Here is a 57,671-nt window from a genome sequence, read left to right as displayed (position 1 = left end):
GCATAAAAAAGCCCACTCAATCGGAGTGGGCTTTCTCAGAATATGGTGGCTAAGATGAGACTTGAACCTGTGACCCGAGCATTATGAATACTACGCTCTAATCAACAGAGCTACACTTTGAGTAATTAACATAATTGCTAAGTTGAGTACTCAGACATTTTCGATTCCGCGATTCTTACCGCTATGCTTTTTCAAAACTGTCACACTGCCAATTCAATTGCTTTATTTCAGTCATTTCTAATTCATTATTAATAAGTTACTACACTTATGATATGACAATTTTCAAAGGTAGTTTGCCTATATTTTTACATATAATTTCAAATTAAAAATCTGCTTACAATTTCATCATACTTTAGTTTTAAACCCTCTAATTTCCCAACCAATCCATGTTAGATTAATTTATAAAATCTTTTTGGGAAGTAAAATATCCCTATGAAATTACTAGGTTTTGTTTTATCGGAAATACAACTAGCATCAAGTTTTAACCTGTTTTAATACACAATAAATCATAATGCTAAAAGCATCTATTTAAGTAATGATTATAAGGAGAAATTCCCCATGGCTTATCACAATATTCTTGTTCCAGTGGACGGTTCAGAAACTGCATATGCAGCGGTAGCAAAAGCGGTTGAGTTTGCTAAAGCATTTGGCAGTAAAGTTACAGTGGTTCAAGTTTTATCACTCGACCCCTATATCGCAGCGGAATATATCTCTGCCAATCAAACAAATGATTTAATCGAACGTGCCCGTACGGCAATTATTGAATCGCTGGATGCCGCAAAAGCAAAATTTCATGAACAAGGAGTTGAAGTAGAAACCAAACTCCTGGAAGGACAAGTGGTTCATCGTGAAATTGTCAAAGCAGCAGAAGATAGTCATGCAGACCTGATTATCATTGGTTCTCATGGTCGTACCGGCTTCAAAAAACTATTCCTCGGCAGTGTCGCACAAAGCTTACTGGGTGAATCACATATTCCTGTACTGATTGTTCGTGAATAATCATTAGCGTGGCCTTTCCCATCTTTTTCTAAAGGTGGGAAATTACTAACTCCAAAGCATTTATTGCTATTATCAATCATTTATCCATTGATATTGTTTTAAATTAATTTTATCTCCAATCACCATCACGCCTTCTTCTAATAATTTTAAGCGTTGAATATTGTCACCACGATCATCCACTTTACTTAGGCTAATTTTTCCTTGCGAATTTATTACTCTATGCCAAGGAATTTCTGCATCAGCATCCAAATGCTTTAAAACATAACCCACTAAACGCGCATGTTTCGGCAACCCTGCCATCTTTGCGATTTGTCCGTACGAAGCCACTTTCCCATAAGGAATAAGAGCAACCACCTGCAAGATTTGACGGGCTAGTTCATCACTAGAAACACTTGAATGTTGTGGCATAAATTATTCTTAAATCACCCAATTTGAACTTTCGAGCATAAAAAAAGCCCTTTAAAAGACTTCTTTTATCAGGGTGTTACGATTAGAAATTATCTGGACTTTCCAAGCGCTTCACAACCTGTACCTTTTCCGGATTATGCATAACAGCAACACCATCTTCAGCTTTCTCATCAATTAAGGCATCCGGGTTATAAACCGTAATGGTTTCATTACCATTGGCATCCTCACCGACAATATACTGGAAACCTTTCCGGTTCATTTTATGACACATGCGTTGATACCAACCTTTAAAACCCGTCGTCTCTTCATTCGGGTTGTAATAGAACGCATTCATTACCGCGGGCAAACCCAGCCCACAGACTAAACCGGAAAGTAATACCGCAATAAAGGTATAACCAATTAAGATACTACTATATTCACTCAGTTCAGGAACGTTGGCAACCGCCAGGATCAAGGCAAGTGAGATCCCTCCGCGCACCCCGCCCCACGATAAAATAGCCAAACTACCGTTATAGCTTTTGTTGCGAAAATTGGGGAAAAAGGCAAATGACAAATAGTTTGCAGCAAAGCGCGAAGCATGCAGAATAAAGAACGCGACGATACCTCCCAGAATCAAACTGATGCTTAAATCTAGAATAAAAAGTTCCAGACCAATCAGTGTAAACAGGAATGAATTGATAATTCCTTCAACAGTATGCCAAAAATGGTTTACTTCACGAATTTCTCGTTCTTGTAAAATTTCTTTCCATTTATTTCCCACAACCAAGCCACCAATGACACAGGCAATCGGTGCAGACGCATGCGCAAATAAGGCAACTAGATATGAACCACATGCCAACAATGCTGTGGTTAAGATTAAAGATTCCATTTCGTGTTTACCACGAAGCAGTCTTAAAATCCCCAGACCAAACCCCCAACCAATGATGACCGCAACAACAATCTCATAGAGTAAGGTTTCTAAAGTACCAATAATGGTAAAGTGTTCACCCTGTAATACATTCAGCAAGGTCATGAACACGGCGATACACATGGCATCATTAAACAGTGACTCGCCTTCGAGTTTCACAATTAGATGATGGGGTGCACGTACCGAACTTAAAACAGCTTTCACCCCAATCGGGTCCGTTGCACCAAGCGCAGCACCTAACAGTAATAGCACTAGTAAATCGACATGATTGCCAATCAGGAATTGATATCCATATAAAGTCACCCCGAAAAAGACCGCACAAAGTACCAGAGCAATACTCGCCAAGATACTAATGGGCTTCCAGTGGCTTTTTAAATCGGATACTTTAAATTTCAAAGCGGAAGATGTCAGGATAAAACAGATTACCCCATTAATTAAAAAGTCATAAAAATCAATATGACGAACCGCTTCTTCAATATTGTGAATATTAATTGTTATAAACTGATTACCATTGAGTAAACTTGCGCCCCACTGTAAAATAAAGACAAAGATCGCCGAGACAATCGGTACACCAATGGCTTGCGGGAAACCCAAGATACGTTTATTAAAAATTGTCGTGGCAATAGAAAGTGCGAAAATAACAGTAAAGACTTGAAGAAAAAAGAAATTTCCCATTAAAGTTCCAATTTTAGCGATGCATTGGAATAAAGCGAATTCATCCAACTATTTCCAAGTAAAATATTTTATTAGCTAACATTTATTAACTGAATCAGTTTAACGATTTTTTGTAGAGCAAACAAAATAGTTAAGTTTTTTTACATATTTTTAGCAATGATTTAACATAGACAAGCATCTGAGCATTTAGTGTAGCAACACTTTCTTCAATCTCCACATTAAGTTGAATTTATTCATGCATCAAACAGTTAAAACAATATTTCGACTTTTTTTTGCAGTTGTAATTTTTCTCATTACATTGGCTTTATTTTTCAGTGCCTATTCAAAAAGCAAAGAAATTTTACAAGCAGATCAGCAATTCCAGCAAGCAAAACACATCTCACTCAAATCGACCGATCAAGAACAACTGGTTTTAGTGTCCAATAATAAGCGACCGGATCAAGCCATTTTTATTTTGATTGCCCAGAATGGTTATATTGCTAAATTAAACTGCGAGCATTATCTGCAAGATATTTGCACAGATGAATATAATCAGCTACATACCAGACAAATCCAGCAGCTCGATTTGTTAAAAGTAGGTCAGCAGCATTATATTGAAAATATCCGTTATCAAGATAGTCGCACTCAAAAGCAGCAACAATGGTCTTATTCTACCCAACAAATTCAGCAGTTTTATCAGGCGGATATTGCCAGGTTAAAATATATTGTTTTTAGTATTGTTCTGTTTGCACTTGCGGCACTTTACGTCTCTATTCGAATTATCCGCAACTTTAAAAAGTTTTTAACTCGCTAAAAAAACCCAATATAAAAGAGGATTTAAAATCCTCTTTTATATTTATGCTTGAATGAGCATTTAAATTAAATCGCCTGATTAAAAGTATCGCAATCATTGATCTGACCGGATTTCAAACCTGTTTGAAACCATTTCATGCGCTGTTGACTACTCCCATGGGTAAAGCTGTCTGGAACCACCTGTCCTGTAGAGCGTTTCTGCAAATAGTCATCACCAATTTTATGAGCAGCGTCCATCGCTTCTTCAATATCACCTTGTTCCAAGAATTGGGTACGTTGCTGATTATGATGCGCCCAAATTCCGGCAAAACAGTCCGCTTGTAATTCCTGACGTACAGAGAGTTGATTGCCTTGTACTGCACTGGATTGAGCACGTGCTTTTTGCACTTGATCTGAAATGCCTAACAGCGTTTGCAGATGATGTCCCACTTCGTGCGCAACCACATAGGCTTGAGCAAAATCGCCTGCCTGATCTTGGCGTGAGAGTTCAGTGGTGTTTTGCTCACCGGAAATACCCATTTGCTGACGCATATCTTTAAAGAAGGCAGTATCGATATAAACTTTCTGATCTGTTGGACAATAAAAAGGACCCATCGCAGATTGTGCAGTACCACAGCCTGAATTCACCACGCCACTGAACATCACCAGTTTAGGTGCGACATACTGCGCGTCTAATTGCTGCTGGAATACTTGAGTCCAGGTATCTTCTGTATCAGCCAAAACCGTGCCGACAAAATCCATGGCTTCTTGCTGTTCGGGAGTGGGATTATCCAGACCTCTGGTTTCAGCCGGTTGTGATTGGGATGTCACCTGTTTGGTTGCCTGATAGGCTTGTTGAGGATCAACGCCAAAAAACTTCCAGGCCACAAATGCAACCACAAGCCCTAAAATACTAATACCACCTGCTTTAGCTCCGGCTCCACCGCGGCGGTCTTCCACATTTGAACTTACACGACGTCCTTTCCAGCGCATAGTGATATTCCTTATAGTTGGCTTTTAGCTTATTTTAGCGAGCTTTTGTGATTATGCCTGTTTTGATTTCGGCCAAAACTTTTGAATGGTTGTAATCACTAATAAAACCAATAAGCCCGCAACAAAACCAATGCCAAGATTGATTAAAGTTGGAGTAAGTGCACCGATAATATTTCCAATGGTTGGAATGTGTTGTACTTGATCGACTGAATCTTCAGTTAAATGATGAAACCACGGAATGGTATGGGTAATAATACCGCCACCGACCAAGAACATAGCAATGGTTCCGACAATGGTCAGGGTTTTCATCAGTTTTGGTGCAAAAGCCAGTAAACCACGTCCAATGCTTTGCTTGAAACTCGATGCCTGTTCCGTTAAGTACAATCCCAGATCATCAATTTTGACAATCATGGCAACAAAACCATACACACCCACCGTCATTAAAATTGCAATGGTTGAAAGCACCATAACTTTAGTACCAAAAGCAGCAGTCGCCACTGTACCCAATGAAATCACCACAATTTCAGCAGACAAAATAAAGTCGGTACGAATCGCACCTTTGACTTTTTCTTTCTCGAACTTTGCCAAATCGGTTTCAATGGCATTGAATTCTGCTTCAGCAGCTTCTTTGGTGGTGGCTTTTTTATGCTGCAAACTGTGCAGCACTTTTTCCACGCCTTCATAACATAGAAACAAACCGCCAATCATCAACAAAGGATTGATCAGCCACGGTGCGACCACACTAATCAGCAAGGCTAGAGGAACAAGAATCAGTTTATTAACAAAAGAACCTTTGGCAACGCCCCAAACCACAGGAAGTTCACGTTCAGAACGCACACCACTGACTTGTTGAGCATTGAGTGCTAGATCATCTCCCAATACCCCTGCTGTTTTTTTGGCTGCCATTTTACTCATGACAGCAACGTCGTCTAAAACAGTCGCAATATCATCTAATAATATTAATAAGCTACTCGCCATTCTTGTTTTCCTTAAAGTTTCTATCTTGCATTTTAAAGATAAATATTTAAAAAAACTGTATCAACTTCATTAAATTGTTCTTATTTTTTCTATGTTGTGTTTTCATTGTGCCTGACATTCAAAAACATTATGCCGTACAATAAGGCCATTCATCAGCATATACGTGTAGTGCTAACTACTTTGGAATAGAGAGATAATGAGTAATCAAGACAATCGTCCTGTTATTTTGACTGGCGACCGCCCAACCGGACAACTTCATTTAGGTCATTTTGTTGGTTCTTTACGTTCACGTGTAGGACTACAAGATTCTCACCATCAACATCTCCTCCTTGCCGATGCTCAAGCCTTAACTGATAACGCCGATAACTTTGAAAAAGTACGTCGCAATATTATTGAAGTGGCAACTGACTATTTAGCCGTGGGTATTGATCCAACCAAAACAACCATATGTGTTCAATCATGCTTACCGGCTTTGAATGAACTGACCATGTTGTATTTAAACTTTGTGACTGTGTCACGCTTAGAGCGCAACCCAACCATTAAATCTGAAATTCAGATGCGTGGTTTCGAACGTGATATTCCGGCAGGTTTCCTTTGCTACCCTGTAGCACAAGCAGCTGACATCACCGCTTTTAAAGCAACGGTTGTCCCTGTGGGTGAAGACCAGATTCCAATGATTGAACAAACCAACGAAATTGTACGTCGTTTGAATCGTCAAATTGGTCATGACTTACTTCCAGAATGCAAAGCATTACTTTCAAATGTCGGTCGTTTACCTGGTTTTGATGGTAAAGCCAAAATGTCGAAATCTTTGGGCAATACCATTGTGCTCGATGCTTCTGATAAAGACATCAAGAAAGCAGTCAATGCGATGTATACCGACCCGAACCATCTTCGTGTTGAAGATACAGGTCAGGTTGAAGGTAACGTAGTATTTACTTATCTAGATGCTTTCGATACCAATAAAGAAGAACTTGAAGAATTAAAAGCACATTATCGTCGTGGTGGTTTAGGTGACGGTACAGTGAAAAAACGTCTTGAAGGGATTTTAAAAGAATTGATTACGCCTATTCGCGAACGTCGTATGGAACTTCAAAAAGATCCTGATTACATCATGGATATTTTAAAGACCGGTACCGATAAATGTCGTGATATTACCCAGCAAACCCTGGATGAAGTTAAAGCAGGATTAGGTGTTTTTCACTTCTAAAAGCCCCTAAAACAGGAAAAGCCCTTTTTTAATAGAAGGGCTTTTTTATGCCAAAATAATGAGCAACAAATCACACTCACCAATCGTTATTAACCTGAATTTACACAACTTTACTCAAATCATCATGAAATGACTGACCATTCACTTTATTATACTTTTAGTGCTTAGACCTCATTAGAGTTCTAACATTCTCCTTAACCGAAACTGTGCAAACAGATTCGTTGTTCTACGCAGTGGTCACCCCAATCATTGCGTATTTTTTTGTCTAAAATTTCTATAATTGCAATGAATATCATCATACTGATTAAGATGAGCATTTATTCTGTCTTTAAAATAAAAAACCCGCTTTTAAGCGGGTTTTTTATTTCAACACAACTTAGTTTTTATGACGCATATGCGGGAATAAAATCACGTCACGAATACTTGCTGCATCAGCAAATAACATCACCAAGCGGTCAATACCAATACCTTCACCCGCTGTTGGAGGAAGACCATATTCAAGTGCTTCAATAAAGTCAGCATCGTAATGCATCGCTTCATCATCACCTGCATCTTTCTCGGCAACTTGCGCCTGGAAACGTTCAGCCTGGTCAATGGGGTCATTTAATTCCGAGAAACCATTCGCCAATTCACGACCACCAATAAAGAACTCAAAACGGTCTGTAATGTGTGAATTAGTGTCATTACGACGCGCCAACGGTGAAGTTTCCGCAGGGTATTCTGTAATGAAAGTAGGTTGACGAAGTTTAGTCTCAACTGTTTCTTCAAATACGATGGTTTGAAGTTTGCCTAGACCAAAACCAGGTTTTACTTTCTCTTTCAATTCTTCTTCAATAAATTTAGCCAAGAATTCACGATCAGCCACATTTTCTGGTGTGAATTGTGGGTTATGTTCAAGAATCGCATCAACCATTGAGATTTTTTTGAATGGACCTTTGAAGCTGAATACTTCACCTTGATAAGGCACATCTGTCGTACCCAAAATGTCGATCGCCAATTTTTCAAGCATATTTTCAGTCAAAGCCATCAAGTCTTTATAATCTGCATAGGCTTGGTAGAATTCGATCATGGTGAATTCGGGGTTATGACGAGTCGAAACACCTTCATTACGGAAGTTACGGTTAATTTCAAATACGCGTTCAAAACCACCCACAACCAAACGTTTTAAGTAAAGCTCAGGCGCAATACGTAAGAACAAAGGCATATCCAGCGCATTATGATGTGTTTCAAATGGACGCGCAGACGCACCACCCGGAATCACATGCATCATTGGAGTTTCAACTTCCATGAAGCGTTCATTGGCTAAATACTCACGCATACCCGCAACCACTTTGGCACGAATTTCAAAAGTTTTACGTGTTTCGTCATTCACCATCAAATCAAGATAGCGTTTACGATACTTCATTTCTGTATCGTTTAAACCATGAAATTTATCTGGAAGTGGACGAAGTGATTTGGTTAAAAGCTCGAAATGTTCTATATGAACATACAAATCGCCTTTACCCGAACGACCAATATAACCTTCAACGGCAATGATATCGCCAAGGTCTAAACCTTTAATGGTCGCCAGTACTTCTGGATCTAATTCTTTACGTGCAACATACAGTTGAATACGGCCAGTCATGTCTTGAATCACGATGAATGAACCACGGTTCAACATCACACGACCTGCAACTTTTACATAAACCTTTTCACCAGCTTCAATTTCTTCTTTAGACTTATCAGCAAATTGTTCTTGTAAGTCTTGAGCGTAATGTTCACGCTTAAATGTGTTCGGCCAAGGGCTGGTTCCCTTTTCCTTAGCGTGTTTTTCAATATGCTTTAACTTGGCATGACGCTGTGCAATTAAATCGTTTTCGGAAATTTGTGGTTCAGAAGTCGATTGAGCGTTATGTTGCGTCATCTCTGCCTCGAATATGTGTAAAAAACGGAAGTTGCATAGGATAGCAGATTTAGCAAAAATTTCGTATGACTTATTGCCAAACAAAAGCATTGATTTGCTAAACACCACTTTCTCTGATTTACATTTTAAGCTTCGGCTAATTGTTTGACAATCTCAAAGCCTCTTTTTAAGCCATTATTCATCAATTCCACATGTTGTTTAGACGTTTCCAGTTCTACGCCCAGCTTAGTTGATCCCTTTACATCTTCAAGCACATACTTTTCTAAAACACCACTCCACTTTTTCACGCTTTCACTGTCCAAATCTTCAATTCCATCTTCCAGCATCCCCAAGTGTTTAAAGGTCACAACTTTAAATTCTTCGAGTTCGGTAATGGTCGAAACCATGCCATCGCCATTGGCATCGAGAAAAACAGTTCGTCCATTCACTTGCCAATCGGAATGCATAGATGAACCCGGAGCAAAATATTGTGTCCATTCGGTATAAGTGTCTGGATCCCACAAAATCCGCCAAACCTTTTGTGGAGAGGCATTAATTAAAATTTCATAATTTAAAATTTCCATAGGCTCACCCAGCTCAGATTCATCTTATAAATACCAAGCTATCCAAATTTATTTTTGCGTGATACGCAGGTTTTGTTATCCATTGTCAGATTAACTGTCTTATTCTTTTATCTCTCTATTTTTAATCAATAATTTATTTTGTAAGTGGGTTTGTTGGGCTTAATTGAAATCATGTCTTAGACCAAAAGCTAACTTCCTTATTCCTCATAGTCACCTACAATAATTTGAGCAAAATGGTTGAAAAGGAAACTATTCAACTTTTCCATCTTTGTGAAAAAAAACAGTGTGAACTATAAAACAATGAATACATGCACTTCGAAAATCTTATTTTTACATGGATTAGATTCCTCTCGTGAATCCACTAACTTCCATGCCATTGATGCCAATCAAAAATATTGCATCGATATAGATTATCGCAATCTAAATTTTCAAACGGTTGCCGATTTTTATCGCGATATTATTGCCAAAATTAAACCTGAAATCTTGGTCGGACATAGCTTAGGCGCGTATTGGGCATTAAAAATGTCGGCCTTATGTAAAATTCCAACTGTGATTGCCAATCCAAACTTAAGTCCAAATTTTCGTGAAGACTACCCTCCAATTAATGAAGAAGATCTGGAGCATGACATTGCACAAATTGCCTATTTAGAATTAGGCGATGAAATACTGGATATGTATGCGGTTCAAGAACAGCTCGAACCTTATATGATCGTTCAAGCCTTAGAAGGTGGACATCACCGTTTATCCAGTCCAGAAAACATAAATGGTTTAATTCAGCATATGCAAACGCATTTTCTAAAAAAATAAAAAAGCCTTGGTTAAACCAAGGCTTTTTTATGACATCAAATCGATTAAGCGACTTCTTGTTCTGGCTGAGATTTATCATCTAACACAGACCAGACATCTAAACCTAAATCACTGTGCAAATCAGGTAAATCGAGGAAAATGCTCGCCCCCAAAATTTCATGGTTGCATTTGTCCACCAACTGTTTCACCGCTTTTAAAGTACCACCAGTTGCCAAAACATCATCCACAATAATAATTTTTTGCGCTTCGATATTCGCTGACATTTCCAGACGGTCCATACCATATTCCAGGCTATACCCTACACCAACAACCGGTGGTGGTAATTTTCCAGCCTTACGAACAAGTAATAAGCCTTTGCCCAAACGCTGAGCCAACAAACTTGCAAGTACAAAACCACGTGCTTCTACAGCGACAAAACTGTCTACTTGTTCCAGTTTTTCAGCAGGAATACTGGCAATTAAAGCATCGGTTAACGGCCCAATATTACTCATGAATAAGGGTGTTAAATCGAAAAAGCAAATACCCGGTTTAGGGAAATCTTGGACAGTACGAATGTGAGACCACAAAGTTGCAGACAAATTGCTCATGGGGAGAAAAGTAATTTAAAGGAGAATATGTTAATTTTAACGCTTTATATCGTTCATGACCAGTAAATGAGCACAGCTAGAAGGTAGAAAAACAAGTTAATAAATTGTAAGCATTTGATTTATTTATATTCATTTTTTAAATAAATATTAGATATAGATTTATCTAATCTTAAATTAACAAATTCTGTTTATTTTTTCTCCCCGACCTTAGTCTAAACCCGGCTTTTCAACTGGATAAAGTTCTTTCTGGAGCTTCTCAACCCAACATAGATTGATGGACATTTTAAAATTCAGATTCAGTTTAAATTGTTAGACAAAAATCATATTTAGCTATTTTTATGACAAGTTTTGTCCTGCTAGGCAATTCTGGTTTCAAATTCACCGATTAAACTCGGATATTTGCTTTACATTAACGCTAGAACTGCGTAAAAATTTGACTGAATATGTACCTTAAAAGTCATATCATTAGAGTCATGCTGTGTATGGGATTTTACTGACTTCACATTTTAGCAAGTCAGTGTTTTGGAGAGTCAAATGAAAAAGTATCAATGCATCGTTTGTGGATGGATTTATGACGAGGCTGAAGGTTGGCCACAAGATGGTATTGTCGCAGGTACAAAATGGGAAGATATCCCAGATGACTGGACATGCCCGGACTGTGGTGTATCAAAAGTTGATTTTGAAATGGTTGAATTCTAACAATTGATACCAAAGACCATAGTGAATGGTCTTTTTTTAAGCCTTATAGAAAACAGTTTGGAGAAAACTATGCATCCTATCGTCATCATTGGTTCGGGTATGGCAGGCTATACCGCAGCGCGTGAGTTTCGTAAGCTAAATCCCGAGCATGAACTGGTCATGATTTGTGCAGATGATGCGGTAAACTATGCTAAACCCACGCTGTCTAACGCTTTAGCCGGAAAAAAAGCACCTGAGCAAATTGCTTTAGGCGATGCCAGCAAAATGAGTGATCAACTGAAGATGCGTATTGAAGCGCATACTTGGGTGAAAGAAATTCAAGCTGAACAGCATCAACTGATTTTAGAGAAAGATGGAAAACAAACCACTCAACCCTATTCAAAACTGGTTCTAGCTGTGGGTGCAAACCCGGTTCGCCTAGCGATTGCCGGTGATGGCAGTGATGATATTCACGTGGTCAATAATTTGGATGACTATAAAGCCTTCCGTAAAAATCTTGCTCAACATCATGATAAACGTGTGGTGATTCTGGGTGCAGGTCTGATCGGCTGTGAATTTGCCAATGACTTACAGAACACAGACCACCAAGTGACGGTGATTGATTTGGCTCCGCAACCTTTAGGACGTCTTATTCCTGATTATGTTGCGGCGTCTTTTCAAGAAAAACTTGAAGCTATTGGCATTCACTTTGTACTAGGTACAACCGTTGAAAAAGTGATTAAAGTTGAAAAGGGCGATTATCAAATCACCTTAGCCAATGGTCAGTCTGTTGTTGCGGATGTTGTACTTTCAGCAATTGGCTTACAACCAAATGTAGAGTTGGCAAAAGCAGCGGATATTGACTGCAGTCGCGGCATTTTGACCAATGGCCATTTAGAAACCAATCAAGCCGATATCTATGCGATTGGTGACTGTGCAGAAGTCAATGGTTTGCTCTTGCCGTATGTCATGCCGATCATGCAACAAGCGCGTGCTTTAGCAAAAACTTTAAATGGTGAACAAACGCATGTTCATTATCCAGCGATGCCTGTTGCTGTTAAAACTCCTGCTGCTCCCCTGACCGTACTTCCTGCACCCGTGGGTGTGGATGTCACCTGGGATACAGAAGAACTTGAAGATGGCATGATTGCCAAAGCTTTAGATAGTCAAAATACCTTGCGTGGTTTTGTTCTATTGGGCGCTACTGCGGCAAAACAACGTTTAGCTCTAACTAAACTGGTACCTGACTTGATTCCTGTAGCCGTTTAAGGGTTTAATAGTAAGGACATTTTTTAAGCAAAATGTCCTTTTTGGGGAAAATAACAATGAATCATAGCGCACTCAACTTTACAGGCTCTCCCTATACTTCTTTTATGCATGAAACCAAAGTCAATTTAGGCAATGGTGTTGAACTACATGTTGAGATGGGTGGAAATCCTGAACATCCTGCAATCATGCTGATTATGGGTTTAGGTGCGCAGATGTTGTTTTGGCCCGATTTTTTCTGTAAATCACTGATTGACCAAGGTTATCGTGTTATTCGTTATGACAATCGGGATATTGGTCTGTCTTCTAAAATCCGCCATTCAGGTCCACGTCTCAACACCTTAAAATTGATGGGTCGCTTTGCTCTCGGCCTAGAAAATCAAGGCGCACCTTATGATTTATATGATATGGCTGAAGATGCTGCATTATTGATTGATCATCTGGGATTAGAGAAAGTTTCTGTGATTGGTGCTTCAATGGGCGGCATGATTGCGCAAATTCTGGCAGCCCAGCATCCTGAAAAAGTCAGCAATCTGGGTTTAATGTTTACCAGTAACAATCAGCCTTTATTACCACCGCCTTTTCCAAAACAGCTTTTAAGCCTGATCGGTCGACCCGAATCGACTGATGAAGAAGGTATTGTCAATCATAGCGTGAAAGTTTTTAACATTATTGGTTCACCTGGATATATCAACCAAATTGAGATTATGCAGACCGCACGTAAACTATATCAACGAAGTTATTATCCAGCAGGTGTACTTCAACAATTTTTAGCAATATTATGTACCGGTTCTTTGCTACAATTGAGTAAGCAAATTCAGCAACCTACCCTTGTGGTACATGGCTCTCGTGATCGTTTACTGCCACCGAGTCATGGCAAAGCAGTTGCAAAGGCAATTACAGATGCTAAGTTTGAATTAATTCATGGAATGGGGCATGATATGCCTCCGCATTTTATTCCATATCTTAGCGGATTATTTGCTGATCACTTTAAATCAAAACATTAGGACACTATGGCTGCATTACCCTCTTTAAGACAGCTGTCATACCTCGTTACACTGTCTGAAACGCTACATTTTACTGAAGCTGCGCGCCGTTCATTTGTGACCCAATCGACTTTGTCAGGCGGGATCATGGAGTTAGAGCGTTTGTTAGGTGGAGTCCTCGTTGAACGCGACCGCCAAAATGTACGTTTAACTCCGCTTGGAGAACAGGTTGTTGCTCGAGCCCGTGTTTTATTGGCTGATGCTCAAGATCTGATGCGATTAAGTCGTGAGATGAGCGAGCCTTTAACTGGTGATTTACATTTAGGGATCATCCCCACTATTGCACCTTTCATTTTGTCAAAACTTTTAGATGAAGTGCATAAACAACTTCCTAAAATTCAATTGCATTTGTATGAAGCGCAAAGCGAAAAAATTGTCGAAAAATTAGAACACGGCAATCTGGACATGATTGTTTTGGCACTGCCTTTTGACACTCGTGGTTTAAAAGTTGCTGAAATTGCTAAAGAAAATCTTTATTTGGTGCATCACAAATCCGATCAAAATGCGCATAATGCCAAAGTTCTAGATGATTTAGATTTATCACGCTTAGTGTTGCTTGAAGAAGGTCACTGTTTACGTAATCATGTTTTAAGTGCATGCCCAATTGGCGAACGTAAAAATGATCATCGTTTAAAAGCAAGTTCATTACCGACATTGGTTGAAATGGTCTCTGCTGACTTAGGCTTTACCCTGCTTCCTGAAATTGCGATTCATACCAATATGATTAAAGCGAATTCAGATTTAGTGGTTAAATCTATTGAAGCTGCACCAAGTCGCACGCTCGCTTTGGTCACGCGTAAGAGCACGCCATTGCAAAGTGAATTTGATGTGCTATTGCAAATCTTGCAAAAAATCACGCAAAATCTTCATTAAAAATAAGCCATATATTAAAAGGAGCAATTGCTCCTTTTTTTATTGCCCAATTCTCTTCCTGTCCACTATTTTTGCTCGAATAAATTTCATTGCTTAATATTCAAGAAATAGGGATTTTTCTTAATGGAGAAAAATTAAGACACTTTGAATAAAAAACTTAATCACAAACAGCTCATCATAAAACCAAGTTTTTTAATTCTTTATTATTTTCTAAATACTTAAGTTTACTTTAATTCGATAAATTCCCTAGTTCTTGGGATAGTACTTTTAGGGATTGTATAGCAAAGTTACTCAATAAAATCGAAACCCGTGTGAGAATAGCCTAGTGGCTGAACTGATGTTGCCTGTTCCTATTATGTTGATAGAGGATCAACCTGCCTTTAATCATCTATTAGAGAGCATTCTCGTTGGAATAGGTTATCCTGCTGAATTAATTATGAGTACTGATCATCTTGCTGAAGCTGAACAACTATTACAACAACATTTACCCAACCTGATCTTGATAGATTTATCTCTCGATCACATAGCAACGATTACATTTATCAAGCAACTCAAAAAAATCCATCCCGATGCAAATGTTATTGCAGTCTTAGCACAACAACAGACATCTTTACTGTTTGATGCTATTCAAGCAGGTGCACAAGGTTATATTTTTCATGAAGATACTGAAGCAGAAATTTTAAAGAACATTAAAAGTATTTTACGTGGTGGAGCACCTATCCATCATGTTTTGGCGCAATATATTTTGTCACATCAAGTAGAATCTAAGCAAATAATATCCACCGCTCAACTCAACACGCCAATACATTTAAGCGCAATTGAATATGAAATTTTAAATTTAGTATCAGGTGGTCTGAACCTGCAGCAAGTCGCAGAGCAGACTTCCACCTCTCTTTATAAAATTGAAGGCAATATTAAAAGCACTTATCGAAAAATCGCCTACTTAAAAAATTAGATCTTTTTATTTTCAATATTTCCATCGCATAAAATAAAGGAGTCCAAAGACTCCCTTATTTTTGCATTTACACTTGAGTGAATTTATTTGATGATATCTAATAATATTCTTTGAGCATTATGTGGCTCTTGTCCTTCTGCAACTGTCGCTCGCAACCAGGTTCCATCGCCTTGCAACAACCATGCTTGCTGATTGTCTTTTAAATACGTCAGTAAACCCTGCTGATAAATACGTTTTTTCAGTGCGGGGTCTTCGATAGGAAAACAAGCTTCAACACGGTTAAATAAATTACGATCCATCCAGTCGGCACTTGAACAGTAAATTCGAGCATTGCCATTATTGCCAAAGTAATACACGCGGGTATGTTCCAAGAAACGCCCTACAATTGAACGTACACGAATATTTTCTGAAAGCCCAGGTAAACCGGGACGTAAACAGCAAATTGAACGAATAATTAAATCAATTTTTACACCAGCTTGCGAAGCTTCATACAACTTGTTAATCAGCTGCATTTCAGTGAGTGCATTCACTTTGACAATGATTTGTGCAGGCTTCCCTGCTTTGGCATTGGCGATTTCTTCATCAATAAAATTGATCAGTTGTGCATGTAGGGTAAATGGTGCATGCAGAAGTTTTTTCAACTTCGCCATTTTGCCCATACCAGTCAATTCCTGGAAAATGCGATGCACATCTTCACACAGTTCTTTATCTGTGGTCAGTAAGCCATAGTCAGTATAAATACGGGCATTGCCTGCATGGTAGTTACCCGTACCTAAATGCACATAACGCACCAGTTTGTTATTTTCACGGCGCACCACCAAAATCATTTTGGCATGGGTTTTATAGCCGACAATACCGTATACCACCACTGCACCGGCTTCTTGAAGTACATTCGCCACTTCAATATTCGATTCTTCATCAAAACGTGCACGCAGCTCAATGACTGCTGTGACTTCTTTACCATTTCGTGCCGCTTCTGCAAGTACCTGAACAATTTCAGAATCTGCTCCACTACGATACAAAGTTTGCTTAATCGCGAGCACTTGCGGATCACGTGCTGCTTCACGCAACAAATTGATGACCGGTGCAAAAGATTCAAACGGATGATGTAAAAGAATGTCTTGTTTCTGCATGGCAGAGAAAATATTTTCAGACTTCTTCAATACTTTCGGAATAATCGGGGTATGGGTGTCATAACGTAAATGCGGACGTTTAAAATTCGACAATAAACGCGCAAGGTTTACCGGACCCGCTACTTTGTAAAGCTGATCTTTTTCGAGATCAAATTCATCCAGCAAATATTCATAGATATGTTCAGGACAATTTTGAGTCACTTCCAGGCGTACTGCACGGCCAAAACGACGCGAATTCAGCTCCCCTTTTAAAGCTTTGGCTAAATCTTCAACATCTTCATTTAAAGCCAAGTCGGCATTACGTGTGACACGGAATTGATAGCAACCTGTGGCGGTCATACCCGGGAATAAATCTGAAACATGTTCATGAATAATGGCGGACAACATCACATGATGTTCTTTGCCATCGGTGAGTTCATCTGGTAAACGGACCACACGCGGCAATGAACGCGGTGCGGGCACAACTGCCAAATCAATCTGACGACCAAAAGCATCTTTCCCTTCTAGCGTGACAATAAAGTTTAAGCTTTTGTTCACTAAACGCGGAAATGGATGGGCTGGATCCAAGCTAATCGGAGTCAGCACTGGCGCCACTTGCTCTTGGAAATACTTCTTAACCCAGGCAGATTGAGCAGGTGTGAGTTCTCCACGGCGTAAAAAACAGATATCTTCTTCACGCAGTTTCGGCAGAATTTCTTCATTTAAAATACGATACTGGCGTTCGATGGCAGCATGGGCAGTTTTAGAAATAATCTCTAATACTTGTTTTGGGGTTAAACCATCCGGACTGTGACTTTCATTGCCTAAATCGAGCTGTTCCATCAGTCCCGCAAATCGAATTTCAAAAAACTCGTCCAGATTACGGGAAAAAATAAGCAAGAAATTCATGCGTTCAAGTAAAGGGTGCAGTGGGTCAACCGCCTGTTCTAATACACGCAGATGAAAATCTAAAATAGAAAGTTCACGATTAATGTAGCGATCGTTATATGTATAGTCTGTTTGTGTAGGAGATGGGCCTGCTGCAGTATTCATACCTAACCTATGATTATTCGAAAGTGATCCGGATCTTCATAAGTATGCTTCAAAATCATGACAATTTCATAAAAAAAGCCCAAAATTTTGGGCTTTTTCATACAGTCTTTAATTAGGGAATATTGCTATAACGCATATATTTTTGAATCATGCGTTTACGATATTGCAGTTTTCGGTCATCACGGTGGTCTTGGTAATATTTTGGATTAGGTAAAATGGCAGCTAAAAAGGCGGCTTGTTCACGACTTAAACTTCTCGCACTTTTGCCAAAATAATGCTGGGTTGCTGCTTCCACACCGTAAATATTGTCACCAAATTCAACCGAATTTAAATACACTTCTAAAATACGTTGTTTCGTCCAGACGCGCTCCATCATCCACGTTGCAACAGCTTCTTGACCTTTACGCAGAAATGAACGCTTATTATATAAAAATAGATTTTTCGCCAATTGCTGTGAAATGGTCGAACCACCCGCCACTACTTTGCCTTTGTCTTTATTACGTTCTAAGGCAAATTGCATGCCTGCCCAATCAAAACCGTGATGTTGCAAAAACTTACCATCTTCTGCTGCAACTACGGCATGTTTGAGATAGTCACTGATTTGATCATAATCACGCCATTGATGCTTGATTGGTTTAGAGGGTTCGGACCAATAATCCAGACGCATCATCATGGTCGTGTCAACCGGATGGGTTCGCCACCACACCAGACTTGAAAAAATCCAAAGTTGTACTAAAAGCACCAAACTGACAAGTATTAACAAACTACGAACAATAAAAGCTTTCATGTCAGTGAGTTACTCCAAAATATCTGTTTTTTTCGTGCTAAGCTTGAAGCTGAATATAGCAAAGATTATAAAAGAATAGCATGGCTGAACTTTCACCTCCCCCCATTCAAAGTAAACCCGAGGTTCACCTTTGGTGGCTGACTGCACTTTTTATTGCCATCAATATCGGTTTATTTCTCTGGCAAGTGCTCAACGGTGTGAATATTACCAGCCCAAGTCTGGTAGATGCTATTCATTGGGGAGCTGATTATGCACCTTTAACCTTTTTAGAGGAACCCACTCGCCTATTTACCAGCATGTTTTTTCATTTTGGTTTAATCCATTTAATGCTGAATATGTGGGCCTTATATATTTTCGGCAGTGTAGCGGAACAGCTTTTTGGTCGATTCTATTATTTGGGTTTGTATATTCTTGCAGGCCTGATGGGAAGTTTGCTCAGCGGCTTTATCGATATTCAAAATACCTTCGAACTGCTACAAACCAATGATCCTAAACTTTTCCCTACCGTGAGTGCCGGTGCATCTGGGGCGGTGATGGGTATTGGTGGTGCTTTGACCGTTTTGTCTTTATTGCCCATCTTGCCCAAGCAACGCTTTATTTTAGATAAAAAAACCTTGGTCATGGTGATGGGGATTAACCTGTTCATTGGCTTCACCATGCCGGGAATTAACAATGCTGCTCATATTGGCGGTATGCTGATGGGTGCGGTATTAGCGGCTATTTGGTACGTGGGACAACGCATCCACAAACCCAATTTGGGCTTTATTCTAGGTTTGGGTGTAGGCATAGTGACGTGCTATGTGTTTTATGATTATTGCATGCAACAAGTGCAAATCCTTGAACCTGTTTGGCGTCAAATCCTTGCAGCCATGCGCGCACAACTGCATTTTTAATATTAATGAATCATTTTTGTGAGATGAATCTATTATTGATTCATCTCTCGCAAACTTTGTAACGGCGGAATATCACAGAGATAACTTAAGCGATAACGTCCAATCACGGCACACACTAAAGTCATTAAAATCGGTAAAATCAGCCAAATTTCCCAATGTACCTGAATGGTCAAATTCATTTTATAGCTGGCAATCGCACTGATGACTTCTGCAAACAGACATGAAACCACGCCAGCCATGAATCCAATAAAACCGATCTCCACACTCATCATTTGTTTTAGCTTTTGTTTGGAACTGCCAAATGAGCGCAGCAAAGCCACTTCCCGTTTGCGTTCATCCATCAACAAGTTTAAACAGGCAACTAAAACCAAAATCCCAGAGACACTGACCAATAGCGCGAGTATGGTAATAATTTGCACCAGCACATTTACCACGCGTTTCACTTCATCCAGAATTAAACTGACATCAATAAAAACCGTATTGGAAAATTGCTGAATCACAGAAACCAGTTGTTTTTTATCCTGTTCGGGCACATAAAAACTGCCTAAATAACTGCCCGCATTTTCATCCATGGTCTTGGGTGCAAAAATAAAGAAAAAATTCGGACTAAAACTTTCCCATTCGACACTACGCAAGTTAATGACTTTGGCTTGAATCAAACCTTCAGGCAAACTAAAGGTGAGCCGATCACCTATCTTAATACCCAATTCTTCCGCTGTTTTCACTTCAACCGATACCTCTCCAGCATGCTTTAGTGCTGCGTTTCCCTGCACAATTTTATTATCTGTAGGATATTCTACCGTTTGGGTCAAATTGAGTTCACGGCGCAAAGACTCATTGCTTTTAAGCAAGCTTTCCGGAAAAGGCTGATCATTTTTCGCCACCAATCGTCCACGGATATTGGGATAAAGTGGAGTACTGTGCCAGCTCCGTTGCTCAAGCTGTGCTTTAAATAAAGGCATATCAAAAGGCGGCAACCCATAAACAAATTGATTCGGTGTACCTTCTGGCAATTGTTGCTGCCAACGCTCGAGCAAATCAGTTCGCAATACTGCCAATACGGTAATTAAACTTAGACCGAGTGCCAAAGCGGTAATTTGAAAGGCGGTTTGATAAGGCGCGCGGATATAAGCGGATATGGACCACTTCAAGCTTTTAATCAGTTTTAAACAGCCCCAAATCAGCATATACAGCACAGTACACAAGATGATAATTGCACCGATTACCCAAGCGGTCAGCACAATATTTTCAGTCAGGACAACACTAAAAAGCACCAGACTGGCTGTTCCCATCAGCAACATCCATAGCATGGATTGCACTGATTTTTCTTGCTGGCGAATCACACGAATAGGCGGTGTGTTGAGTAACTGCCATAAACTTGGCACGATAAAACCCAGTAACACCACGGCACTGGTCAGCATCGCAATCGGTAATGGACCCAGTAACATATCCCATGCAGAAAATTGAAGTTGTAGATGCGGAATCAGTTGCAGCATCAGTTGCAACAAACCATAGCCAAGTGCTACCCCTGCCAGACTGCCAATTGCCATTGCGACAATTAAGACTACACCTAATAAAGTCAGATACGCGCTAAGAATTTGTCTTTTCGTTGCCCCGATACAACGCATCAGTGCAATACTATCCTGATTTTGTTGCACATAACGCTGGCTGCTTAAAGCAATCGCAATGCCACAAAGTAAAATGGTCAAAATATTGGTGAGTTGCAGGAAGGTATCTAAATTGGCAATTGGCTTCATTAAACGGGTATTGCCTTCGCTGGCATTACGCAGCTTTAGGCTGGGTTGTTCATTCTGTATTTTGCTTTGCGCCGATTTATGCAGCTGATTGAAATCCTGTTCAAACTGTTTGGTCTGTTGGGCAGACCCTGCCATTAATAAACGATATTCAACCCGACTGCCGACTTGAATGGCATTGGTTCGGGCAACATCAGCTTGAGAAATAATCACCGTAGGTGAAAAACCGGAAAAGCCCAATTCCTGATTGGAATCATGTTCAATTTTAGCAGTGACTTTAAATGTCCCATCGGCAATATTGATGCGATCCCCGACTTTGACATGTAATAAATCCATCGCACGTGAACTGAGCCAGACTTCTCGTGTCTGAATTTTTTGTGCCTGTGGTGCCACCCGAATTTCGCCACGCAAAGGAAAAGCATCATCAATGGCTTTCACATTGACCATAACAAATTGGTCATTGGTATGCGCCATCGAACTGAAGGTAGTGACTTCAGACCGTTTCAAGGATAACTGATTGGCTTTTTCTTGCCACTTTTTTTCAAGCGGCTGATTGTCGCTCAGGACCAAATCCCCTGCCAGCATTTCAGCAGCTTGTAATGCCACGGCATTTTGGATTTGTTCATTACTAAATTTCAGTGCCGTGGTCGCACTAATGGCCAAAGTCAAAGCAATGATAAGTAAGTAAACACCAGTACTTTTAAAACTTTGCGTCAGCAAGGGTCGAAAGAGTGGATTCATTTCAGCCCTCACCGTTACGATGTTCAATCAAGCGACCATCCAGCAATTCAAAATGGCGCTGACATTGTTCGGCCAATGTTGGATCATGGGTGACCAAAACCAAGGTCGTGCCAAATTCACGATTCAGCTGAAATAAAAGTTGCTCAATTTCTTTGGCGGTTTGGGTGTCCAAGTTACCTGTAGGTTCATCGGCAAAAATGATTTTCGGGTCACTAATTAAGGCACGCGCAATGGCAACACGTTGCTGTTCTCCGCCAGAAAGCACTTTGGGCGTTTGGGTCGCCTGGCGTTCTAAACCGACTTTTTTAAGTAAAGCCAAGGCCTTTTTTTCAGCTACGGCAAAATTAAAATTCTTCTGTAAGCGCAGCGGCAACATCACATTTTCTACCGCCGTTAAATGCGGCAACAGCTGGAAAGACTGGAACACAAAGCCAATATATTCTAAGCGTACCAGTGCACGTTGTTCTTCATTAAGTTCTGCAATCGATTCACCACAAACCACCAATTTCCCTGAACTGGCCTGATCTAAGGTTGCTAGTATTCCGAGCAAGGTCGATTTTCCTGAACCTGAACGCCCCGTAATGGCCACCTGTTCACCCGCCAAAATATCCAGACTGAAATTTTCGAAAATAATAAATTCCTTTTGAGGAAGTTTTATCTTTTGTGTGAGTTGCTGTGCAGAAATTATTGCTTGTGGCATGATGGAATTGTCGCTCGTCACTTGGATCATAAAATCCCTATATGCAAAATCGCAATCTAAAAACTCGTGTATTTGCTTGCCTGGCGATGTTCAGCCTGTGTCTTGCTCCAGTCGTGGTGTCTGCTAAAACCATTATGATTCTGGGTGACAGTATTAGTGCGGGCTATGGAATACAAGCACAGCAAGGTTGGGTGCATTTATTACAAAAACGTCTAGAGCAACAGTATCCGAAACAACATAAAGTGGTCAATGCCAGTGTTAGTGGTGAAACTACCAGCGGTGCCTTGGCGCGCTTGCCTAAATTATTGCAAATCCATAAACCGCATATTGTAGTGATTGAGTTAGGTGGAAATGATGGTTTACGGGGGCAATCACCGCTATTGATTCAAAAGAACCTGGCTCATTTAATTCAACAAAGTCAGAAAGCTAAAGCTACTGTGCTAGTTTTTGGAATGAAAATCCCACCGAATTACGGTACAGCCTATAGCAAAGCTTTTGAAAAAAATTACAAGATTGTCAGTCAACAGTACAAAGTAAAATTGCTGCCATTCTTTTTAGAAGGAATTGCAGGCAAGAAAAACTTGATGCAACAGGATTTAGTTCACCCTAATGCAAACGCACAAAGCATTTTACTGAACAATGCTTATCCCTATATAAAAGGCGCTTTATAAAGCGCCTTTTATTCAGTCTGAAGCTTAATTTGATTTTAAAAATCAAAAAACAAAACTTCACCCGTTTCTAGAGAATATTCTGCACCGACAATTTTCAACTGGCCTTTGGCAATCAGGCATTCTAAAACTGCAGAACCATGACGCAGCTGATTCACAGAGGCAAAGACATTAGAACGAACTGCATGTTTCGACAGTTTAGCCAAATCATTTTTCAATTCAGTTTGCATCAATGTTTCAACCGATGGGCGAACACGGTTGACAATAGACATCAGGTTCAATGAAGGAGGATGATCTGGATTCATTAATGTATCAATGGTCGCTTGAATAGCGCCACAATGACTATGTCCTAATACCACCACGACAGCGCAATCATAACGTTCTGCAGCAAATTCCACACTGCCTACCTGTGAAGGTGCAACTACATTACCTGCCACACGGATGACAAATAAATCACCCAAACCCTGGTCAAATACCATTTCAGCAGGAACACGAGAATCTGAACAGCCCAAGACGATGGCAAAGGGGTTTTGATTTCCTGCCATTTCTGCCCTTTGCTGATGTGAAAGTTGTTTGGGGTGTGTCGTTTCCCCCGATACAAAACGCTGGTTCCCTTTTTTTAAACGATCTAAAGCTTCTTCTGCTGTTAGCATGCTGGTCTTCCAAGGTTTTAAGTTACAGTATTTTAATGCGATGAAATTGGAAAGTCACTTGCAAAAAGAATAGCTGATTAATTAATAACAAAGTTACAAAATATTTTATTTAGCTCATAAATTTGATCTGGTGCACACTTTTCAAGCTTGACGTAACGGAATTCAAAAAACTATTCAGTGACAATTATTTAATAATAATTACAATACACTACAGACATTTTTAAAAAAATAAAATGCAGTAAAAATCAGATGATTTTTATATGATTGCGTATAAAGAATTATCGTCATTAACACATTAGGATGATGATCAATGACACCGCTTCACTCGATTTTATCCCGCTTTTTGCAAATGACGTGCTTGGCACTTTCTATCAGCACGCCTGTTTATTCTTATGCAGCAATAAATAAAACACCCCATGATGCTCAACTCTCATTAGAAAATTATTTAGTTAAAGAACGTAATGTAGCCGGCTTGCGCAGTAAAACCATTAAAATTGATGATATTAGCTGGAGTTATAGTGAAGGTGGCTTCAGCAATAAACCTGCCGTATTACTCATTCATGGCTTGGCGGGAAATCGGGATAACTGGAATGGAGTGGCACATTTTTTAACCCCCTATTACCACGTGATCATTCCCGATCTTCCAGGCAATGGTGAAACTAAAGTTGCAGATAATTTTGATCTGTCTGTTCCCAATGTCACGCAGCGCTTACGCCGTTTTGTTGAAGCTATTAATGTTGAAGATAAACTGAATATTGCCGGACACTCACTCGGCGGCTCCATTGCCACTGTTTATGCATCACAATATCCATTTGATACTCAAAGTCTGTTTTTACTTAATAGCGCCGGGATCTATAAACAGGCCAATACTGCCTATACCAAAGACCCTTATTTTTTAAAGCATCTCATTGTGTCTAAACCGGGCGATCTGGACGATGTGATGGGTCAAGTCATGCAAAGCCCACCGGATTTACCGATTTATTTTAAAAAAGCACAAGAAAAAATGCTGATTTCCCAGTCCGTGCAAACCCGTAAAATGATTGACCAATTGATTACCCTGAGTCGTATTTATACCCCGGAATCATTTGCCCGAATGACGCAAACAATTGAAGCCCCCACACTAATCCTGTGGGGCAAGCAAGATAAAATAATTAATGTGGAAGCGGCAAATGAATTACAATCCTTATTGAAGCGTGCCGAAACCCCAGTTATTTTAAATAATGTCGGGCACATGCCTATTTTAGAAGCAGAACAACAAGTGGCGAACCACTATTTACCTTTTCTAGCAAAAACCCAAAAGTTAAAAAACCCACTTGCTGATAAACTTATCCCATTAAATTAGCTTGCAGAGACAGTATGCCGAAACATCCGATGATTGAGCAATTGATTGAAGCTCATCTTGACTTTTTAGAGCAGGAGTTTTCACATACTGCCACCATTCAAAGCGAATTTTTAAATTTCTATCAGTGGTTTAGAAAACAAACCTTACAGGATATCTGGTCGTTCGAACAAATCAACGCGCTATTACAAAAACAGATTTTAGCCACACCTGCGAGTACCTTTTTAATTGAGCAAATTACCGAACATCTTCGTTTTGCTTTAATTCATCCAGCCAATGAAAACACTCAAATTGCAGATGTGATTCCTGTACTCACCGTCGACAAAATTGCCCAATATGTCGCAAGTAAAAGTGGACATCGTCAACGCCTGATTAAAACTGTAGTCAATAGCCCTGCTTTTTCAGCCATGATCACGCAATTAATTCAACATTCCATTCAGGATTATCTAGATAATTCAGTAATGGCAAAACGTGTTCCTGGTGTTTCACGTTTTATGAAAATGGGTAAATCGGTTTTAGAAACTGTCACCGACTCCAATCTGGATGAAACCATTGGGCATTATCTGCAAAAGAATATTTTAAAACTCAGCCACATGAGTGAGCATGTTTTAAATCAACATTTTGATGATGAAAAGCTCTATCACTTCCAGGCTAATCTGTGGCATAAAATTAAAGATCTGCCTTTAACGGTCTTAAAGAATTATATCGAAGTTCAAGACCTGCCTAATACTGTGGGCTTAGGGCATGAAATTTGGGATCACCTGCGTCAAACAGAATATTTAAAACAACAAGTTCATGATGGTGTCTATGCCTGGTATACCCGTAATCAGCAGCGTAGTTTTGACTTGTTACTCCGCGACTTAAATATTGATGAAGCTTTAATTCAACATGAATTAAAACAATTATTAGCGCCGGTTATTCAAAAGCTAGTTTCATCTGAATACTTACGAGAACGTGCAAGAGTATATTTAGAAAAGTTTTATTATGCTGAAACCGCACAGAAGATTTTAAAATTAGAAAAATAAAAAAAGCCGCTTGAAGCGGCTTTTTTTATGAGATTAATTAGAATTTAGCAATAAAACTTACACCATAACGGCGACCATCTAACAACTGATCTCCATCAGCATTTTCGGCTTTTTCATCCAAGATATTATAAACCCCAAACTTCCCTTTTAAGCTTGACGTAAATTGATAGTTAAAACCAACATCTAAAAATTGATATGCTGGTGTAGGATCGGACATGGCTGCACGACCTAAATAAGAAGACGTTTCACTACGATAATGTAAGCGTGTCCAAACATCCAAAGCATCATTGATGTTGTAATCCACTGTCGCATTAAACATATGCTTTGGCATTTGATTTAATGGTTGACCTTTTAAATCACCTGATTTTTGCTCAGTTTCCGTATAGGTATAGTTGGTATTTAGATTTACCCCTTCAGCAAGCTCGGTGTCAAATGAAGCTTCCACACCTTGCATGGTTGCTTCATCCACATTAATTCGTGAACTGATAAAATTCCATAAGCGAACATTACCCGTCAATGCATCAATGCGACCAAATGGGTCTGCACATGCCCATGTTGCCGAATTACTGTTATTCCCATTTGAAGATGAACAATCGCGCACTTCAGTAATTTTATCTTTATATTCAGTATAGAATGCGGTTAATGAGGCTTTAGACTTGTCACCCTGCCATGCGGTTCCGAATTCATAGCTTACAGATTTCTCTGGTTTTAAATCATCATTCCCCATAATAAAGGCGCTGCCTTTACCCGTCACAGAATGTACATCACTTGACGACTGTCTTAAATCTGGTTGTTTATAACCGGTAGATACACCACCTTTAAATGTCCATGCATGAGTCGGGTTATACACCCCATATAAACGTGGCGAGAAGTTACCATCGTAATTTTCATCATGATCGTAACGCAAACCCGTGGTTAAATTAAAAGTATCAGTAATCGACCAGGTATCTTCTGCAAAAACTGCAAATGCCCAACGGTCTAATTCAGTCACAGGCATTTCTAAATTTTGATTGGTTGCGCGGTCAACGAGGGACTCGTTTTTAAAATATAGACCCGAAATTAAATTATGATTACTCAACTGCCAATTCCACTGTGTATTGGCAAGCCATGTTTCGAGCTCAATTCCGCTTAAACCTGAAGTCGTATTCTTACGATCCGGATTTTTTGATTTTTCATATTGAATATAAGAACTGCTGTTCAATATATCGCTATATCGGCCATTATGAGTTAAGCCAAATACTTCACGATAATTTCGACCGTATGAATCTGTTCCTGTACTTAAAATGGTTTGACCCGCAGTGGATTCAGATTCCTGTTTTGTAAAATTTGCATCAAATTCTAAGTGATGATTATCATTAATTAAATAAGTCAGTCGGGAATTTAGGCTTTCTACTTCCGTACCACGAAAACCGCCTACATAGCTGTCTTCTTCGCGCTTTTGCTTATTCACCCCAAGCTGCATGCCCAGTTTATTTTCAATCAAAGGTCCGGTTAAATATACCGAGCCATTTTTAATATCTCCAGATTTATTCGAGTCCTGTAAAACAGTCCCTAATTCAACTGTTCCTGACCATTCATCACTGACTTTTTTTGTAATAATATTGATGACACCACCCATAGCATCACTGCCATATAAAGTAGATGCAGGTCCCCGAATCACTTCAATACGTTCAACCGATGCGATCGGCGGCAAGATATTTTTTTCAAAGCCGCTGTCATCCCCATTCGGATTGACATCTTTAGAATATTGACGTTTACCATTCACCAAAAATAATGTGTAACTTGAACCCATACCTCGAATACTGACCGTTTGTGCAGAACCTGCTCCAGAAATAACCACTCCCGGAGTATTTCTGAGTACATCAGTAATATCATTATATTGTCGCGCTTCTAGTTCTTCTTTCGTAATCACTGTCATTGATGCAGGTGCTTTGCTTACATCCTGCTCATAACCCGCCGCTGTAACGACTATCGTTTCTAACCTGACTGGTTCAGCAACAGCAGATGTTTTTTGATCAGCTGCAAATGTAACCGAAGCGATAACAGATAAAATTGAAAGTGTTAGTGCAGATCGAACAATACGCTTGGTCATTCAAGTTTCCCCAAGTGGCAAAATAATGGATAAGTAATGTAATTTTCGTTGCACAGTGTAACAAAAAATAAACTTAATGCAATTAATTATAGGAATCATTCTCATTACAGTTTTTTTTAGGCAAAAAATAACCTCCGTATAGGAGGTTATTTTTAAAGTACTTTCAGGTTTTACTTGAAGTAAGCGCCTTCAGTATTGCTGTGGTCAGTTTGGTCAACCACACGTGCCAACTCAGGAACATGTTGTTTTAATGTTGTTTCAACGCCTTGTTTCAAGGTCAAATCAATCGATGAACAACCTTGGCAACCACCACCGAATTTCAATACTGCAGTCAGGCCATGTTCTTCATCTTCAATAATTTCAACTAAAGCACAGTTACCGCCATGACCTGCAAGTCCCGGGTTAATTTCAGACTGAAGTACATAAGTGATACGCTCTTCAATCGAAGCATCCGCCCCTACGCGTGGCACTTTTGAGTTTGGTGCGCGGAATGTCAATTGACCACCAAAACGGTCTTTATTGTAATCAATCACCGCATCTAACAAATATGGGATAGATGGAGCATCAATATAAGCCGCAAAATTTGGGTAATCTTGTTTATAGTCTGTAGGAATCACTTCTTCAGGTGCACTATATGCCATACAACATTCAGCACGTGGCGTACCAGGATTTTCCACAAAAATACGTACAGCAATACCCGGAGTATTTTGTTTTTCAAGCAAATCAAACAAATACTCTTGTGCCGTTGGCGTAATCAATAAATTTGGAATTTCTTCTGCAACTGCAGCGCTGATGTTCTCAGTCGACATAATCATATTTCCTCAAGCTGAAGTTATCATTTTAACTGAAGATGCGGGGTAATAAAAAAAAATCAACTAAAATTGTCGGAATTATTATAAAAGTTCCTCTTAACACTTCATTTAATGGCATTATTAAGTATAAATATTTAAAAGTTGAACTTGCACTTTATGCTAGATTTACCTATTAACCATACTGTTAGCCTGGTCCTGATTACAGTGGCTGTTTCACTGATTGCATTTTCAAATCAGAAGGTCATGAGCCGTCTTATTTTTTGGCCCCCTGCAATGCAACGTGGGCAATATGACCGTTTTATTACCCATGGTTTTGTCCATGCCGATGGCGCGCATCTAATCTTCAATATGATTACGCTATTCTTTTTTGGTAGTGTGATTGAAAGCTTTTACCGACAGTATTTTTTTGATCTTGGCTTTGTATTGTTCTATTTAGGCGGCTTAATTGTTGCCATTGTTCCAAGTTATCTCAAACATAAAAATGATCATCGTTGGGCAAGTTTAGGCGCTTCCGGTGCAGTTTCGGCAGTTTTGTTTGCTTATATTTTATTTGAGCCGTGGAAACTGATTTTTGTTTTCTTTATTCCTGTGCCTGCGATTATTTTTGCAATTTTATATATCGCTTATAGTATTTGGTCAGGCAAGCGTGGCAATTCCAACATCAACCATAGTGCACATCTTTGGGGCGCTGCATACGGGGTGATCATGACCATCATTCTTGAACCCGGTGTTATCCCCCACTTTTTGAACAAGTTGATGCAATTGCCTTTCTAGAGTTTACTGTTCACCTATAGATACTCCAAGGCGCTGAATTTTCAGCGCCTTTTTTATAGCAAAAAAATAAAATAATTCCTATTTGTTAATGATTATTATTTAATAAATCTAAATTCTTTGTTACCCTGTCGCACAAATTTAAGAGAAGATCACTTGCGAATGAAAACTCAGGCATTATTTTTAAGCACCATTTTGGCTTCAGTGGGATTGAATAGTTTGGCACATAGTGCAAGTTTCAATCTACCAACAGAAAAGCAAAACATTGAACTCAAACAAACGCCAAAAAAAATTGCAGTCTATGACCTCTCCATTTTAGATACTTTAAATGCCTTAAACATTCAGGCTCAAATTGTGCCTAAAACCACATTTACAGGCAGCTTAGCCCAATATAATCAAGCGCAGTTTGTGAAAGCAGGAAATCTTTTTGAACCTGATTTAGATCAATTAAAACAGTTAAAACCCGATTTAATTTTTGTCGGTGGTCGTTCAGCGAAAACGCTTGACAGCTTGCAACCGATTGCAACAACGGTCGACCTTTCTCCCAACACCAACCATTACATCAGTGATTTGAAAAATCGCACCTTGAATCTTGCAAAAGCCTTTAAGCGTGAAGATATTGCCGATAAAAAATTAAAAGATTTAGATCAATTACAACAAAAAGTGCAGCAACACACCGCCAATAAATCAGCAGTGATGCTCTTTGCTGTCGGAGATCATTATATGCCGCATGCAGCAAATGACCGTTTTGGTTTTATCCATGAGTTAACTGGTTTTAAGTCTGTTCTTCCGCTATCTGAAAAAACGGATACTGCCCGCCCTGAAGCAGGATCCGCAGAAGCTTTAGCAGCACAAAAGAAAAATGCTGAACTGTTAAAGTCTGCTATTCAACAAAATCCGGATTATTTGATTGTGCTGGATCGTGGTGCGGTGAATACCCAGAAATATGCCACCAAGGAAGGCATTAAAACCCATCCTATTTTGGGGCAGTCTCAAGCGGTAAAACAGAATCGCGTTATTTTTGTGAATGCTGATGCCTGGTATATTACTGGCGCAGGTCTGGATAATACTGCATTCATGCTGAAAGAAATTTCTGAAGGCATTTCTAAATAATACTGAAATGATAATATTTACATGTTAAGGAGCTTCGGCTCCTTTTTTGCCGTTTCTTTTAAAAAAGATTTACACAATTTTGTCATTAAATGCTACCCATCAAATCAATTTGGCATAGATAATGTAGACATCTGTATATTAATGATCAAAAAAACGAGATTTTTTGCATGTCCACTTCATTAGATGGTCTTCAATTCCCTATCAATCCCACCAGCAATAAACCCAGCAGCTCCCAGACAGGCAAAGAAATTATTGCTGAGGCTTTATCTATTGTTGACAACAAGGCATCAATGAATGCCCTTGCGGAAAAAAACTGGCGCAAGCGTTATCCTATCTATTTTAAAGCCTTGGTTGAACAAGGCATTCGTAACATCAATAATCCGATTAGCATTGCAAAACAAGGCTTACACAAGGCCCATCATAGCTTTGACTTTTACAGAAATGGTCAACGCTATTTACTGAAAGACATCATGAAGGATATCGATACAGCAAATTTGTATACGGTTCAGCTAAAAGGTGAAAGTGAGACTGCCCCTGAATGGTATGTGCCTTATAAAGGGCAAAAATTACAAGGTCAGGCTTTACTCGATCAAATTCAAACCTGGCAAGGTGCAGGCATTATCGAGCCAAGCCATGCCGATGCTTTACGTGCTGCACATGCACATCCTGAATGGTTTGATCTTTCTGATCGCACCATGGTCTTATTTGGTGCAGGTTCTGAAGCCGGTCCACTGACCTGGTTGTCTAAATGGAAAGCCAATATTGTGGCCGTAGACTTACCCAACAGCCGCGTTTGGGACAGAATTTTAACGACCATCCAACAAGGCAATGCAACCCTATATGCACCCTGTGCGGAAAAATTGGCAGAAGATACTCCAACTGCGACACTCAAAGAAAAATTGGGGGCCGATTTACTCACTCAAACACCTGAAATTGCCCATTGGCTAATCCAGAGTGAACGTCAGCTAGACCTTGCAGCCATTGCCTATCTAGATGGTGAAAAGCATGTCAGGGTATCTATGGCCATGGACAGCATTATGCAGTACGTCAGCGAACAAAAGGCTGACACCAGTCTAATGTTCATGTGTACCCCAACCGATGTCTATGCCATTCCTAAAGAAATTGTAGAGGCTTCAAATCTTAAGTTACTACAGCGCTCAAAATCGCAACGTATCATCAGTGAAAGCATTTCGATGATTTCTGCTCAGCACTTTTTCAAGAAAAATCTGGATGCATTAATCAGCTGTGATAATGGCCATGAATATGGAATTGCAGACTGCCTTGTGGTGGAGCAAGGTCCAAACTATGCTTTGGCAAAACGCATTCAGCAATGGCGCGCGACTCTGGCACGTCATTATGGACAACGTGTCAGCATCAATATTGCACCGTCTACTACTACGCATTCGGTAACTAAAAATCCGTTATTGAAAGCCGCATTTAATGGTGCAAGTTTGTTTGATGTTGAATCTTTTCATCCAGAAACAACCAATGCACTGATGGCAGCATTATGGATTTATGATTTGCGTCATCCAGAATCGGTAGCGAATCCGGAAACGCCTTTGGATCATCCATTAGAATTGATGATGAAAGGTGCCAACCATGGTGGTTTATGGCGTGTCGCTTATTTGGCGCGTACCGCACTGCCTTTTGCTGCACTGTATGGCTTTGCCAATGAAAAATTACCGATCAAAAAGATATTAAAAGTGTTTAAGAAGTAAGATATATTCTTCATTATTTTAGAAAAATCCCCTCTCCTGTTAAGGAGAGGGTTAGGGAGAGGTTGCTTTTAATTATTTCTCTGAAAAAATTTTAATAACATTTCTCTATTCTTTAAAAATAATATCTTTTCTCCTTTCAGGAGATAAGAAACACTACTCCGCAAGAGAGAAGTTTAAATCATATTTTATATTTAACTCCCTCACCCCTTGCGGAATATATTCCTCATCCCTCAGGGATGAGGGAGTTTTTATCTCTTAAATTAGATTTGCATCCCTTTCTTAAAAAAGGGGGAAGCTTAATAAAAACAAAAAACGCTGCAATTGCAGCGTTTTTTATTTCAAATAGATATCTTAAACAAACTGTAAGAACAGCCAGAACAGACCACCTGATAAACAAATCGTAGCAGGTAGCGTGAAAATCCATGCTGAAAGAATGGTGCGTACCATCTGGAAGTTTAAGCCAGATTTATTGGCCACCATGGTACCTGCAACAGCACTGTTTAATACGTGTGTTGTCGATACTGGCATACCTAAACCATCTGCTGCGGCAATAGTAGTCATGGCAACAAGTTCGGCCGACATACCTTGGCCATAAGTCATATGACTTTTACCAATACGCTCACCCACTGTCACCACAATACGTTTCCAGCCCACCATGGTTCCAAGACCAAGCGCAAGCGCTACTGCCACTTTTACCCAGGTCGGAATATATTGCAGGAATGAATCGAGGTTTTTACGGTATTCCTTGACTGTCTTGGCTTGACTTTCTGACATTACAGGAAGCTGTTCAGCTTTATCTAAACGCTTGAATGCCGTCGTGCTTAAGTACATATCATTACGAATAATAGAAACTTCTTTTTCTGGAATATCTTTTAGATCACCATATTCGGCAACGTGATTACCCAAGTGATCGGTCAAACTTGCCAAAGCAGGCACCACTTCAGGTGACATCTCTTTAGTTTGAATATATTTGGTCAACACTTCACGAGCTTGTGTATCAGGAATATCCTGATGATTTGGATAAATAACTGCCGCAGTTTGCACAGATAACTGTTCAAATGATTGGATATGATTTGCGTCCAGGTTTTTATTCAATGAGTACGCCAAAGGTACACAACCGATCAAGATCAGCATGATCAAGCCCATACCTTTTTGACCATCATTTGAACCATGCGCAAAACTTACCCCGGTACAGGTAAAAATCAAGATGGCACGAATTAAAGGTGGTGGTGGTTTATTGCCTTTTGGAGGTTGAAACAATTCCATTTGTCTTTTAAAGACTTTCTTCACCAACAGAAATAAAATCGCAGCAAAAGCGAAACCAATCAAAGGTGAAAACAACAGAGCTTTACCGACTTTAATCACTTGGTCCATGTCGACGCCACTGGCACCATTACCCGAATTCAATAGGTAGTTCATGATGCCCACACCTAAAATCGAACCGATTAAAGTATGTGAACTCGACGCAGGAATACCCAGGAACCAGGTACCCAAGTTCCATAAAATAGCGGCTATCAGCATGGCAAAAACCATGGCAAAACCTGCACCTGAACCGACATTCATGATCAGTTCGACAGGTAATAAAGCAATGATGCCGTAGGCTACTGCGCCACTTGCCACCATCACCCCAAGGAAATTACAAAAACCTGCCCACATCACAGCAACAGGTGCGGACAAGGCATTGGTATAAATGACTGTCGCTACCGCATTGGCAGTGTCATGAAAACCATTAACAAATTCAAAGCCTAAAGCGATTAACAAGGCGGTCGCTAACAGAATAACGGAATATAAACTTAATGCAGGAACATGTGTCAAATCGGCAGAAAGTTGAAAGCCGATGTACACCAAAGTAGAAATAATAACCGTAAGAAACACCGGCATAAAAAATTTAGGTGTAGCAACATGCACATTCGTCGATTTCGCGGGTGCTGAATGCGCCTGATCTTGGACGGGAGGAATATTAGAATTCATGCAGACGGTTCAAGGGGATAATAAAATCCCCTTATTGTTCAATTTAATTGTGACAATTATATGACAAAAAGCTGTCATATAAAGCCAATTTTTAATAATTGACTTATTTTAAATCACTCCACCTTATCTTGGGGAGTGGAACTGTTTTAAATCCATCATTTAAAAATATTTAAAGCCCAAAATAGTTTGTGCCTCAATATTTCAAAGTACCTGGATACATGTATAAAAAATCTTTCCGATCAAGCAATCACTCAACTTTTTCTTATCTATGCTGAATGTTAAGGGGGTCATATTTCAATTCGATGAAAAATTCAGCACAAATGGGCTTATTTTAAGCTGTGCTTCACTAAGTCGGCTGAATATTCCTCAAATGCAGTCTAATTCTGTTAAAATAATGCCCATTTTGTATTCCATCGGATTGGGGTTATTTATGTCCACGCTTGCCACCCTGAAAGAGCTTCTCGCCAAACGCATCCTGATTATTGACGGTGCCATGGGTACCATGATTCAACGCCATAAACTAGAAGAAGCGGATTATCGTGGTGAGCGTTTTGCTGACTGGGCATCTGACCTGAAAGGCAACAATGACCTTTTAGTCCTCACTCAACCGCAGATTATTCAAGGTATTCATGAAGCTTACCTTGATGCCGGTGCAGACATTATTGAAACCAACAGTTTCAACGGCACACGTGTTTCGATGTCTGACTACCACATGGAAGACTTGGTTCACGAAATTAACTTTGAAGCCGCGCGTATTGCCAAAGAAGCATGTAAAAAATATTCAACACCAGACAAACCACGTTTTGTTGCCGGTGTACTTGGACCGACATCTCGTACTTGTTCGATCTCACCAAATGTAAATGACCCGGCATTTCGTAACATTACTTTTGATGCATTAAAAGAAAATTATATTGAAGCGACACACGCCCTGATTGAAGGCGGTGCCGATATTCTGTTAATTGAAACTGTATTCGATACCTTGAACTGTAAGGCTGCGATTTTTGCAGTAAAAGAAGTATTCAAACAGTTGGGTTATGAATTGCCGTTAATGATTTCTGGCACCATTACCGATGCTTCAGGCCGTACCCTGACTGGTCAAACTGCTGAAGCGTTCTGGAACTCGGTTCGTCATGGCGACTTGCTTTCCGTTGGTTTTAACTGTGCCTTGGGTGCAGATGCCATGCGTCCACACGTTAAAACTGTGGGTGATGTCGCTGATGTGTTTATTTCCGCGCATCCCAATGCAGGTTTACCAAATGCGTTTGGTGGTTATGATGAAACCCCTGAACAAACTGCAGCATTCCTTAAAGAATTTGCAGAAAGCGGCTTGATCAATATCACCGGTGGTTGCTGTGGTACCACTCCAGATCATATCCGTGCCATTTATAATGCAGTAAAAGACATTAAACCGCGTCAGATTCCAGAGATTGAACCCGCTTGCCGTCTTTCAGGTCTAGAAGCATTTAACATTACCAAAGATTCCTTGTTTGTAAACGTTGGTGAACGTACCAACGTGACCGGTTCAAAAAAATTCGCCCGTTTGATTCGTGAAGAAAACTATACCGAAGCTTTGGAAGTGGCTTTGGATCAAGTGCAAGGTGGCGCACAGATTGTCGACATCAACATGGATGAAGGCATGCTGGACTCGCAAGCAGCAATGGTGAAATTCCTGAATCTGATTGCCTCTGAACCGGATATTTCCCGCGTACCGCTCATGATTGACTCATCAAAATGGGAAATTATTGAAGCTGGCTTAAAATGCGTACAAGGTAAAGCGGTGGTGAACTCGATTTCCTTAAAAGAAGGTTATGACGAGTTTGTTGAAAAAGCGCGCCTGTGCCGTCAGTATGGTGCGGCAGTCATTGTCATGGCCTTTGATGAAGCTGGTCAGGCAGATACAGCAGCACGTAAGCGTGAAATCTGTAAACGTTCGTATGATATTTTGGTCAATGAAGTCGGCTTCCCGGCTGAAGACATCATTTTTGACCCGAACGTGTTTGCGGTTGCAACCGGTATTGAAGAACACAACAACTACGCAGTCGATTTCATTGAAGCAACCGGCTGGATTAAACAAAACCTACCACATGCCATGATTTCTGGCGGTGTTTCTAACGTATCGTTCTCGTTCCGTGGGAATGAACCGGTTCGTGAAGCGATTCATGCAGTCTTCCTTTACCATGCCATTCAACAAGGCATGACCATGGGGATTGTGAATGCAGGTCAGTTGGCGATTTATGATGACATCCCTGCCGAATTAAAAGCTGCGGTTGAAAATGTCGTTCTGAATAAAAATCAGGGCGAAAGCGGCCAGGATGCAACCGAGAAATTGCTTGAAGTCGCGGAACAATACCGTGGCAAAGGCGGTGCACAACGTGAAGCTGAAAACCTGGAATGGCGTGAACAGTCAGTTGAAAAGCGTCTTGAATATGCACTGGTTAAAGGCATCACCGCGTATATTGATGTCGATACTGAAGAAGCACGCTTAAAAGCCACTCGTCCTTTAGATGTGATTGAAGGGCCATTGATGTCGGGCATGAACGTGGTTGGTGACTTGTTTGGTGCAGGTAAAATGTTCCTGCCGCAAGTGGTGAAATCGGCACGAGTAATGAAACAAGCCGTGGCCTGGTTGAACCCGTACATTGAAGCGGGAAAAACCGAGGGTCAGACCAAAGGTAAAATCCTGATGGCAACCGTTAAAGGCGACGTGCATGACATTGGTAAAAATATTGTCGGCGTGGTACTGGGCTGTAACGGTTATGACATTGTTGACCTTGGCGTGATGGTACCTGCGGAAAAAATCCTGCAAACCGCGATTGATGAAAAAGTCGATATTATTGGTCTATCCGGTTTGATTACGCCGTCACTGGATGAAATGGTTTTTGTTGCCAAAGAAATGCAGCGTAAAGGTTTCCATGTACCGTTGATGATTGGTGGTGCAACAACCTCTAAAGCGCATACAGCAGTGAAAATTGACCCGCAATATTCCAATGATGCGGTGATTTATGTTGCCGATGCTTCACGTGCAGTCGGTGTTGCAACTTCACTTCTTTCACCTGAAATGAAACCTGAGTTCATTAAAGGTTACCGTGAAGAATATGCCAAAGTGCGTGAACGTATTGCCAACAAACAACCCAAAGCTGCAAAACTGTCTTATGCAGCTTCAATTGCCAATGGCGTGAAAATTGACTGGGCGAACTATGTTCCACCTAAGCCAAATATTCTTGGTCAACAAGTTCTAAAAAATTATCCGCTTGAAACTTTAGTGCCTTATTTTGACTGGACACCGTTCTTTATTTCATGGAGTTTGGCGGGCAAGTTCCCTGCAATTCTGACGGATGAAGTGGTTGGTGAAGCCGCAACTGATTTGTACGAACAAGCGCAAATCATGTTGAAAGATATTGTAGAGAATAAGCGTTTTGATGCACGTGCTGTATTCAGTCTTGCTCCTGCAAAACGTACCGGTGCAGATACGGTTTCGATTTACGATGAAAATCAAACTGCAACACACAAGTTTGAGCATACCCGTCAGCAGTCTGACAAAGTTTCAGGTAAACCGAACTTCTCATTAGCAGACTTTATTGCGCCAGAAGATACTAAGCTAGAAGATTACTTGGGTGGTTTCACCGTATCAATTTTTGGTGCGGAAGAAATGGCGCATGAATACAAAGCCAAAGGCGATGATTATTCTGCAATTTTGGCACAGTCTTTAGGTGACCGTTTTGCAGAAGCCTTTGCTGAGCATTTGCATGAGCGTATTCGTAAAGAGTTCTGGGGTTATCAAGCTTCTGAGCAATTGTCGAATGATGAGCTGATTAAAGAGAAATATGTCGGGATTCGTCCTGCACCAGGTTACCCTGCCTGCCCTGAACATTCTGAAAAAGCGACATTGTTTAGCTGGTTAGATTCAACTAATGCGATTGGTACTGAACTGACTTCAAGCTTTGCAATGTGGCCACCTTCAAGTGTCAGCGGTTTCTATTACAGCAACCCGCAGTCTGAATACTTTAATGTCGGTAAAATTGCACAGGATCAGCTGAATAGTTATGCAGAACGTAAAGGCTGGTCGATGGATGAAGCGAAGCGTTGGTTAATGCCAAACTTGGATGATTCGATTGATATTTAAATAATCCTCTCCAGCCCTCCTTTTTCAAAGGAGGGAGTAAAAAAACCCTCATTTGAGGGTTTTTTTATGAATCTTTAAATCTCCCCTACCCCCTCTTTAAAAAAGAGGGGGATATCATGTGATTGAATAAATTACGTGACAGCTCCTCCCTTTTTAAAGGGAGGTTGGGAGGGATTAAAATTGATCTTATCAAAATAAATATTTAAAATTCTCGATTAGATATTCACTGAATAATTTCAAATGGCAATAATAAAAAAATTTGACTTAGCAAGCTTAGAATCGGTATGTGAAGTTTTAGGTGATACAGCTAATAGTTTAACTGGTACTCAAATATCTAAATATTTAGCCGAATGTGACATCTATGATCCTCAATTAAATTCAACTAAAAAGAAAAAAGTTATATGATGCTCTCGAACTCAAACAAAGAAATGATAAATATTCCAATAACTTAATTAATTTTATCCAACATATAATGAAACCATCAAGACATGTTAAGAATCATGAATGGTTTCATGAAATACGTAATCAACTTAATTTTATACTGTCATTTGAAGGGCTAGAAATAGAACATACAGGAATCATTAAGCAAATTACTGCTTCAAAAACCCTGTCTGAAGCTGAAGAACGTGCGCTTAAACTTAAAAAAGTTCTGATAGATAGAATTATTCATAATGATGTCCTCTTATTTTGTAAAGCAGAATTATTAGTAGATAACTATTTCCATGCTGTTTTTGAGGCGACTAAAAGTATTGCAGAGAAAATCCGAAATAAGACTAATTTAACTTCTGATGGAGCAAAATTAATAGATCAAACACTTGCTTTTAAAGGAAAGATTCCCTATCTAGCATTAAGCAATTTAATGACAGAAAGTGAAGAAAGCGAGCAAAAGGGTTTTATGAATTTAATTAAAGGTGTATTTGGTACTTTTAGAAATACTACAGCACACGCTCCAAAAATTACGTGGACTATTAATGAGCAAGATGCTTTAGATATCCTTTCAATGATTTCACTCATACATCGCAAATTAGATAATGTCATTGAACCTATGAAAATATACCAAGGAACATCTTTATAAATCCCTCCTAACCTCCCTTTAAAAAGGGAGGAACTCCGTGAATTCCATGTCTTCATTAAATTCGTGTGAAGTCCCCCTTTATCAAAGGGGGATTTAGGGGGATTCTAATAACTGAGTAATCACGTCATAAATTACTTGAGCCACCACATCCGTTTCGTTCAAAATCTGCTGATTATCAAACCTCAACATCCTCAATCCCAACTCTGCCAAAGCAACATCACGAATAGAATCAGCTTCTAAACCTTCAATTGTATAGTGCTGTCCACCATCACACTCAATCACCAAATTGGCTACTGGACAGTAAAAATCTACGATGAAATTTAAAATTGGTTTCTGTCTATAGAACTGCAAACCTAAAATTTGCTTGCCACGAAGCCGTGACCAAAGTAGTTTCTCAGCTTCTGTCATGTTGTTGCGTAATTCGCGTGAGGCTTGTTTTAAGTCTTTATTGTAGGGTTTCATTTTTATTTTCTCTTTTTATTTTAATCTCCCTAAATCCCTCTTTTCAAAAGAGGGACTTTGTCATGTGATTAAATGAATTACGTGACAGCTCCTCCCTGAACACGACTTAAAGCATTGCTTTAAATGAAGTGCAAGAAAGGGAGGTTGGGAGGGATTCTAAATTTATAAATGAGTGTACTGAAAAAACTGCCCCTTTTCTAACCCATTAACTCTAAATCGTGCATTCTTACAGTTTTAAGTCTGCAAAATTCGCCGCTTTCAATAATAATAGGGCAATAAATTTATCTCCCAAATTCATAACTATTGGTGTTTCAATGAAAAAATTAATGAACGGTGCTGAAAACATCGTTGTCGAAATGTGCAAAGGTTTTGTCCTCGCACACCCTGAACTCACATTCAATGAATCATCTAAAATTATTTCACGTAAAGAAAAACACCAAAACGTGGCCTTAATCAGTGGTGGCGGCAGCGGTCATGAGCCTGCACATGCAGGATTTGTGGGACAAGGCATGCTAGATGCTGCGGTTTGCGGTGATGTATTTGCATCACCTTCTCAAATTCAAGTCTATAAAGCTTTGCAGCAAGTTGCGTCTGATAAAGGCGTACTGATGATCATTAAAAACTATTCTGGCGATATGATGAATTTCCAGAATGGTGCTGCCCTTGCCGTCGATGATGGAATCAAAGTTGATTACGTCAAAGTCGCTGATGATATTGCAGTCAAAGACAGCCTATACACAGTCGGTCGTCGTGGCGTTGCCGGCACTGTATTTGTGCATAAAATTGCTGGCGCAGCTGCATCAAAAGGCTATGACTTGGCACGTGTTAAAGAAATAGCTCAAAAAGCAGCGGACAATGTCACCAGCTTAGGTTTTGCCTTTAACTCATGTACGGTACCTGCCAAAGGAACCCCAACCTTTACCTTGGCTGATGATGAAATGGAATATGGCGTGGGGATTCATGGTGAGCCAGGTATCTGCCGTGAAAAAATTCTGCCTTCAAATGAATTGGCGCAGCGCATTGTCGATGATCTATTCCTCGATCGTCCTGATTTAACAGAAGTTGCGGTACTCATTAACGGCTTTGGTTCAACACCAATGCAAGAACTTTATCTGTTCAATCAAGATGTTTGCCAACAGTTAGCGAAAAAAGGGATTAAGATTTACCGTACCTTTGTCGGTAACTATATGACCAGTATCGACATGGCGGGCGCATCCGTTTCGTTATTAGCATTAGATGATGAACTGAAAAGCTATTTAGATGCACCTGCCAACACCCCTACCTTTAAAATGGACGGTTCAGTGGCCTTAGCCATTGAATTTACAATAAACGATTTCAAAGCGGAACGTACCTTAAATGTAGATATTGAAACTCACGCAGAACATGCCGAAATCGTGAATGAACAATTTACGATTGAAAATATGCGCTATGTGATCGATGTGATGAGTGCCTGCATCATTAAAAATGAAGTGCCATTTTGTGAATTAGATGCCCATGCGGGTGATGGCGACTTTGGGATGAGTGTTGCTAAAGGCTTTAAACAGCTTAAACGCCAATGGGACGCGCTTGTGCAATATCAACACATGGATGATTTCTTACTGAACTGCTCAATCATCATTATGGAACATTGTGGTGGTGCTTCAGGTCCGATTTGGGGCTCAGCTTTCCGCGCAGCAAGTAAATCGATTAAAGGAAAGGAAATACTTTCAGTTTCCGACTTTGCCGTGATGCTGCAAGATGCGGTGAAAGGTATTCAAACCACAGGCGAGCGTTCATTTGGCCGTGGTGCTGTGGTTGGCGACAAAACCTTAATCGATGCATTGGTTCCTTGTGCCGATACATGGTCATCAAATACAAATAAAACCTTTAAAGAAAACTTCACTTTAGGTGCACAAGCTGCGGTTCAAGGTGCAGAGTCTACAAAAGACATCGTTGCACGCATGGGCCGTGCCGGAACAGTCGGTGACCGAAGCTTAGGTTATCCAGACGCTGGTGCGCATGGATTAGGCGTGATCTTTACCGACATTGCGGAACATATTAAGTAATCCTTATAGAACAGCATCCAAAAAGCATCGGATTAATTCGGTGCTTTTTTTAGCCTAAAAATGATACTCTGTGATTTTTATCTAATCAGCTTCTAAGCCTTTATTTATAAGGATAGAGATGTCATCTGATTAAATAAACTACGTGGCTACCCCCTTTTTTTAAAGGAGGTCGGAATGGATTTTTTTAATTTTGAATAGCTATTTTAGTAATCACTTGAATCACACCCTATAAATCCGAAAATCACTATCGACCAACTAAAACAACATTCCAATTCAATAGATAGGTGAAGGCATATTATTAACTAATTCCAGATAATTTCTTACCTGATTTCTGCCCTGCCGTTTAGCCAAATATAAAGCTCGATCGGCCAGACGAATGGTCTGTTCTTTATTTAAAGTGGTTTGAGAGAGTGCTACACCAAAACTTGCACTCATTTTTAAAATCTCTTTTGTTTCTAACTGAATTTCTTCCTGCTCAATTATTTTACGACAACGTTCTGCAATCTCAATCGCTTGCTGTAAATTTTGTTCTTTTAAAATCAGAATAAATTCTTCACCACCAAAACGCCCAACGATATCCTGTTCCCGTGTAGTAGCACATAGAATAGCAGCAACGCGTTGCAAAACCATATCTCCAACTTCATGACCATATTGGTCATTAATGAGTTTGAAATGATCCAAATCCAGTAAAATTACCGCATAAGCCGTTTTTTTCTTGCGTTCTAAAGCGGTGAGTTGTTCCCCAACATAACGACGATTAAATACATTCGTCAGAACATCGGTTTGGCTCATTCTTTTAATATTTTTTTCACGCCGACGCCATTGCGAAAGTAAAATTTCAAAAAACAAAATCGAAACCAGCAAGATCGGCAGATAAACTTCCGCCATACTTCCGATCCAGAATTCATTATGATAAAACTCGCCATTAGTAAGCGCATCACTAAACACAGGCGCGTAACGAATCACGCCATTAAAAGTTAAGTAACTAATAATGATGATAAAAATAAGAGCAGGAATCGCAATACTATAAATAATTTTTCGTGAATAAAATACCAGTCCAATCAGGACGATATTGATAAATCCGGCAATGGTCGCGGGGCTGTAAATACCGATGGTATAGCCCGCATAAATCATCGTGCCACCAAAGAACATCGGCGAAAAATAAGAAATAAATCTCCGGAATTTTCTATTTCTTTTATATCTGAAGCTAAAGCCAACTATAATGATAAAAATGATTAAAGTGATAAACACACTGATAATACGGATGAAAAAAAAGTCCGCATTAATCCAGACAGCATTCTCAGCAGAGAAATAGCTGGCCAGATACCATTTAATTGCACTGACTTGGCAAAATGCCCCAAAAATCAGCAGTAACACCCCTTTATCAAAATTAGGCCAGTTAATAATTAAATTATCAGATTCAAGGATATGAAACCTAAATCTGCCCCAATAATGAAAAATCAGCGTATGTATTTTTTTAAACAAGTTCATAAACTTACTTACTATATTTATAATTTCTAAAATTTTTATTGCTTTATATTTATAGCACAAAAATTAAACAATTTAGACTTATATCCGCTGAATAAACAACACTCCGTCCAAATGATCCACTTCATGCTGCACAATCCTTGCAGGAAAACCCTTATAGATCGTTTCTATTGGTTCACCTTGCAGCGTTAAATAACGCACTTTAACTGTTTCAGCCCGTGCCACTTGCCCACGCTCATCCGGAACACTTAAACAGCCCTCTTCCCCCAGAACAGTTGCTTCAGACCTTTCTAAAATTTCAGGATTCACCATCACCACTGCATCCATTTCAGGCGCATCGGGATAACGCAGGTTAGGACGTGAAGCGACAATAATCACCCGTTTAGAGACATAAACCTGAGGCGCAGCAATACCTACACCATTACATTCCATCATGGTGTCATGCATAGCTACAGCGAGTTGATTTAACCATTCACTATTCAGCTCAGACTTTGCCACCTCAGCCGCTGTTAAGGTCAGAATGGCTTCACCACGCTGTGCTACAGGTAAAATAGTATTCATAAATTCATTCCCTTGTTAGATACATAGCTAAATCCAATACTGTTTTAAATCACAAATTCTGTATAAATTTTAACGCTAAAAACATATCGATCATATACAATTTTAATCCTTGTATTTCACCTTTCCTGCAGATCAAGGTTAGCGACCCTTAAGTAAAAACTTTTAAGCCCATTTTAATTTTACTTGGTTATAATCAGCTCAAATCCTTTATAAATATAAAATAATGACCACAGCCCAACTCCTTCTTGGTGTTCTTTTTAGCTCTATAGGCTTAGGCTATTTTCTGTATGGAAAAAAACAAAAAGTCACTATGCCCTTGATTTGTGGCTTGGTACTGATGATCTTCCCCTATTTTATAGAAAATACCACGATGCTAACGACGATCGGTATCATCTTCTCGATTTTGCCCTACTTTGTAAGACTATAATATCAACACGGATCACGCCTCATCATTCATAAATTTAAGTTGTCGCACTCAGAAGAAAGAATTATTTTTCATATAGATAGCAATTGATTAAAATAAAAACTTTACCACTATTTGTACATGCGATGACCAATACAACCAGCACGGAAGCGCCTGCACGTCTAAGCAGTGAAGATAAACGTACCCTTGGGCTTTCCTCCCTCGGTGGCGCACTCGAATTCTACGACTTCGTCATTTATGTCTTTTACGCCAAAATCATTTCTGAACTGTTTTTCCCAAGTGGTTTAAGTCCTTTTTGGGCAATGCTGAACACTTACGGTATTTTTGCTGCAGGTTACTTCTTCCGCCCACTCGGTGGTGTGATCATGGCACATTTTGGTGACCTGATTGGGCGTAAACGCTTATTCAGCTTATCCATTTTACTGATGGCGCTCCCGACCTTAATGATTGGTGTGATGCCGACCTTTGAAAGCATTGGTTATGCCGCACCATTATTGTTATTGCTGATGCGCGTGGTACAAGGCATTGCCATTGGTGGGGAAATTCCTGCGGCTTGGACTTTCGTTTCCGAGCACGTACCGGAAAAGAAAATTGGTTTTGCTAACGGACTACTCACTGCAGGTCTATCTTTAGGGATATTGCTCGGTGCATTGATGTCCTTGTTTATTTCCATCAAGTTTTCAGAAACAGAAATTCATGACTGGGCTTGGCGCATTCCCTTTATTGCCGGGGGTATTTTCGGTTTAATTGCGCTCTATTTGCGTAGTTATTTAAAAGAAACCCCTGTATTTAAGGCAATGCAAGCACGCAAAGAACTTTCTAAAGAAATGCCGGTGAAACAGGTTTTAGCAGAACATAAAACAGGCGTGGTGATTGGGATGTTATTTACCTGGTTCCTGACTGGCTGTGTAGTGGTGCTGATTTTAGCCATGCCTAACCTGTTGGTCGGTGCTTTTGGTTTTGAACGCGCCGATGCCTTTAAAATGCAAAGTGCCGCAATTGTCATGCAAATGCTGGGTTGTATTTTGGCAGGACTGTTGGCTGACCGTTTTGACGCAGGCAAGGTGATTTTATTCGGCTCACTCGCTGTCGCGATCATTGCGGGTATTTTCTATAACAGCCTCGGACATGTCGCTCCATCAACTGTGTTTATGCTGTATATGTTGCTTGGTTTGTTCTCGGGAACCGTAGGTATGGTGTCTTACAGTATGGTGAAAATGTTCCCTGCTCAAATCCGTTTCTCGGGCATTTCATTTTCCTATAATGTTGCCTATGCTATAGCGGGTGGTATTACTTTACCCTTGGTGCAATGGTTAAGCCTGTATAGCAATATTGGCGCAATGTATTATATATGGGTGGTGTGCTTGGTCTCGTTCTTTACTGCGATGCTTTATAGAGCCAAATTTGAGAAACATGATTTAGTGGCATCTGCAATTTCTACACCGCACAACACCGTAAAAGATTAATCAGTAATAAATAAAAAAGCCCTTTAATTAAGGGCTTTTTTACCGTCATTAAGCAGAGAGATTTTTCTTTAATTCATCTTCAACAATCTGGATTTCCAAATCACTGAATTTACGAATTTCCCCTTCAGCATGTTTTTCTAGCATGCCTGCAACCAAAGGGACTTTAATCTTAACCTGCCAATTTAAGGTAATATGAATTTGCCGATCATCCCCTGTTACTGCACGTTCACAACTGGCTACTAGAGGTAAATTTGCACCCAATTCTATGGTCGAAGTTAAAGCTTCTAAATTGGTGATATCGGTACGCTTCAAACGAAATGCATCTTTGAGCAGTTTTTTTGCGATATCCGGAATCTTCACATCTAAATTATATGCACGGCGTAAAGTATAGGTATCGCCCTGAATCTTAGATTCAATAATTTCTAATTTTTCACCTGGAATACGTCTGCATACTGCTTCGTGCAAAGCTGTATCTGATGCAAGTCGTTTAAATTCATCAATTGAAACGCCCTGAATTGTAGAATTCACAGTAAAACGATGTGCCATTTTTCTATCCTTTGTTTTTTTATTGGTCGTTTTGAATACTTATAAACCATTTGATCATCACTGATCTAGCGCATTTTGTCGCTTTTTATTTAATTGAATTTTAGTGATGCTGTCATTGACCGTATCTACCGAACTATTGACCATATACGCCACAATGTATTTCAATTTGCTCGGAACAGGAAATACTGAGGAAATGGCTTCTATATTCAATGATTGCATAGAATTGTTCAGCACCATCATCCAAACCTGTCGCTGCCCATGTGGTGCCTTGTGGAAAATCATTCAACCATTCAGCCTTATAGAAATCAGAGACTGAATCAAACTGGATATAGTGGTCAGACGCAGCTTGAATGCGTGATGCCATTTCATCAAATTGCTTCAATTGATGTTGAATGAAATCAATCAGCATATGAGTCAATCCAAGTGCGCCATAAAATATCTTTATACACCCTTAAAATGCGTAATCACCTGTTTCTTTTTCACTTGTTCCCACTGCCACCAGCCAAAAGCGGCCAATCCGACAAAGGCGGCATATAAACCCGCAGTCAAGAATAAATCTTTATAAATAAACATGCCCACATAAACGATATCGACGAAAACCCACAATACCCAAGTCGCAATATGTTTACGGCTGGTCCAATAGGTGGCCAGTAAACTAAAAGCCGCCAATTGTGAATCCAGCATCGGCACAGCAGCATCGGTAAAATTTTTTAAAGTTAAACCGAAAATTAAACCGCCCACTGCTGCAAGTAGCATCTGGAAAATCACTATTTTATTAGCAATCGGTTCAATCCGAATTTCATGATCTTGCTGTTTGCCCTTCAACCAGTGGTAGAAACCATAAAAGTTCACCACGATAAAGAAAAACTGCAAAATGGTTTCGCCATACAGCTTAAATTCGTAAAATAAATAGGCATATAAAACAAAGGCTGCGAAGTTAAACCACCAACACCACATATTCCGTTTAATGGTCAATGTCACCCCAATAAGACTGATAATGACGGCAACAATTTCTAAAGGTGACATAGCAATAAACAGGCAGGTAAACAGTGCTGCTATTATGGAAAAAATAGCGCTGAACGCAAGATAAATTGTACCAATTCAGCTACACAATCTGACCGACAACACAGCTGTTTCGAACTATGATCTGTTACTTCAATGCAAATTAAAAAGTAGCCTGCATAGATTTGACAGTTTTCTAACGACCGTTGAAGAATATAAAAAACAATCAAACTGGGAGAGTAAAAATGTCACAACAACAAGGAAAAGTCAGCCGGGAAATTCGCGGGTCTCTGTTCTTTATTGGACTCGACCGTGCGACAAAACGAAATGCCTTTGATAGTCATCTGATTCATGACTTATCACTCGCCTTAACCGAATATGAAGATCATCCCGAGTTACGCTGTGCAGTGATTTTCGCCCATGGTGAGCACTTTACTGCGGGTTTGGATTTGGTTGAGTTACAACCCAAACTGAGTAGTGGCATATTTAACTACAATGAACATCAGATCAATCCATGGGGAACCAGCGGACGTCAGCGAAAAAAACCGGTGATTGTTGCAGTTCAAGGCTTTTGCTATACCGCAGGGATCGAACTGATGCTCAATGCGGATATCGTAATTGCACAGGACAACAGCCAGTTTGCACAAATGGAGGTGCAACGTGGCATTTTACCTTTTGGTGGTGCAACGGTGCGTTTTGTACAAGCAGCAGGCTGGTCAAAAGCCATGCGCTACTTGCTCACGGGGGATACCTTCAATGCCCAAACGGCGCTGGATTTAAACCTGATCAATGAAATCACCAGTGAAGTGCCACTCAAACGAGCCATTGAACTGGCAGAACGCATTGCTCAAGCTGCACCACTTGCCGTACAAGCCACGCTTGCTTCTGCCAAAGAGGCCGCTGAACATGGTGCAGAAACAGCATTTGCCCATTTACAACAGCACCTCACCCCACTGCTAAAAACCCAAGATGTACAGGAAGGGGTTATGGCGATGCTGCAACGACGTGCACCCGAATTTAAAGGTCAATAATTTAAAAGTGAATAATCCAAAAGTTAGTCATCTAAATCCAATAAAAACGAGTTTTCTATGCCACATCTAAAGCATAAGTTAGAAAATAGGCATTTTGGACCATGCATTTTGAACATATTCATGAGCGTGCGGTGCAGTTTTTTTAGTTATGAAATAAAAGGTTGTTTAGTTGGAATTCTTTCTATTGAAGTCCGGTATTAATATGCCGATATTTTAGAAAAAATTCGCGCTATTTTTCAGGATTGGGAAATGGCGTTCTATCAATTATTTAAAATACATCTTGCAGAAGCTGAAGCCAGAATTTTAGCCAAACAAAGTTAAGCCGATTATGAAGGGATGATTTAATGGATCGCCTGAATGATGATCTGTTTTATCTAGCTCAGGTAAAGCAACGCATGTTAAAATAGTTACAAAGTACATAAAGATGTAAAGCACTTCATCCTTTAGCTAAAAATATGTGGCACTTAAACGCATCCCTTTAATCAAACGTGGCTATGTGCATCTTTCATTTCAAATTTATGCTCCTCCCCAAAACGGTCGACATGGGTATAAAACACCCCATAACGTCCAACATAATATTCCAAAGACTGATCATAGAAAGTCCAGTAAATAGACCATTCCCCTAAATCCAGCTTGCGAATTTGGGTTTGGGTTTTTGCTGGCATTTTTCTTAATACATCTTCTTGGACTACAATTGCCTGACTCAAATTTCGTTCAGCCAATTGGCGCTCAAAAAATATTTGGCAGACATCATCAAATAATTGTTGTTCGTATTCCTCCACTTCATCGATACGTGCTTCATGGGCGGATAATGGCTTCGTGGATATAGAGGCAGTTTTGTCTAAATCCGCTAACTGCTTGATTTTGAATTGTTGAAAATGTTGATTGATCTGAAATTTAAAAATGACTTTCCAAAGCCCAATAAACACAATGAAAAGACACAACCACAAGAGTATTTTTATCATAGCGACACTCTCACGAGTAAATAATTGTTATCTTTATATTTATAAAACAATTTGAATAAAATTCATACAATTTTTAAAATATTATGCTATAAAAAATGTTCATTCAGAGACTTTTTTTTCATGTTAGCTATTCCATACCCTCAATATCCGCTTGCGATTTGGCTCGCTTTGGACATTCAAGTCAACAAAGCCACTTCACGACGGGTGGACTTTTTGCATGAGGTGCCTTGGAATCTGTACCGTGATCATTTCTTTGAATAATCACTAAAATAAATATCTAAAGGTCGCCTCAACAGCGACCTTTTTTATTGCCTAAAAATAAGGAAAAAACCAATGAATCAGCCATCCAATAAAAATGATTTCCCCTCGCCACTGTCCGAGCCGGTTGTAGCTTCTTTTAGCCGATACTCACGCTTCGCTACAGCCGGTCAATTTGTTACTGTCGTGCTGATTTGGTCAGTGACACCGCTAGCAGCCGTTTGGACAGTGCATGAAATTCATTGGGCGTGGGGCTTATTTATCCGATTTAGCTTGGCTATTCCCATTGCCTTAGTCTGTCAGGCCTACTTTAAAGTTAAAGTGCCCTTGCACCCGCAAGCTTTACTTAGCTATGCGGCAGGTGCACTGGGCTTGTTTGCTTCCATGACCTTTTGCTATATGGGCGCATCAAAAGTTCCATCAGCCATTATTTCAATCATCTACGGCATTGCCCCATTCGTATCCGGCTTGCTGGCGACTTGTATTTTTAAAAGTGAAAAGTTGAGTGCTTATCAATGCACAGGCTTAATGATGGGCATGCTCGGTCTGTATTTTGCTCTGGACTTAAGTTCACAAAATATACGCCTAAATTATCTCGGGATAGCTTTAGAAGTCATCGCCATGATTCTTTATGTACTCTCTGCATTTGCAGTTCGTGGTGTGGCTGCCAACCTCCATCCAATCAGTCAAATGACAGGTGCGACAATCATGTCATGGTTAGGCTATTGCGCTTTACTACCTTTTTTCTGGTCAGATCTGCCATCGCAGCTCCCCGTATTACAAACCAGTATTGCACTGATCTATAGCGCCTTATTTTCCTCGGTACTGGCGATGATTTTTTATTATCAACTGCTCAACACAGTAAACCCAACCACACTGATGCTGATCACCATCATGACGCCTGTACTGGCAACATTATGGGGAACGTGGCTTAATCATGAAGCTTTAAGTCCACATTTAATTTTAGGATTGCTTTTACTGTGTATGGGATTGTCCTTATATTCTTATTCCATTCGTGAAACAGTATCAATCAAATAAAAAAATCCCGGGTGGGATATTCACTCGGGATTTTTAAAATATTTAACTCAAACAACGTTTCATTATTCGATCCGAATGATTTTACCGTGATCATTATGATGGATTACACTGACTTTTTGCTGACGGCCCTGCTCAATATCTTGGACAGGTAAATCAAAATGATCCACATAATCTTTCATAATTTTGGCCGGAGTTTTCTTCACCACTTTGGAAGGAACAAAATTCGACCATAAGAGTAATGCGACCACACATGCCAATAATGCACTTACCCCATGTTCAACTCCCAAACCAAAAGCTGAAAACATTTGATGAATGACATGCTGTTTTTGCAGACTTACTACACCAATTACAATTAATAATGGACGCCATAAAAACAACCACACCGCCCACATTATCGCTGTTGAGGTATTTGAGGCATAACGTTTATGCCAAGGCAATAAACGGCGTAAATCAATAACTAAAGAATTATTTTTCATGGCGGATGCTCTCATTATTGATTGTTGAACTTCGCATACCCCGGTCTGGACTGACCCAACGTGCACGCTTGCCATCACGACGCAACAACACTTTTGGAAATGCCACAATACTGGCAGACAGCGTGATCAACCAAAATACAAATGGATACCAGATCATCCAGAAGTAATTTTTACCGAGTCCGGGTTCATAACGACTGTCCATCCATTTACTGAGCGCAAACTGAAGTAAACAAGTTGCTCCTAATAGCATGCCTGTTCCATAAGGCAAAAATGGAGAACTCCCCCCATTAATTCCAAGTGGAACAATAAAATGAATTAACCAAAGAATCGCCATAAACAGCATTAAATAAGACCAGACCAGCGTTAAGACCAGTTCAAATAACAAGGGCCATAAAAAATTCAGTTTCGGTTTAAACAGTACATCCATATTTTTAATCAGCACTTGTGCCCCACCCATCGCCCAACGCAGCCGCTGTTTCCACAAACCATTGAAGGTTTCTGGCATTAAAATCCAGACCAAGGCATTCGGTTCAAAGTGAATATTCCAGCCGGCACGTTGCAGCTTCCAGGTAATATCAATATCTTCAGTCAGCATGTCAGGTGACCAATAACCGACTTCATGCACCGCACTTTTACGAAATGCCGTAATCACGCCAGAAACGGTAAACAGTCGTCCAAAACTACGTTGCGCACGTTTGATCATCCCCACGATAGAAGAAAACTCTCCCACCTGAATACGACCAATCAAGGTGGAACGGGTACGAATCCGTGGATTACCGGTGACAGCAGCGACAGTTTCATCTTCCAGAAAATGGCGTAGCATCCAGGTTGCTGCGTGCGGATCGAGTAAGGCATCACCATCGATGCCTATCAAATATTCGGCATCGGTCAACAAGCTTCCCGCCTGTAATGCCATGGCTTTGCCTTGATTGTGTGCCAAATGCACCACACGCAGCTTTTCATGCTGTACAGCCAAACGGTTTAAGACGTCTGCAGTGTTATCTGAGCTGCCATCATTAATCGCAATCACTTCAAAATTTGGATAATCCAGTGCCAAGGCATGACTTAAGGTTTCTTCCGCGTTATCACCTTCATTAAAACAAGGCACCAGCACCGCCACTTTGGGATAAGCAGCAAGTGGCTTCGGTTGTTGACACGGTGGATCTTGTCGTTCTTTCCAATAGAAAATCAGTGCACCAATCATCCATAAATATGACATAAACAATGGATAATAAAAGACAAAGTGCAAAGCGGAATGCCAAAAATGCTGCAGCGTTGACATATAGAATTCCTTTAAGGAACAAGTTTGCTTGATTTCAAATCAAAGGCCTTGCGTAACACTCGCGTATCGGGATGATCCTGAATCGGATCATCCGGATAGTAAGCCACGTGCATTGCACCTTGTTCATATAAAGATTGAATGGTTTGAGCCATCTCATCTGATGGAACTTTTTGATTGGTTCGCCAGTTCACTGCCTGCAATTCAAAGACTGTTTTTTTGATTCCCTTTGGAAATTGCTTCACGCGATTGACAATATCTCGATAAAAAGCATCGCTATTGGCTGCTTGTTCCATATAAGGCATCGCCATAATGGCAGTGAAATCATAACGATTGATGGACTGTTCTAAAGACTGTGAATACCAATTTTCTGCATAGGGTTTGAGCGCAACTTGTGCATATAAATTTCGTGCAGTCAGTAAAAAAGGATGATACTGACGGACTTGTTGTGCCAGTTGCAATGCAAAGTCATCAATGTACTTGGTCTTATAAGCGGTCCATTTTTGCAGATCGGCATCATTGCTGCGAATTTTGGCTAAATCTGTCGGCAAACCAATAGCTGCATAGGCTTTCAAAGCTTCGGGACTGGCATCTTCATAGTCAGATAAAGTGGTATCGTCATGGAATAAAATACCGTTAAAAGGCACCGACTTGGCCAGGTCTTGATAAATTCCGCTAATGGTTTTTCGTGCATCGGGTGAAAATGGACTTAAACGGCGATATCCCATATTCAAATGCTGAGAATCTTCCGTTTGCTGGGTTTCAACCACATCTTTAGACACCGGATTATTTTTAGGTAATTCCCAAGCCAGTAATGGCATCCACGCATAGACACGCCCTACTTGGGTTCGGGTCTGAATTTGCCAGGCGACCCGATTAAACAAGTCTGCGCGCATCGGCAAATAATGATTGGGGAAATACACCATATCCGCTGAACCGTTGGCATCCGGATCGGAAAAAGCCTGTAAATACACGGTATTCACTTTCGTCGCCACAATCCGGTCCAGCAGATGATCAAGATTACGTTCCTGTTGAATCGGATCTTTGTCGTAAATGTAATCTAGATCGATATGCATAATTTTTTGCGGACGGTTATTATCGCCCAAATGTTGCTGACGATTTTGTATTTCTCGCGCTAAATCTGCTGTGGTCATATTGCCTTCAATCAAAATCCGATTGAGCTGACCCAGTGAACTTTTCGCCGAATCTGCACCATCATCCAGACTGATGGCAACCGGCATACCCAGTTGTTTGGCAATTTTCACGGTTTGCATATTATAGTGACCATAAGGCCAGACCATTATGCGTGGTGATTTCAAACCATGGGCAATCAGCAATTGGTTATTCTGTTTTAAATCATTGGAAATACGCTGCTGATAGTGGCTATCATCTTCATAGCTCGCAGATTTAGGATCATATAAGCGTGTGACCGCCGCAGGTTCAAGATTGCCTTGTGGATTGCCTACAATACCGCGATGCAAATTATAACTGTGACTGGCCATTTCCACTAAACCACTGTCTTGCATCTCTTTCAATTCTGCCCAGGACAGCATTTCTTTACGCTGAATCTGCTCACCTGAAAAATCGATGTTTTGATCTTCTTTGGGTTCTAACCATGAACCCACCACCGCCAAAACCACAGGAATTTTATTGGCTTTAACAATCGGATAGGCATTTTGATAAAAAGAGGCATAGCCATCATCCACCGTCAATAAAACCGGTTTTGTCGGTAAGCTATATTTCCCTTGATGCGCTTGAATAAGCTGATCAACATTAATAAAGTGAAAACCATTTTTTTTCAGCCAATCGATATGTTGCTGAAATTGGGTCGTACTCACTGCATATTCAGGAATAAGTGCATTTTCAGTGTTGATAATTTCATGATAACCAATCACGGTCAGTGTCGGATTATGCGCTGGCGTTTGACTCCAGGCTAAATGAGGAATCTGCCACAAAACTGCAGAAAGAGAAGTGGAGAGCAATGTTGAAAGCAAGCGAGTATTCATTAAATGGTGCTCAAAAAATCATTTTATTCTCTGAATATCACACATTTTGCATCAATAAAATGTGGATCTTGCCTTTCCTGATGTATGACATTCAGTTATTTCAACTTGGCTTTTTATCAAATAAAACTGAAATGAATCTTAAAAAATACCAATGAATTGGAATAAAAGCTTTAAAAAACACATCAATATGTCTGTTTTTCCAGCAAGGTAGTTATATTTAAATAAACTTATTGGATTTATAAGAATTAAGAATATAGCTTTAAAATATGAATGCAGATTGCATCAAATAAAATACCTATCGCCCCATTAACTATCTTAACGCTTAACCACTCAGCGCTTGGTATTGATCTCGACCGGCACCTTTAGCTGCATAAAGCTGGACATCGGCAGCCTTCATGAGTTCATGTATATCGGCATAGGGATGATTTTGATCCATCCATGCAACCCCCATACTTAAGGTCACATATTGTTTTTGGTCGGGTCTATTTACATGTTCCAGCTGTGCTTGTCTTACGGCATTTAAAACCTGTTGCAACACTTTTAAAACCACTTCACTAGGAACATTATGCAAAATAATCGCAAACTCCTCTCCCCCATAGCGTGCCACATAAGCTGAAGGTGGCAAGGCATGTTGTATCATTTTAACCAAGTCTTGCAAAATCACGTCACCCTTCAAGTGCCCATAGTAATCATTATAATTTTTAAAATAATCCACATCTAACATGGCAAATGCCAAGGTGCTATTACTGTGATTTTGTGTCAGGGTAAATAAACGCTGTATCTCGGCATTTAAAGCACGGCGGTTAAACGCACCGGTTAATGCATCAATTTGAATTTGTCGTTCTAACTGTTCATTGAGCTGATGTAACTGCAAGGTTCGCTCTTGTACTCTCTGATCTAAAGAGCTATTGAGTTCAAGTAAATTATTATTCAATTGCTCAATATAAGAGGTATGTCGCGCAAAATTTCTAGACTGCTGGAACATAACCAACAATGCATAAAAACTGGTAGAGATAAATGAGAGATTAAAGGACTCAATTAAATGGAGCGTCAACAAAAAATCATGGACAAATGTCACACATAATAAAACCACAGCCCATAAATTAATCGTAGAATATTTCTCTTTCGTTTTTAGAGTCAGATAAAAACCATAGGCAAAATTCAAAATGACCACTACGCTAAATAATGAACTATAAAATGCTAAACGTTCAAAAATTTCAGGGCTAGTAAATACAGTTACAACAATATTTATTCCAAGCACCAGCATTGCTACAAAATAAATAATCGGATGTAAATAGCGCTGGTTGAGTAAAATCATATAACTCAGAAAAAATACCACTGCAAAATAAGTAAATAGAAACTCTAATCGTCTTCCCCATATCCAGCTAATATCTGTAAATACCGTGTAGGCATAAGGTGCAGAAAATAAATTATGTAATGCCAAAAATAAGATAAAAATGCCAAACACAAATACCCGAATACTGCTGCGCCCAATCTTTCCTTGAAAAATGGAAAACATTAAAGTAAATATGCCAACGCCCAATACTGCACCACAAACCAAACCAATACTCATCATCAGCTGCTCAAACTGTCGAGTAATGGTTTTCGAGGTACCAATCCGCATAGGATTTTCTAATCCACCATGTAAAGGATCAAAATTTGAGGCTTGAATGGTCAGGGTGAAATATTCTTTTTTGACGACCATAAAGGCAATTCGAGGTGCATTTTCTGTGAGGTGAGTTGTTGTATCTTTACCAATTTCACCTAAACGCAGCACGAAATCTCCATTCAAATATAGGCGGTAAGCGCCATATTGATTTGGAATAAAAATAGCAATACGACGCCCAATATATTCCTTGGGAATTTTAAAATGACCAATGAAGGTACCGTAGGTTTCATTGCTACCGGTGAGTTCTTTAAAAGAAATCGGTAAACTTACGCTAGTCGATTTTAGAACGGAACTGGGTTGGGTGATAAATTGCCCAGGATAATACTGCCATAATCCTTGCAAGGGAGTACTGCTATTTTCAGTAAACTGAATCTGATTAAATAATTTTTGCTGTAAATCATCTGATTCAGGCGCAGCATTATAGTGTGCCCATACCGGTTTTTGCCACGCGAATACGCATACACAGACTAAAAGAAAAAACTTAAAAAAATGTATTAAATTATGGCTCTTATCCAAAAAGCGAATCATCCTTAAATTACGCTTGTTCATTAACTAATGTAACGATAAAAAAAGAAAACTCAAACAATTTTTCATGTATTTGCAAGATCTATCCCTGTATCTTGCAGATCATTTCTTCATCAGAAATTAATAAATTTTAATCACGTGTTTTTACGTCGAATAACTCAATTTCAAAAATAAGGTTTGAGTTAGCAGGAATGATTTTACCCATTTTTCGTTCGCCATAAGCCAAATGTGCAGGAACAAGTAATTTGCGTTTACCGCCCACTTTCATTCCCATAATGCCCTGATCCCAACCTTTAATTACACGACCAGTTCCAATCACGGTTTCAAAATAATTGCCACGGTCAATCGATGAATCAAACTTGGTTCCATCTTCCAACCAGCCTGTATAATGCGTGGTAATCAGCGCGCCTT

At 39.9% G+C, this 57,671-nt stretch carries 51 protein-coding genes (1 of these 51 only partly in view); 24 read left to right on the top strand and 27 right to left on the bottom strand.

Annotation, left to right across the window (positions count from 1 at the left end):
- The first annotated feature begins 558 nt into the window (after nucleotides 1–558).
- Nucleotides 559–999: a universal stress protein gene (locus HLH14_RS06815; protein ID WP_067723791.1), complete on the top strand. Its 441-nt coding sequence runs from the start codon at nucleotides 559–561 to the stop codon at nucleotides 997–999.
- Between the two features lie 72 nt (nucleotides 1,000–1,071).
- On the opposite strand, the gene HLH14_RS06810 is transcribed toward HLH14_RS06815, so the two are convergent.
- Nucleotides 1,072–1,407 (bottom strand): MGMT family protein, encoded by a 336-nt coding sequence (locus HLH14_RS06810; RefSeq protein WP_067723790.1) that lies wholly within the window; start codon nucleotides 1,405–1,407, stop codon nucleotides 1,072–1,074.
- An 82-nt stretch (nucleotides 1,408–1,489) separates the two neighbouring features.
- Nucleotides 1,490–2,989: a cation:proton antiporter gene (locus HLH14_RS06805; protein WP_171532797.1), complete on the bottom strand. Its 1,500-nt coding sequence runs from the start codon at nucleotides 2,987–2,989 to the stop codon at nucleotides 1,490–1,492.
- Between the two features lie 235 nt (nucleotides 2,990–3,224).
- On the opposite strand from HLH14_RS06805, the gene HLH14_RS06800 reads away from it, so the two are divergent.
- Entirely contained in the window at nucleotides 3,225–3,782 is a 558-nt protein-coding gene (locus tag HLH14_RS06800; protein WP_067723788.1) for a hypothetical protein, read from the top strand.
- A 65-nt stretch (nucleotides 3,783–3,847) separates the two neighbouring features.
- On the opposite strand, the gene ypfJ is transcribed toward HLH14_RS06800, so the two are convergent.
- Both ypfJ and HLH14_RS06790 read right to left on the bottom strand, forming a co-directional pair.
- Complete coding sequence (gene ypfJ / locus HLH14_RS06795) at nucleotides 3,848–4,753, bottom strand: KPN_02809 family neutral zinc metallopeptidase (protein WP_067723787.1); 906 nt, start codon at nucleotides 4,751–4,753, stop codon at nucleotides 3,848–3,850.
- 51 nt (nucleotides 4,754–4,804) lie between these two features.
- The gene (locus HLH14_RS06790) at nucleotides 4,805–5,731 is read right to left on the bottom strand and encodes a DUF808 domain-containing protein (protein WP_067723786.1); all 927 of its coding nucleotides are present in this window, start codon (nucleotides 5,729–5,731) and stop codon (nucleotides 4,805–4,807) included.
- A gap of 196 nt (nucleotides 5,732–5,927) precedes the next feature.
- Between HLH14_RS06790 and trpS the strand changes: the two genes are divergently transcribed.
- Nucleotides 5,928–6,941 carry a tryptophan--tRNA ligase gene (gene trpS / locus HLH14_RS06785; protein ID WP_067723785.1) on the top strand — a complete coding sequence of 338 codons (1,014 nt, stop codon included), beginning with the start codon at nucleotides 5,928–5,930 and terminating at the stop codon, nucleotides 6,939–6,941.
- A gap of 376 nt (nucleotides 6,942–7,317) precedes the next feature.
- Here the strand turns inward: trpS and lysS are convergent, their stop codons facing one another.
- Entirely contained in the window at nucleotides 7,318–8,844 is a 1,527-nt protein-coding gene (gene lysS, locus HLH14_RS06780) for a lysine--tRNA ligase (protein ID WP_067723784.1), read from the bottom strand.
- Nucleotides 8,845–8,969: 125 nt separating this feature from the next.
- Complete coding sequence (locus HLH14_RS06775; RefSeq protein WP_067723783.1) at nucleotides 8,970–9,407, bottom strand: SRPBCC family protein; 438 nt, start codon at nucleotides 9,405–9,407, stop codon at nucleotides 8,970–8,972.
- Between the two features lie 300 nt (nucleotides 9,408–9,707).
- Between HLH14_RS06775 and HLH14_RS06770 the strand changes: the two genes are divergently transcribed.
- On the top strand, nucleotides 9,708–10,214 hold the full coding sequence (locus HLH14_RS06770) for a YqiA/YcfP family alpha/beta fold hydrolase (RefSeq protein WP_067723796.1): 507 nt from the start codon (nucleotides 9,708–9,710) through the stop codon (nucleotides 10,212–10,214).
- Between the two features lie 44 nt (nucleotides 10,215–10,258).
- Here HLH14_RS06770 and HLH14_RS06765 read toward each other — a convergent pair whose 3' ends face one another.
- A complete protein-coding gene (locus tag HLH14_RS06765) occupies nucleotides 10,259–10,801 on the bottom strand; it encodes an adenine phosphoribosyltransferase (protein ID WP_067723782.1) in 543 nt (180 codons plus the stop codon).
- Nucleotides 10,802–11,335: 534 nt separating this feature from the next.
- Here HLH14_RS06765 and rubA point away from each other — a divergent pair.
- The 5 genes from rubA to HLH14_RS06740 all read left to right on the top strand — a co-directional run bounded on the left by rubA (nucleotide 11,336) and on the right by HLH14_RS06740 (nucleotide 15,619).
- Nucleotides 11,336–11,500 carry a rubredoxin RubA gene (gene rubA, locus HLH14_RS06760; protein ID WP_067723781.1) on the top strand — a complete coding sequence of 55 codons (165 nt, stop codon included), beginning with the start codon at nucleotides 11,336–11,338 and terminating at the stop codon, nucleotides 11,498–11,500.
- Between the two features lie 69 nt (nucleotides 11,501–11,569).
- Nucleotides 11,570–12,748: an NAD(P)/FAD-dependent oxidoreductase gene (locus tag HLH14_RS06755; protein ID WP_067723780.1), complete on the top strand. Its 1,179-nt coding sequence runs from the start codon at nucleotides 11,570–11,572 to the stop codon at nucleotides 12,746–12,748.
- A gap of 56 nt (nucleotides 12,749–12,804) precedes the next feature.
- Nucleotides 12,805–13,752 (top strand): esterase EstB, encoded by a 948-nt coding sequence (estB, locus tag HLH14_RS06750; protein ID WP_067723779.1) that lies wholly within the window; start codon nucleotides 12,805–12,807, stop codon nucleotides 13,750–13,752.
- Between the two features lie 6 nt (nucleotides 13,753–13,758).
- Nucleotides 13,759–14,664 carry a LysR family transcriptional regulator OxyR gene (oxyR, locus tag HLH14_RS06745; RefSeq protein ID WP_067723778.1) on the top strand — a complete coding sequence of 302 codons (906 nt, stop codon included), beginning with the start codon at nucleotides 13,759–13,761 and terminating at the stop codon, nucleotides 14,662–14,664.
- 325 nt (nucleotides 14,665–14,989) lie between these two features.
- The gene (locus tag HLH14_RS06740) at nucleotides 14,990–15,619 is read left to right on the top strand and encodes a response regulator (RefSeq protein WP_131270707.1); all 630 of its coding nucleotides are present in this window, start codon (nucleotides 14,990–14,992) and stop codon (nucleotides 15,617–15,619) included.
- 83 nt (nucleotides 15,620–15,702) lie between these two features.
- Here HLH14_RS06740 and ppk1 read toward each other — a convergent pair whose 3' ends face one another.
- On the bottom strand, nucleotides 15,703–17,784 hold the full coding sequence (ppk1, locus tag HLH14_RS06735; protein WP_067724297.1) for a polyphosphate kinase 1: 2,082 nt from the start codon (nucleotides 17,782–17,784) through the stop codon (nucleotides 15,703–15,705).
- A 112-nt stretch (nucleotides 17,785–17,896) separates the two neighbouring features.
- The gene (gene mtgA / locus HLH14_RS06730; RefSeq protein ID WP_067724298.1) at nucleotides 17,897–18,571 is read right to left on the bottom strand and encodes a monofunctional biosynthetic peptidoglycan transglycosylase; all 675 of its coding nucleotides are present in this window, start codon (nucleotides 18,569–18,571) and stop codon (nucleotides 17,897–17,899) included.
- 80 nt (nucleotides 18,572–18,651) lie between these two features.
- Between mtgA and HLH14_RS06725 the strand changes: the two genes are divergently transcribed.
- The gene (locus HLH14_RS06725) at nucleotides 18,652–19,464 is read left to right on the top strand and encodes a rhomboid family intramembrane serine protease (RefSeq protein WP_067724299.1); all 813 of its coding nucleotides are present in this window, start codon (nucleotides 18,652–18,654) and stop codon (nucleotides 19,462–19,464) included.
- A 32-nt stretch (nucleotides 19,465–19,496) separates the two neighbouring features.
- On the opposite strand, the gene HLH14_RS06720 is transcribed toward HLH14_RS06725, so the two are convergent.
- Both HLH14_RS06720 and HLH14_RS06715 read right to left on the bottom strand, forming a co-directional pair.
- Nucleotides 19,497–21,959 carry an ABC transporter permease gene (locus tag HLH14_RS06720; protein ID WP_067724300.1) on the bottom strand — a complete coding sequence of 821 codons (2,463 nt, stop codon included), beginning with the start codon at nucleotides 21,957–21,959 and terminating at the stop codon, nucleotides 19,497–19,499.
- A gap of 1 nt (nucleotide 21,960) precedes the next feature.
- Nucleotides 21,961–22,689 (bottom strand): ABC transporter ATP-binding protein, encoded by a 729-nt coding sequence (locus tag HLH14_RS06715; RefSeq protein WP_067724301.1) that lies wholly within the window; start codon nucleotides 22,687–22,689, stop codon nucleotides 21,961–21,963.
- Nucleotides 22,690–22,745: 56 nt separating this feature from the next.
- On the opposite strand from HLH14_RS06715, the gene HLH14_RS06710 reads away from it, so the two are divergent.
- Entirely contained in the window at nucleotides 22,746–23,330 is a 585-nt protein-coding gene (locus tag HLH14_RS06710) for an arylesterase (protein ID WP_378320887.1), read from the top strand.
- 35 nt (nucleotides 23,331–23,365) lie between these two features.
- Here the strand turns inward: HLH14_RS06710 and HLH14_RS06705 are convergent, their stop codons facing one another.
- Complete coding sequence (locus HLH14_RS06705; RefSeq protein ID WP_067724303.1) at nucleotides 23,366–23,980, bottom strand: carbonic anhydrase; 615 nt, start codon at nucleotides 23,978–23,980, stop codon at nucleotides 23,366–23,368.
- A 310-nt stretch (nucleotides 23,981–24,290) separates the two neighbouring features.
- On the opposite strand from HLH14_RS06705, the gene HLH14_RS06700 reads away from it, so the two are divergent.
- Entirely contained in the window at nucleotides 24,291–25,322 is a 1,032-nt protein-coding gene (locus HLH14_RS06700; RefSeq protein WP_067724304.1) for an alpha/beta fold hydrolase, read from the top strand.
- 14 nt (nucleotides 25,323–25,336) lie between these two features.
- Nucleotides 25,337–26,344: a hypothetical protein gene (locus tag HLH14_RS06695; protein ID WP_067724305.1), complete on the top strand. Its 1,008-nt coding sequence runs from the start codon at nucleotides 25,337–25,339 to the stop codon at nucleotides 26,342–26,344.
- A 37-nt stretch (nucleotides 26,345–26,381) separates the two neighbouring features.
- On the opposite strand, the gene HLH14_RS06690 is transcribed toward HLH14_RS06695, so the two are convergent.
- Complete coding sequence (locus HLH14_RS06690; protein WP_171532796.1) at nucleotides 26,382–28,436, bottom strand: TonB-dependent receptor domain-containing protein; 2,055 nt, start codon at nucleotides 28,434–28,436, stop codon at nucleotides 26,382–26,384.
- 170 nt (nucleotides 28,437–28,606) lie between these two features.
- Complete coding sequence (nfuA, locus tag HLH14_RS06685) at nucleotides 28,607–29,245, bottom strand: Fe-S biogenesis protein NfuA (protein WP_067724307.1); 639 nt, start codon at nucleotides 29,243–29,245, stop codon at nucleotides 28,607–28,609.
- 159 nt (nucleotides 29,246–29,404) lie between these two features.
- Here nfuA and HLH14_RS06680 point away from each other — a divergent pair, with 159 nt between their 5' ends.
- From HLH14_RS06680 to HLH14_RS06670, 3 genes are all read left to right on the top strand, one after another.
- Nucleotides 29,405–30,022 carry a rhomboid family intramembrane serine protease gene (locus HLH14_RS06680; protein ID WP_171532795.1) on the top strand — a complete coding sequence of 206 codons (618 nt, stop codon included), beginning with the start codon at nucleotides 29,405–29,407 and terminating at the stop codon, nucleotides 30,020–30,022.
- Nucleotides 30,023–30,181: 159 nt separating this feature from the next.
- The gene (locus HLH14_RS06675) at nucleotides 30,182–31,132 is read left to right on the top strand and encodes an ABC transporter substrate-binding protein (protein WP_171532794.1); all 951 of its coding nucleotides are present in this window, start codon (nucleotides 30,182–30,184) and stop codon (nucleotides 31,130–31,132) included.
- Nucleotides 31,133–31,299: 167 nt separating this feature from the next.
- Nucleotides 31,300–32,850, top strand: coding sequence for a hypothetical protein (locus HLH14_RS06670; protein ID WP_171532793.1), 1,551 nt, complete (start codon nucleotides 31,300–31,302; stop codon nucleotides 32,848–32,850).
- 351 nt (nucleotides 32,851–33,201) lie between these two features.
- Here HLH14_RS06670 and HLH14_RS06665 read toward each other — a convergent pair whose 3' ends face one another.
- Nucleotides 33,202–34,821, bottom strand: a complete 1,620-nt coding sequence (locus HLH14_RS06665; protein WP_214645725.1) for an inorganic phosphate transporter — start codon at nucleotides 34,819–34,821, stop codon at nucleotides 33,202–33,204.
- A 430-nt stretch (nucleotides 34,822–35,251) separates the two neighbouring features.
- On the opposite strand from HLH14_RS06665, the gene metH reads away from it, so the two are divergent.
- Both metH and HLH14_RS06655 read left to right on the top strand, forming a co-directional pair.
- Entirely contained in the window at nucleotides 35,252–38,944 is a 3,693-nt protein-coding gene (gene metH / locus HLH14_RS06660; RefSeq protein WP_171532792.1) for a methionine synthase, read from the top strand.
- 472 nt (nucleotides 38,945–39,416) lie between these two features.
- Nucleotides 39,417–40,019, top strand: coding sequence for a TIGR02391 family protein (locus HLH14_RS06655; protein WP_228139739.1), 603 nt, complete (start codon nucleotides 39,417–39,419; stop codon nucleotides 40,017–40,019).
- A gap of 93 nt (nucleotides 40,020–40,112) precedes the next feature.
- Here the strand turns inward: HLH14_RS06655 and HLH14_RS06650 are convergent, their stop codons facing one another.
- A complete protein-coding gene (locus tag HLH14_RS06650; protein WP_067724313.1) occupies nucleotides 40,113–40,481 on the bottom strand; it encodes an endonuclease domain-containing protein in 369 nt (122 codons plus the stop codon).
- A gap of 314 nt (nucleotides 40,482–40,795) precedes the next feature.
- On the opposite strand from HLH14_RS06650, the gene dhaK reads away from it, so the two are divergent.
- Nucleotides 40,796–42,526, top strand: coding sequence for a dihydroxyacetone kinase subunit DhaK (gene dhaK, locus HLH14_RS06645; protein ID WP_171532791.1), 1,731 nt, complete (start codon nucleotides 40,796–40,798; stop codon nucleotides 42,524–42,526).
- A gap of 273 nt (nucleotides 42,527–42,799) precedes the next feature.
- Here the strand turns inward: dhaK and HLH14_RS06640 are convergent, their stop codons facing one another.
- Together HLH14_RS06640 and def are read right to left on the bottom strand one after the other, a co-directional pair.
- Nucleotides 42,800–44,077, bottom strand: coding sequence for a GGDEF domain-containing protein (locus tag HLH14_RS06640; RefSeq protein ID WP_155859814.1), 1,278 nt, complete (start codon nucleotides 44,075–44,077; stop codon nucleotides 42,800–42,802).
- A gap of 18 nt (nucleotides 44,078–44,095) precedes the next feature.
- Nucleotides 44,096–44,575 carry a peptide deformylase gene (gene def, locus HLH14_RS06635; protein ID WP_067724316.1) on the bottom strand — a complete coding sequence of 160 codons (480 nt, stop codon included), beginning with the start codon at nucleotides 44,573–44,575 and terminating at the stop codon, nucleotides 44,096–44,098.
- A gap of 223 nt (nucleotides 44,576–44,798) precedes the next feature.
- Between def and HLH14_RS15945 the strand changes: the two genes are divergently transcribed.
- On the top strand, nucleotides 44,799–45,002 hold the full coding sequence (locus tag HLH14_RS15945; protein WP_081406227.1) for an amino acid transport protein: 204 nt from the start codon (nucleotides 44,799–44,801) through the stop codon (nucleotides 45,000–45,002).
- Nucleotides 45,003–45,124: 122 nt separating this feature from the next.
- Complete coding sequence (locus HLH14_RS06630; protein WP_067724317.1) at nucleotides 45,125–46,465, top strand: MFS transporter; 1,341 nt, start codon at nucleotides 45,125–45,127, stop codon at nucleotides 46,463–46,465.
- Nucleotides 46,466–46,513: 48 nt separating this feature from the next.
- On the opposite strand, the gene HLH14_RS06625 is transcribed toward HLH14_RS06630, so the two are convergent.
- From HLH14_RS06625 to pnuC, 3 genes are all read right to left on the bottom strand, one after another.
- Entirely contained in the window at nucleotides 46,514–47,011 is a 498-nt protein-coding gene (locus HLH14_RS06625) for a DUF2505 family protein (protein ID WP_067724318.1), read from the bottom strand.
- A gap of 133 nt (nucleotides 47,012–47,144) precedes the next feature.
- The gene (locus HLH14_RS06620) at nucleotides 47,145–47,420 is read right to left on the bottom strand and encodes a hypothetical protein (protein WP_067724319.1); all 276 of its coding nucleotides are present in this window, start codon (nucleotides 47,418–47,420) and stop codon (nucleotides 47,145–47,147) included.
- 32 nt (nucleotides 47,421–47,452) lie between these two features.
- Nucleotides 47,453–48,037, bottom strand: a complete 585-nt coding sequence (gene pnuC, locus HLH14_RS06615) for a nicotinamide riboside transporter PnuC (protein WP_067724320.1) — start codon at nucleotides 48,035–48,037, stop codon at nucleotides 47,453–47,455.
- Between the two features lie 221 nt (nucleotides 48,038–48,258).
- Between pnuC and HLH14_RS06610 the strand changes: the two genes are divergently transcribed.
- Nucleotides 48,259–49,044, top strand: a complete 786-nt coding sequence (locus HLH14_RS06610; protein ID WP_067724321.1) for a crotonase/enoyl-CoA hydratase family protein — start codon at nucleotides 48,259–48,261, stop codon at nucleotides 49,042–49,044.
- A gap of 482 nt (nucleotides 49,045–49,526) precedes the next feature.
- On the opposite strand, the gene HLH14_RS06605 is transcribed toward HLH14_RS06610, so the two are convergent.
- The gene (locus HLH14_RS06605; RefSeq protein ID WP_067724322.1) at nucleotides 49,527–50,009 is read right to left on the bottom strand and encodes a hypothetical protein; all 483 of its coding nucleotides are present in this window, start codon (nucleotides 50,007–50,009) and stop codon (nucleotides 49,527–49,529) included.
- A gap of 120 nt (nucleotides 50,010–50,129) precedes the next feature.
- On the opposite strand from HLH14_RS06605, the gene HLH14_RS06600 reads away from it, so the two are divergent.
- Nucleotides 50,130–50,270 carry a hypothetical protein gene (locus tag HLH14_RS06600; RefSeq protein WP_155859815.1) on the top strand — a complete coding sequence of 47 codons (141 nt, stop codon included), beginning with the start codon at nucleotides 50,130–50,132 and terminating at the stop codon, nucleotides 50,268–50,270.
- 72 nt (nucleotides 50,271–50,342) lie between these two features.
- Complete coding sequence (locus HLH14_RS06595) at nucleotides 50,343–51,305, top strand: DMT family transporter (RefSeq protein WP_067724323.1); 963 nt, start codon at nucleotides 50,343–50,345, stop codon at nucleotides 51,303–51,305.
- Nucleotides 51,306–51,367: 62 nt separating this feature from the next.
- On the opposite strand, the gene pgaD is transcribed toward HLH14_RS06595, so the two are convergent.
- From pgaD to HLH14_RS06570, 5 genes are all read right to left on the bottom strand, one after another.
- The gene (gene pgaD, locus HLH14_RS06590) at nucleotides 51,368–51,781 is read right to left on the bottom strand and encodes a poly-beta-1,6-N-acetyl-D-glucosamine biosynthesis protein PgaD (protein WP_171532790.1); all 414 of its coding nucleotides are present in this window, start codon (nucleotides 51,779–51,781) and stop codon (nucleotides 51,368–51,370) included.
- On the bottom strand, nucleotides 51,771–53,063 hold the full coding sequence (gene pgaC, locus HLH14_RS06585; RefSeq protein ID WP_067724325.1) for a poly-beta-1,6-N-acetyl-D-glucosamine synthase: 1,293 nt from the start codon (nucleotides 53,061–53,063) through the stop codon (nucleotides 51,771–51,773). The genes pgaD and pgaC overlap by 11 nt, the downstream gene beginning before the upstream one ends.
- A gap of 11 nt (nucleotides 53,064–53,074) precedes the next feature.
- Nucleotides 53,075–55,066, bottom strand: coding sequence for a poly-beta-1,6-N-acetyl-D-glucosamine N-deacetylase PgaB (gene pgaB, locus HLH14_RS06580; protein WP_067724326.1), 1,992 nt, complete (start codon nucleotides 55,064–55,066; stop codon nucleotides 53,075–53,077).
- A 322-nt stretch (nucleotides 55,067–55,388) separates the two neighbouring features.
- The gene (locus HLH14_RS06575; protein WP_081406228.1) at nucleotides 55,389–57,263 is read right to left on the bottom strand and encodes a sensor domain-containing diguanylate cyclase; all 1,875 of its coding nucleotides are present in this window, start codon (nucleotides 57,261–57,263) and stop codon (nucleotides 55,389–55,391) included.
- A 127-nt stretch (nucleotides 57,264–57,390) separates the two neighbouring features.
- Nucleotides 57,391–57,671: the 3' portion of an FKBP-type peptidyl-prolyl cis-trans isomerase gene (locus HLH14_RS06570; protein ID WP_067724328.1), read on the bottom strand. The gene runs 58 nt beyond the window's last position; the window shows 281 of its 339 coding nt (coding positions 59–339); its start codon lies beyond the right edge, outside the window — the gene reads right to left on this strand; the stop codon is at nucleotides 57,391–57,393.

Origin of the sequence: Acinetobacter terrae (assembly GCF_013004375.1) — a bacterium.
GTDB classification, from domain to species: domain Bacteria; phylum Pseudomonadota; class Gammaproteobacteria; order Pseudomonadales; family Moraxellaceae; genus Acinetobacter; species Acinetobacter terrae.
This window is presented reverse-complemented; position numbering and strand designations above follow the sequence as displayed.

What these genes read in the sequence shown, in the direction of transcription:
- HLH14_RS06815 (WP_067723791.1), top strand. Translation starts at nt 559, where the DNA reads ATGGCTTATCACAATATTCTTGTTCCAGTGGACGGTTCAGAAACTGCA.
- HLH14_RS06810 (WP_067723790.1), bottom strand. Translation starts at nt 1,407, where the DNA reads ATGCCACAACATTCAAGTGTTTCTAGTGATGAACTAGCCCGTCAAATC.
- HLH14_RS06805 (WP_171532797.1), bottom strand. Translation starts at nt 2,989, where the DNA reads ATGGGAAATTTCTTTTTTCTTCAAGTCTTTACTGTTATTTTCGCACTT.
- HLH14_RS06800 (WP_067723788.1), top strand. Translation starts at nt 3,225, where the DNA reads ATGCATCAAACAGTTAAAACAATATTTCGACTTTTTTTTGCAGTTGTA.
- ypfJ (WP_067723787.1), bottom strand. Translation starts at nt 4,753, where the DNA reads ATGCGCTGGAAAGGACGTCGTGTAAGTTCAAATGTGGAAGACCGCCGC.
- HLH14_RS06790 (WP_067723786.1), bottom strand. Translation starts at nt 5,731, where the DNA reads ATGGCGAGTAGCTTATTAATATTATTAGATGATATTGCGACTGTTTTA.
- trpS (WP_067723785.1), top strand. Translation starts at nt 5,928, where the DNA reads ATGAGTAATCAAGACAATCGTCCTGTTATTTTGACTGGCGACCGCCCA.
- lysS (WP_067723784.1), bottom strand. Translation starts at nt 8,844, where the DNA reads ATGACGCAACATAACGCTCAATCGACTTCTGAACCACAAATTTCCGAA.
- HLH14_RS06775 (WP_067723783.1), bottom strand. Translation starts at nt 9,407, where the DNA reads ATGGAAATTTTAAATTATGAAATTTTAATTAATGCCTCTCCACAAAAG.
- HLH14_RS06770 (WP_067723796.1), top strand. Translation starts at nt 9,708, where the DNA reads ATGAATACATGCACTTCGAAAATCTTATTTTTACATGGATTAGATTCC.
- HLH14_RS06765 (WP_067723782.1), bottom strand. Translation starts at nt 10,801, where the DNA reads ATGAGCAATTTGTCTGCAACTTTGTGGTCTCACATTCGTACTGTCCAA.
- rubA (WP_067723781.1), top strand. Translation starts at nt 11,336, where the DNA reads ATGAAAAAGTATCAATGCATCGTTTGTGGATGGATTTATGACGAGGCT.
- HLH14_RS06755 (WP_067723780.1), top strand. Translation starts at nt 11,570, where the DNA reads ATGCATCCTATCGTCATCATTGGTTCGGGTATGGCAGGCTATACCGCA.
- estB (WP_067723779.1), top strand. Translation starts at nt 12,805, where the DNA reads ATGAATCATAGCGCACTCAACTTTACAGGCTCTCCCTATACTTCTTTT.
- oxyR (WP_067723778.1), top strand. Translation starts at nt 13,759, where the DNA reads ATGGCTGCATTACCCTCTTTAAGACAGCTGTCATACCTCGTTACACTG.
- ppk1 (WP_067724297.1), bottom strand. Translation starts at nt 17,784, where the DNA reads ATGAATACTGCAGCAGGCCCATCTCCTACACAAACAGACTATACATAT.
- mtgA (WP_067724298.1), bottom strand. Translation starts at nt 18,571, where the DNA reads ATGAAAGCTTTTATTGTTCGTAGTTTGTTAATACTTGTCAGTTTGGTG.
- HLH14_RS06725 (WP_067724299.1), top strand. Translation starts at nt 18,652, where the DNA reads ATGGCTGAACTTTCACCTCCCCCCATTCAAAGTAAACCCGAGGTTCAC.
- HLH14_RS06720 (WP_067724300.1), bottom strand. Translation starts at nt 21,959, where the DNA reads ATGAATCCACTCTTTCGACCCTTGCTGACGCAAAGTTTTAAAAGTACT.
- HLH14_RS06715 (WP_067724301.1), bottom strand. Translation starts at nt 22,689, where the DNA reads ATGATCCAAGTGACGAGCGACAATTCCATCATGCCACAAGCAATAATT.
- HLH14_RS06710 (WP_378320887.1), top strand. Translation starts at nt 22,746, where the DNA reads ATGTTCAGCCTGTGTCTTGCTCCAGTCGTGGTGTCTGCTAAAACCATT.
- HLH14_RS06705 (WP_067724303.1), bottom strand. Translation starts at nt 23,980, where the DNA reads ATGCTAACAGCAGAAGAAGCTTTAGATCGTTTAAAAAAAGGGAACCAG.
- HLH14_RS06700 (WP_067724304.1), top strand. Translation starts at nt 24,291, where the DNA reads ATGACACCGCTTCACTCGATTTTATCCCGCTTTTTGCAAATGACGTGC.
- HLH14_RS06695 (WP_067724305.1), top strand. Translation starts at nt 25,337, where the DNA reads ATGCCGAAACATCCGATGATTGAGCAATTGATTGAAGCTCATCTTGAC.
- HLH14_RS06690 (WP_171532796.1), bottom strand. Translation starts at nt 28,436, where the DNA reads ATGACCAAGCGTATTGTTCGATCTGCACTAACACTTTCAATTTTATCT.
- nfuA (WP_067724307.1), bottom strand. Translation starts at nt 29,245, where the DNA reads ATGTCGACTGAGAACATCAGCGCTGCAGTTGCAGAAGAAATTCCAAAT.
- HLH14_RS06680 (WP_171532795.1), top strand. Translation starts at nt 29,405, where the DNA reads ATGCTAGATTTACCTATTAACCATACTGTTAGCCTGGTCCTGATTACA.
- HLH14_RS06675 (WP_171532794.1), top strand. Translation starts at nt 30,182, where the DNA reads ATGAAAACTCAGGCATTATTTTTAAGCACCATTTTGGCTTCAGTGGGA.
- HLH14_RS06670 (WP_171532793.1), top strand. Translation starts at nt 31,300, where the DNA reads ATGTCCACTTCATTAGATGGTCTTCAATTCCCTATCAATCCCACCAGC.
- HLH14_RS06665 (WP_214645725.1), bottom strand. Translation starts at nt 34,821, where the DNA reads ATGAATTCTAATATTCCTCCCGTCCAAGATCAGGCGCATTCAGCACCC.
- metH (WP_171532792.1), top strand. Translation starts at nt 35,252, where the DNA reads ATGTCCACGCTTGCCACCCTGAAAGAGCTTCTCGCCAAACGCATCCTG.
- HLH14_RS06655 (WP_228139739.1), top strand. Translation starts at nt 39,417, where the DNA reads ATGAAACCATCAAGACATGTTAAGAATCATGAATGGTTTCATGAAATA.
- HLH14_RS06650 (WP_067724313.1), bottom strand. Translation starts at nt 40,481, where the DNA reads ATGAAACCCTACAATAAAGACTTAAAACAAGCCTCACGCGAATTACGC.
- dhaK (WP_171532791.1), top strand. Translation starts at nt 40,796, where the DNA reads ATGAAAAAATTAATGAACGGTGCTGAAAACATCGTTGTCGAAATGTGC.
- def (WP_067724316.1), bottom strand. Translation starts at nt 44,575, where the DNA reads ATGAATACTATTTTACCTGTAGCACAGCGTGGTGAAGCCATTCTGACC.
- HLH14_RS15945 (WP_081406227.1), top strand. Translation starts at nt 44,799, where the DNA reads ATGACCACAGCCCAACTCCTTCTTGGTGTTCTTTTTAGCTCTATAGGC.
- HLH14_RS06630 (WP_067724317.1), top strand. Translation starts at nt 45,125, where the DNA reads ATGACCAATACAACCAGCACGGAAGCGCCTGCACGTCTAAGCAGTGAA.
- HLH14_RS06625 (WP_067724318.1), bottom strand. Translation starts at nt 47,011, where the DNA reads ATGGCACATCGTTTTACTGTGAATTCTACAATTCAGGGCGTTTCAATT.
- HLH14_RS06620 (WP_067724319.1), bottom strand. Translation starts at nt 47,420, where the DNA reads ATGCTGATTGATTTCATTCAACATCAATTGAAGCAATTTGATGAAATG.
- pnuC (WP_067724320.1), bottom strand. Translation starts at nt 48,037, where the DNA reads ATGTCACCTTTAGAAATTGTTGCCGTCATTATCAGTCTTATTGGGGTG.
- HLH14_RS06610 (WP_067724321.1), top strand. Translation starts at nt 48,259, where the DNA reads ATGTCACAACAACAAGGAAAAGTCAGCCGGGAAATTCGCGGGTCTCTG.
- HLH14_RS06605 (WP_067724322.1), bottom strand. Translation starts at nt 50,009, where the DNA reads ATGATAAAAATACTCTTGTGGTTGTGTCTTTTCATTGTGTTTATTGGG.
- HLH14_RS06600 (WP_155859815.1), top strand. Translation starts at nt 50,130, where the DNA reads ATGTTAGCTATTCCATACCCTCAATATCCGCTTGCGATTTGGCTCGCT.
- HLH14_RS06595 (WP_067724323.1), top strand. Translation starts at nt 50,343, where the DNA reads ATGAATCAGCCATCCAATAAAAATGATTTCCCCTCGCCACTGTCCGAG.
- pgaD (WP_171532790.1), bottom strand. Translation starts at nt 51,781, where the DNA reads ATGAAAAATAATTCTTTAGTTATTGATTTACGCCGTTTATTGCCTTGG.
- pgaC (WP_067724325.1), bottom strand. Translation starts at nt 53,063, where the DNA reads ATGTCAACGCTGCAGCATTTTTGGCATTCCGCTTTGCACTTTGTCTTT.
- pgaB (WP_067724326.1), bottom strand. Translation starts at nt 55,066, where the DNA reads ATGAATACTCGCTTGCTTTCAACATTGCTCTCCACTTCTCTTTCTGCA.
- HLH14_RS06575 (WP_081406228.1), bottom strand. Translation starts at nt 57,263, where the DNA reads ATGATTCGCTTTTTGGATAAGAGCCATAATTTAATACATTTTTTTAAG.